This is a genomic window from Elusimicrobiales bacterium (assembly GCA_041651175.1).
GTDB lineage: Bacteria > Elusimicrobiota > Elusimicrobia > Elusimicrobiales > Elusimicrobiaceae > JAQTYB01.
This window is the reverse complement of the sequence record JBAZJT010000005.1, coordinates 1-57,098: the sequence shown is the minus strand read 5'-3', so window position 1 is coordinate 57,098 and position 57,098 is coordinate 1. Positions and strand designations below refer to the sequence as shown.

General features: G+C 58.1%; 53 protein-coding genes and 1 tRNA gene (1 of these 54 running past the window's edge). 16 read left to right on the top strand and 38 right to left on the bottom strand.

Annotation, left to right across the window (positions count from 1 at the left end):
* Positions 1-1,474, top strand: partial view of a DNA mismatch repair endonuclease MutL gene (gene mutL, locus WC421_04285; protein MFA5161445.1) — the 3' portion only. It extends 311 nt beyond the left edge of the window; 1,474 of the gene's 1,785 nt are visible here — the last part of the coding sequence; its start codon lies beyond the left edge, outside the window; the stop codon is at positions 1,472-1,474.
* A gap of 37 nt (positions 1,475-1,511) precedes the next feature.
* On the opposite strand, the gene WC421_04280 is transcribed toward mutL, so the two are convergent.
* From WC421_04280 to WC421_04250, 7 genes are all read right to left on the bottom strand, one after another.
* The gene (locus WC421_04280; protein ID MFA5161444.1) at positions 1,512-2,300 is read right to left on the bottom strand and encodes an SDR family oxidoreductase; all 789 of its coding nucleotides are present in this window, start codon (positions 2,298-2,300) and stop codon (positions 1,512-1,514) included.
* Positions 2,297-3,121 (bottom strand): 23S rRNA (adenine(2503)-C(2))-methyltransferase RlmN, encoded by an 825-nt coding sequence (rlmN, locus tag WC421_04275; protein MFA5161443.1) that lies wholly within the window; start codon positions 3,119-3,121, stop codon positions 2,297-2,299. Before rlmN ends, WC421_04280 begins: the two co-directional genes overlap by 4 nt.
* A complete protein-coding gene (locus tag WC421_04270) occupies positions 3,112-4,209 on the bottom strand; it encodes a glycosyltransferase (GenBank protein MFA5161442.1) in 1,098 nt (365 codons plus the stop codon). Before WC421_04270 ends, rlmN begins: the two co-directional genes overlap by 10 nt.
* A 19-nt stretch (positions 4,210-4,228) precedes the next feature.
* Positions 4,229-4,300 (bottom strand) — tRNA-Pro (locus WC421_04265).
* A gap of 23 nt (positions 4,301-4,323) precedes the next feature.
* Complete coding sequence (locus WC421_04260) at positions 4,324-5,166, bottom strand: ROK family protein (GenBank protein MFA5161441.1); 843 nt, start codon at positions 5,164-5,166, stop codon at positions 4,324-4,326.
* A gap of 2 nt (positions 5,167-5,168) precedes the next feature.
* On the bottom strand, positions 5,169-6,425 hold the full coding sequence (locus tag WC421_04255; protein MFA5161440.1) for an MFS transporter: 1,257 nt from the start codon (positions 6,423-6,425) through the stop codon (positions 5,169-5,171).
* Positions 6,422-6,748, bottom strand: a complete 327-nt coding sequence (locus WC421_04250; protein ID MFA5161439.1) for a MerR family transcriptional regulator — start codon at positions 6,746-6,748, stop codon at positions 6,422-6,424. Before WC421_04250 ends, WC421_04255 begins: the two co-directional genes overlap by 4 nt.
* A gap of 426 nt (positions 6,749-7,174) precedes the next feature.
* Here WC421_04250 and WC421_04245 point away from each other — a divergent pair, with 426 nt between their 5' ends.
* Entirely contained in the window at positions 7,175-8,425 is a 1,251-nt protein-coding gene (locus tag WC421_04245) for a hypothetical protein (GenBank protein ID MFA5161438.1), read from the top strand.
* Between the two features lie 220 nt (positions 8,426-8,645).
* Here WC421_04245 and WC421_04240 read toward each other — a convergent pair whose 3' ends face one another.
* Genes WC421_04240 through WC421_04155 form a run of 18 tightly spaced genes read right to left on the bottom strand, consistent with a single transcriptional unit; the run spans position 8,646 to position 26,097 of the window.
* On the bottom strand, positions 8,646-8,906 hold the full coding sequence (locus tag WC421_04240; protein MFA5161437.1) for an HU family DNA-binding protein: 261 nt from the start codon (positions 8,904-8,906) through the stop codon (positions 8,646-8,648).
* A 15-nt stretch (positions 8,907-8,921) separates the two neighbouring features.
* On the bottom strand, positions 8,922-9,473 hold the full coding sequence (locus WC421_04235) for a bifunctional nuclease family protein (GenBank protein MFA5161436.1): 552 nt from the start codon (positions 9,471-9,473) through the stop codon (positions 8,922-8,924).
* 3 nt (positions 9,474-9,476) lie between these two features.
* Positions 9,477-10,463, bottom strand: a complete 987-nt coding sequence (locus tag WC421_04230) for an NAD(P)H-dependent glycerol-3-phosphate dehydrogenase (GenBank protein ID MFA5161435.1) — start codon at positions 10,461-10,463, stop codon at positions 9,477-9,479.
* A complete protein-coding gene (plsY, locus tag WC421_04225) occupies positions 10,447-11,082 on the bottom strand; it encodes a glycerol-3-phosphate 1-O-acyltransferase PlsY (GenBank protein MFA5161434.1) in 636 nt (211 codons plus the stop codon). Before plsY ends, WC421_04230 begins: the two co-directional genes overlap by 17 nt.
* A gap of 21 nt (positions 11,083-11,103) precedes the next feature.
* A complete protein-coding gene (locus WC421_04220) occupies positions 11,104-12,060 on the bottom strand; it encodes a restriction endonuclease (protein MFA5161433.1) in 957 nt (318 codons plus the stop codon).
* A gap of 9 nt (positions 12,061-12,069) precedes the next feature.
* A complete protein-coding gene (locus WC421_04215) occupies positions 12,070-12,636 on the bottom strand; it encodes an SIS domain-containing protein (GenBank protein MFA5161432.1) in 567 nt (188 codons plus the stop codon).
* Between the two features lie 7 nt (positions 12,637-12,643).
* Complete coding sequence (locus WC421_04210) at positions 12,644-13,423, bottom strand: PTS sugar transporter subunit IIA (GenBank protein MFA5161431.1); 780 nt, start codon at positions 13,421-13,423, stop codon at positions 12,644-12,646.
* Complete coding sequence (gene mgtA, locus WC421_04205) at positions 13,423-16,056, bottom strand: magnesium-translocating P-type ATPase (protein ID MFA5161430.1); 2,634 nt, start codon at positions 16,054-16,056, stop codon at positions 13,423-13,425. Before mgtA ends, WC421_04210 begins: the two co-directional genes overlap by 1 nt.
* Positions 16,057-16,071: 15 nt before the next feature.
* A complete protein-coding gene (locus WC421_04200; GenBank protein MFA5161429.1) occupies positions 16,072-17,229 on the bottom strand; it encodes a hypothetical protein in 1,158 nt (385 codons plus the stop codon).
* Complete coding sequence (locus tag WC421_04195) at positions 17,226-17,960, bottom strand: tetratricopeptide repeat protein (protein MFA5161428.1); 735 nt, start codon at positions 17,958-17,960, stop codon at positions 17,226-17,228. The genes WC421_04200 and WC421_04195 overlap by 4 nt, the downstream gene beginning before the upstream one ends.
* Entirely contained in the window at positions 17,957-19,837 is a 1,881-nt protein-coding gene (locus WC421_04190; GenBank protein ID MFA5161427.1) for a BatD family protein, read from the bottom strand. The genes WC421_04195 and WC421_04190 overlap by 4 nt, the downstream gene beginning before the upstream one ends.
* Positions 19,837-20,514 carry a tetratricopeptide repeat protein gene (locus WC421_04185; GenBank protein MFA5161426.1) on the bottom strand — a complete coding sequence of 226 codons (678 nt, stop codon included), beginning with the start codon at positions 20,512-20,514 and terminating at the stop codon, positions 19,837-19,839. The genes WC421_04190 and WC421_04185 overlap by 1 nt, the downstream gene beginning before the upstream one ends.
* Complete coding sequence (locus tag WC421_04180) at positions 20,511-21,536, bottom strand: VWA domain-containing protein (GenBank protein ID MFA5161425.1); 1,026 nt, start codon at positions 21,534-21,536, stop codon at positions 20,511-20,513. The genes WC421_04185 and WC421_04180 overlap by 4 nt, the downstream gene beginning before the upstream one ends.
* Entirely contained in the window at positions 21,533-22,525 is a 993-nt protein-coding gene (locus WC421_04175; protein MFA5161424.1) for a VWA domain-containing protein, read from the bottom strand. The genes WC421_04180 and WC421_04175 overlap by 4 nt, the downstream gene beginning before the upstream one ends.
* The gene (locus WC421_04170) at positions 22,522-23,454 is read right to left on the bottom strand and encodes a hypothetical protein (GenBank protein MFA5161423.1); all 933 of its coding nucleotides are present in this window, start codon (positions 23,452-23,454) and stop codon (positions 22,522-22,524) included. Before WC421_04170 ends, WC421_04175 begins: the two co-directional genes overlap by 4 nt.
* A gap of 39 nt (positions 23,455-23,493) precedes the next feature.
* Positions 23,494-24,396 (bottom strand): DUF58 domain-containing protein, encoded by a 903-nt coding sequence (locus WC421_04165; GenBank protein MFA5161422.1) that lies wholly within the window; start codon positions 24,394-24,396, stop codon positions 23,494-23,496.
* Complete coding sequence (locus tag WC421_04160) at positions 24,393-25,379, bottom strand: MoxR family ATPase (GenBank protein ID MFA5161421.1); 987 nt, start codon at positions 25,377-25,379, stop codon at positions 24,393-24,395. The genes WC421_04165 and WC421_04160 overlap by 4 nt, the downstream gene beginning before the upstream one ends.
* Before the next feature lie 40 nt (positions 25,380-25,419).
* Entirely contained in the window at positions 25,420-26,097 is a 678-nt protein-coding gene (locus tag WC421_04155; protein ID MFA5161420.1) for a HEAT repeat domain-containing protein, read from the bottom strand.
* Between the two features lie 188 nt (positions 26,098-26,285).
* Between WC421_04155 and WC421_04150 the strand changes: the two genes are divergently transcribed.
* Positions 26,286-27,215, top strand: a complete 930-nt coding sequence (locus WC421_04150; protein ID MFA5161419.1) for an RDD family protein — start codon at positions 26,286-26,288, stop codon at positions 27,213-27,215.
* 6 nt (positions 27,216-27,221) lie between these two features.
* Here the strand turns inward: WC421_04150 and WC421_04145 are convergent, their stop codons facing one another.
* The 7 genes from WC421_04145 to WC421_04115 form a co-directional block, all read right to left on the bottom strand.
* On the bottom strand, positions 27,222-27,509 hold the full coding sequence (locus WC421_04145; GenBank protein ID MFA5161418.1) for a YciI family protein: 288 nt from the start codon (positions 27,507-27,509) through the stop codon (positions 27,222-27,224).
* The gene (locus WC421_04140; protein MFA5161417.1) at positions 27,506-28,069 is read right to left on the bottom strand and encodes a flavodoxin family protein; all 564 of its coding nucleotides are present in this window, start codon (positions 28,067-28,069) and stop codon (positions 27,506-27,508) included. Before WC421_04140 ends, WC421_04145 begins: the two co-directional genes overlap by 4 nt.
* Positions 28,066-28,551, bottom strand: coding sequence for a TraR/DksA family transcriptional regulator (locus WC421_04135; protein MFA5161416.1), 486 nt, complete (start codon positions 28,549-28,551; stop codon positions 28,066-28,068). The genes WC421_04140 and WC421_04135 overlap by 4 nt, the downstream gene beginning before the upstream one ends.
* A 353-nt stretch (positions 28,552-28,904) precedes the next feature.
* On the bottom strand, positions 28,905-31,382 hold the full coding sequence (locus WC421_04130) for a tail fiber domain-containing protein (protein ID MFA5161415.1): 2,478 nt from the start codon (positions 31,380-31,382) through the stop codon (positions 28,905-28,907).
* A gap of 10 nt (positions 31,383-31,392) precedes the next feature.
* Positions 31,393-35,751, bottom strand: a complete 4,359-nt coding sequence (locus WC421_04125) for a hypothetical protein (protein MFA5161414.1) — start codon at positions 35,749-35,751, stop codon at positions 31,393-31,395.
* A 434-nt stretch (positions 35,752-36,185) separates the two neighbouring features.
* Positions 36,186-37,340, bottom strand: coding sequence for a hypothetical protein (locus WC421_04120; protein ID MFA5161413.1), 1,155 nt, complete (start codon positions 37,338-37,340; stop codon positions 36,186-36,188).
* Positions 37,341-37,436: 96 nt separating this feature from the next.
* Positions 37,437-38,495, bottom strand: a complete 1,059-nt coding sequence (locus WC421_04115; protein MFA5161412.1) for a hypothetical protein — start codon at positions 38,493-38,495, stop codon at positions 37,437-37,439.
* 348 nt (positions 38,496-38,843) lie between these two features.
* Here WC421_04115 and WC421_04110 point away from each other — a divergent pair, with 348 nt between their 5' ends.
* The gene (locus tag WC421_04110) at positions 38,844-39,119 is read left to right on the top strand and encodes a hypothetical protein (GenBank protein MFA5161411.1); all 276 of its coding nucleotides are present in this window, start codon (positions 38,844-38,846) and stop codon (positions 39,117-39,119) included.
* Here the strand turns inward: WC421_04110 and WC421_04105 are convergent.
* The 3 genes from WC421_04105 to WC421_04095 form a co-directional block, all read right to left on the bottom strand.
* A complete protein-coding gene (locus WC421_04105) occupies positions 39,086-40,279 on the bottom strand; it encodes a HEAT repeat domain-containing protein (protein ID MFA5161410.1) in 1,194 nt (397 codons plus the stop codon). The genes WC421_04110 and WC421_04105 overlap by 34 nt on opposite strands.
* Before the next feature lie 98 nt (positions 40,280-40,377).
* Entirely contained in the window at positions 40,378-41,034 is a 657-nt protein-coding gene (locus WC421_04100) for a hypothetical protein (GenBank protein ID MFA5161409.1), read from the bottom strand.
* A 33-nt stretch (positions 41,035-41,067) separates the two neighbouring features.
* Entirely contained in the window at positions 41,068-42,276 is a 1,209-nt protein-coding gene (locus WC421_04095) for an OprD family outer membrane porin (GenBank protein MFA5161408.1), read from the bottom strand.
* A 64-nt stretch (positions 42,277-42,340) separates the two neighbouring features.
* Between WC421_04095 and WC421_04090 the strand changes: the two genes are divergently transcribed.
* Positions 42,341-43,756, top strand: a complete 1,416-nt coding sequence (locus WC421_04090) for a cellulase family glycosylhydrolase (GenBank protein MFA5161407.1) — start codon at positions 42,341-42,343, stop codon at positions 43,754-43,756.
* Here the strand turns inward: WC421_04090 and WC421_04085 are convergent.
* Positions 43,753-44,556 (bottom strand): hypothetical protein, encoded by an 804-nt coding sequence (locus tag WC421_04085; GenBank protein MFA5161406.1) that lies wholly within the window; start codon positions 44,554-44,556, stop codon positions 43,753-43,755. The genes WC421_04090 and WC421_04085 overlap by 4 nt on opposite strands.
* 157 nt (positions 44,557-44,713) lie before the next feature.
* Positions 44,714-45,946: a M20 family metallo-hydrolase gene (locus WC421_04080; GenBank protein ID MFA5161405.1), complete on the bottom strand. Its 1,233-nt coding sequence runs from the start codon at positions 45,944-45,946 to the stop codon at positions 44,714-44,716.
* A 39-nt stretch (positions 45,947-45,985) separates the two neighbouring features.
* Here WC421_04080 and WC421_04075 point away from each other — a divergent pair, with 39 nt between their 5' ends.
* Positions 45,986-46,435, top strand: coding sequence for a hypothetical protein (locus WC421_04075; GenBank protein MFA5161404.1), 450 nt, complete (start codon positions 45,986-45,988; stop codon positions 46,433-46,435).
* Here WC421_04075 and WC421_04070 read toward each other — a convergent pair.
* On the bottom strand, positions 46,419-46,802 hold the full coding sequence (locus WC421_04070; protein ID MFA5161403.1) for an OsmC family protein: 384 nt from the start codon (positions 46,800-46,802) through the stop codon (positions 46,419-46,421). The genes WC421_04075 and WC421_04070 overlap by 17 nt on opposite strands.
* Positions 46,803-46,884: 82 nt before the next feature.
* On the opposite strand from WC421_04070, the gene WC421_04065 reads away from it, so the two are divergent.
* From WC421_04065 to WC421_04020, 10 genes are all read left to right on the top strand, one after another.
* Positions 46,885-47,478, top strand: coding sequence for a TetR/AcrR family transcriptional regulator (locus WC421_04065; GenBank protein ID MFA5161402.1), 594 nt, complete (start codon positions 46,885-46,887; stop codon positions 47,476-47,478).
* Positions 47,475-48,722 carry a TolC family protein gene (locus tag WC421_04060; GenBank protein ID MFA5161401.1) on the top strand — a complete coding sequence of 416 codons (1,248 nt, stop codon included), beginning with the start codon at positions 47,475-47,477 and terminating at the stop codon, positions 48,720-48,722. The genes WC421_04065 and WC421_04060 overlap by 4 nt, the downstream gene beginning before the upstream one ends.
* A complete protein-coding gene (locus WC421_04055) occupies positions 48,719-51,865 on the top strand; it encodes an efflux RND transporter permease subunit (protein MFA5161400.1) in 3,147 nt (1,048 codons plus the stop codon). The genes WC421_04060 and WC421_04055 overlap by 4 nt, the downstream gene beginning before the upstream one ends.
* On the top strand, positions 51,862-52,422 hold the full coding sequence (locus WC421_04050; protein ID MFA5161399.1) for a nitroreductase family protein: 561 nt from the start codon (positions 51,862-51,864) through the stop codon (positions 52,420-52,422). Before WC421_04055 ends, WC421_04050 begins: the two co-directional genes overlap by 4 nt.
* Positions 52,423-52,529: 107 nt before the next feature.
* Positions 52,530-52,907: a response regulator gene (locus WC421_04045; protein ID MFA5161398.1), complete on the top strand. Its 378-nt coding sequence runs from the start codon at positions 52,530-52,532 to the stop codon at positions 52,905-52,907.
* A 28-nt stretch (positions 52,908-52,935) separates the two neighbouring features.
* Positions 52,936-54,255, top strand: a complete 1,320-nt coding sequence (locus WC421_04040) for a GspE/PulE family protein (GenBank protein MFA5161397.1) — start codon at positions 52,936-52,938, stop codon at positions 54,253-54,255.
* An 11-nt stretch (positions 54,256-54,266) separates the two neighbouring features.
* A complete protein-coding gene (gene lepB, locus WC421_04035; GenBank protein ID MFA5161396.1) occupies positions 54,267-54,782 on the top strand; it encodes a signal peptidase I in 516 nt (171 codons plus the stop codon).
* Between the two features lie 400 nt (positions 54,783-55,182).
* Entirely contained in the window at positions 55,183-55,485 is a 303-nt protein-coding gene (locus tag WC421_04030) for a nucleotidyltransferase family protein (protein ID MFA5161395.1), read from the top strand.
* Complete coding sequence (locus WC421_04025; protein MFA5161394.1) at positions 55,482-55,604, top strand: hypothetical protein; 123 nt, start codon at positions 55,482-55,484, stop codon at positions 55,602-55,604. The genes WC421_04030 and WC421_04025 overlap by 4 nt, the downstream gene beginning before the upstream one ends.
* Positions 55,598-56,770: a hypothetical protein gene (locus tag WC421_04020; protein MFA5161393.1), complete on the top strand. Its 1,173-nt coding sequence runs from the start codon at positions 55,598-55,600 to the stop codon at positions 56,768-56,770. Before WC421_04025 ends, WC421_04020 begins: the two co-directional genes overlap by 7 nt.
* Positions 56,771-57,098 lie beyond the last annotated feature (328 nt).

Here is a 57,098-nt window from a genome sequence, read left to right as displayed (position 1 = left end):
CGCGGTTTCGCGCCTGGCCGTTTCAACCTGCGCGCGCGGGGAAAACATGCGCGGCGCCCGGATAACCGTGGAGGGCGGCAAACTGCTCTCCCGGACCGAGGCCCCGCCGGTTCCGGGGACCACTGTTGAGGTGCGGGATTTGTTTTTCAACGTCCCCGCCCGGCTGAAATTTCTCAAAAGCGCCGGGACCGAGCGTTCCCACCTGCTGCGCGCGGCGGAGGAATGCATACTGGCCAACGCGGGCATTGCCTTCAATGTCCGCGCCGACGGCAGCGACATTTACTGCGTCCCCGCCGGCGCCGCGCTGGCCGAGCGCGCCGCCATAGTGCTTGGCGAGGCTGTTTCCTCCGGCATGATTTGCGCCGATGACGGGGCCGCCGGGATTGCGGCGCTTGTAAGCGCGCCGGATAAAATGCCCGCCACGCGCGCGCTGCAATATTTTTTCGTCAACAGAAGGCCGGTGAACTGCAAAACGCTTTCCCAGGCGCTTTACAGGGCTTACGAGGGCTACAGGCCCAAAACCCAGCATCCGGCCTGCGTGCTGTTCATTGAATTGCCGCCGTCCGAGTTTGACGTCAATATCCATCCACAGAAGCGGGATGTCCGCTTCAAAAACGAGAGCCGCATTTTCAAGTCCGTGGCCAACGCGGTTTCCGGCGCGGTGATAGGCGGGGCTGCCCCGCCGCCGGCTTTGCCTCCGGAGGCCGCCGGGCGCGCGGCCCCCCCTCGGCTTGAGGAGGAAACGCCCCCTTCCCGTGTTTCGCTTGAGGAAATATCCATGCTCATGGGCGGCGCTGCGCGGGAAGCCGCGCCTTCCGTACGCGAGACGGAGCATGGCGTTGTCATAGAGGGGTTTTCGCAATCGGAGCAGGACCCGGACTGGTGGAAGCCGCCGTACCGCCATCTGGGCCAGATACACGGCAGCTATCTGGTTTACGAGTGCGCGGACGGCATGATAGTAGTGGACCAGCATGCCGCGCAGGAGCGCGTTTTTTACGAGGAGTATCTGCGCCAGCTTTCGGCCAGAATGCCGGTGGTGCAGCGGCTTATGCTGCCGGTGATAGTGGACGTGTCCGCCAGCGTGGCGGAGGCCGTCATGTCCTGGCAGCAGTATCTTTGCGAGGCGGGTTTTGAAATAGAGCAGTCCGGCCCGGCGGAGCTTATGGTGCGCTCGGTCCCGTCGGTGTTTCATTTTTCCGACGCGGATATCGGGGATTTTATAACCCGTTTCGCCCAGACCGCGCCGGAGCCGCAGCCGCAGGAGCAGGCCCGCCGCGAGGCCGTGGCCATGGCGGCCTGCAAACGCGCCGTCAAGGCCGGCGACAGGCTGTCTCCGCCGGAGGCAATGCGCCTGATTTACGATTTGAAATCCTGCCGCGAGGGCCTCATCTGCCCGCATGGCCGCCCCACCATGATAACCCTGGAAAGCGGCGAGCTTGCCCGCCGCTTCAAACGCCCCAAATCGCCTTATTGACTCAACTGCGTAAGATGTGTTGAGAGTTGCCGGCGGGCTATTTTCCCGGCAGCGGCAGCGCGCGGTCAACGACGCGCAGCATGACGCTTTCCGGCAGAACCCTGGCCGCCAGGCGGAGCAGGAAGGTCGTGAAATCGCTGGTGATGATAAAATTGCCCCCCCTGCATTTTGCAAGAATTCTGTCCGCCGTTTTGTCTGCCGGCAGGGGGCGGCGTTTGCCGGGGAATTTTCCCATCCATGCCGGCAGGTCCCTGAGTTCGCCGTAATACATGGGCGTGGCTATGTCGGCGGGGCAGGCCACATGCACGGCTATGCCTTTGCACAGCAGCTCCCGCCGCAGCGACTGGGCGAAATTTATCATCCCCGCCTTGGCGGCGCAGTAAGTGGAATATCCCGCCCCGCCGACAAGCCCGAAAGCCGAGGCGACAAAAAGTATCCTGGAATTGGGCCGCATAAGCGGCAGGAATATCCGCGCGGAGAGGATCGTTCCCCACAAATCGGTTTCAATGTCCTCTTTCATCTTTGAAAAATCGTCATAATCGGCAAGCAGGCTTATGTGTGCTACCCCGGCGTTGAGTATCAGAAAATCAATGCCGCCGAACCGCTCTTTTACGGCGGCGGCGGAGCGGCTTAAATCCTCCGGCGAGGTTATGTTTCCGGGGCAGGCCAGCGCCGCGCCTCCGGTGGACGCGATTTCATTTGCCGCCGCTTCAAGCGCGTCTTTGCGCCTGCCGCCAAGCGCGACGGCAAACCCGTCCCGCGACAGCCTGCGTGCGAACTCCAGCCCCAGCCCGGACGAGGCGCCGGTTATGAGCGCGGTTTTCATGCTGCCCCCGCAAGCTGGCCGCAGGCGGCTTTGATGTCCGAGCCTTTTTCCCGGCGCAGATAGGCCCTTATTCCGGCGGCCATTATTGTTTTTTGGAATTCCATTGCCTTTTCCGCGGACGGCGGGGCGAAATCCCCCCCTCCGGCGGCATTATACGGGATGAGGTTGATTTTGCAGTCAACGCCGTCAATCAGGGACAGCAGTTTCCGCGCGTCCTCCGGCGAATCGTTTAATCCGCCTAAGAGAATGTATTCAAAAAACACCTGCCTTTTCCTTTCCTCGCAGTAATGGCGCGCGGCGGCGATTATTTCTCCCAGCGGATAGCGCGCGCTTACAGGCACAAGTTTCGCCCTTTCATTTTCGTCCGCCGTAACAAGCGACACCGCCAGCCGCACCTTAAGCTCCGAATGCGCCAGTTCGCGCATGACGGGCGTTATCCCGACGGTTGAGACCGTAATTCTGCTTTGCGGGAAATTGACGCCCCGCTGGTCGCAAAGCGCGAGTATGGCCTGTTTGAGGTTTTCCCAGTTCAGCAGCGGCTCGCCCATCCCCATAAAGACAATGCTCTCCGGCGGGGCGACGAGGCGGCATTGCTCGTATTGGGTTATTATCTCTTCCGCCGTGAGGTTGCGCGCAAATCCCAGCCGCCCGGTGGCGCAGAAGGCGCAGCCGCATGCGCAGCCGGACTGGGACGACAGGCAGGCCGACACCCTGTTTTTGTTGAATAAAACCACGGCCTCGGACAATGCGCCGTCGGCGCAGCGGAGCAGCAGTTTTGTTGTGCCGTCCAGCGCGGAAACCTGCCTGGCTGCTACGCGCATAGCGAGGAAAGCACAGTCTCGGCAATCTCGTCCGCGGCGCGGGGGCGCGCCAGCGCGGACATCGCAGGCAGAATGCCGCCTCGGTATGCGGCGTCCCGCGTCAGTTTTTCCGCCACATCGCGCAATTGCGCGGCGTTTGCGGCATGGAAGGCCGCGCCGCGCGAAATAAGGAACCGGGCGTTGCGCGCCTCCTGCCCGGGCAGCGGCGCAAATATCAGCAGCGGCTTGCCCATGGCCAGCGCCTCTGAGCAGGTGATTCCCCCGGTCTTTCCGGCGATAAAATCCGCCGCGCCCATGGCGGCGTCAAGAGTGTCGGTCTCGCCCAGCACGCGGATATGCCGCGCGCCGCGCGCCGCGTCTGATAGTTTTTTGCGCAGCGGCTCGTTGGCGCCGCAGGAGGCTATTATCTGAAGCCCGGGGACCCTGCCCAGCGCGGCAAGCCCTTCCTCCATATGCCCCAGCCCCTTGCTGCCGCCGCATAAAAGCGCGCAGGGAAGGGACGGGTCTAAATCCAGCTGGTGCAGCGCATGCTGGCGCGGCGGGGCGTTCAGATACGCTCCGCGCACGGGAATGCCGGTGGCCGCCACCCGCTCCGGCGCGATGCCGCGGGAGATAAGGTCCCGCCGCGCGCTTTCCTCGTGCACGAAATATCCCGCCACGCCTTTTTCCGGCCAGAAATGATGCGCGCTGAAATCTGTCAGCACGGCAAACACCGGAATGTCCATTCTCGCGCGCGAGAGCACAAAGCACGGCAGCGAATGCGTGCATACCGCCGCGTCAAAGCCGTGCTCCGCCAGCAGGGCGCTGAGCTTGCGCGCGCTTTTGTGAAAAAACAGTTTTTTTACCGGAATGGCGAACGCGCGCACCAGCGCGTCGTCGTAGAGCAGTTCCCAGACAAAGGGGGTGTAGCGCAGCATTTCCACATACAGCGCGCCGGTGAGCCGGCCCGGCAGCCGGTATAAATCGTGCGACAGGTTCACCCGCACGGCCTGCGCGCCGCGCGCGGCCAGGCTTTCCTGCACGGCGCGGGCCGCGCTTACATGGCCGGAGGGTTCCCTGGCGTAGAGTATGGCTATTTTCTTTTGCATGAAAAGCCGCGCCGCGATATCGGGGAGCCGGGAATTGAACCCGGAATCTCTCGCACCCCAAGCGAGCGCTCTACCATTGAGCCACTCCCCGGTATCGCGGCGCGAAATACTATTTTAGCATTCTTTGGCGTTAAAAATCAGCGCGGCGGCGCCCAGTATCGCCATATCCGCGGTTTCCGAGACGGCGATTTTGAGATTTTCGGCGGAGCGTTTGTACGAAAACGATTGCAGCGATTTCCGCAGCGCCGGCTCAAAAAACCCGAACGCCGCGCTCACCGAGCCGCCGAAAACGATTATCTCCGGGTCCACCGCCAGCATGACGGTCTTTACCGCCTCGCCCACATGCGAGCCGAACTCTTCAAACAGTTCCAGCGCGGCCTTGTCGCCGCAGGCGGCTTTTGCGAACGCCTCTTTGCCGGTTGTGCCTTTGGCTTTGAAGAATTTGCCGCTGCAATAATGCTCGTAATTTTTGTCCAGATAGGCGATTTCGCCGAACTCGCCCGCGCCGCAGTTGCGCCCGTTGTAGAGCCGCCCGTCTATAATCAGCCCCGCGCCCAGGCCGGTTCCCATGACCATGCCGACCGCAGACTTGAACTCCCGCGCCTTGCCGAAATACTTTTCGCCCGCCGCGAAGCAGTTGGCGTCGTTATTTATGCGGGCGGGGATTTTGTATCTTTCTTCCAGCAGCTTTTTCAGCGGCACGTCTTTCCAGGCGGGGATATTGACGGTCTCGTATATAATCCCGCGCTCCGTGTCCACTATGGTGGGGACGCCTACGCCTATGCCCCTGGCCTGCGGGGTGATGACCGAATCTGTCAGCGCGAAAAAATCCGACAGCAGTTCGTCCTGCCCCGCCGCCGCGTTGATGGCCTTGACGGCGGTTTTGATTGTTTTGCCATCGCGCACCAGCCCGGCCCTGAAATTGGTTCCGCCCAAATCCGCGCCCACTATGTCCATAATCAGGCTCCCTGTTCCTTCTGTCTGCGCCGCGCGAAAGTTTCGTTGAGTATGATGGGTTTCGCCCATATCCCTATGCTGAAAATGTAAGCCAGCGTCAGGTACAGCAGCGACATCCCGGCCCGCAGCCCGAAGCGGTCCCCCGCCCAGCCGATTAGCAGCGGATAAAACGCGCCGCCCATGATTGCCGTGCAGAGTATCCCGGAAAACGCGCCGTGATGTTTTGAAACCGAGTTAAGCGCCAGCGAAAATATAATAGACCACATCACCGACAGCGCAAACCCCAGCGCAGGGAAGGCCAGTTTTGAAACCTCCGCCGGCCCCCACAAAGCCGCCGTAAGGCAGCAGAACGCCGCCGCGGCAAAAGCGACAAGGATGCGGCGGCTGTCAAAAAACTTCAGCAGCAGCATTCCCAGCAGGCAGCCAAGCGTCATCAGCCCCCAGAACCAGGAGACGCCGCTTGCCCCGGCGGTCTGCGGGTCGCAGTTGTGATAGACTTTCAGGAATTGGGAAATCCAGTTGGCAATCCCCTGCTCGGTGGCGACATAGCAGAATATACCGGCGAAAAACAGCAGGACGGTCTTGTCGCGCAGCAGTTCCGCGTGGACGGCCCATGTGCCGGTCTTTTCGTCCTCTTTGCGCTCCACCTCCGGGAATTTGGACAGCGCGATTATAACCACCATCGCCGCCGCCGCTGCGGCAAACACCCAGTAAAGCGATGCCCATGCCAGCCCCCGCGGCGTTACAGCCGATAGCGCGCGCACTATGATTCCCCCCTCCCCCGTCCCGACATGGGCGGTAAGGTATGAATACACGTGCGGGCTCATGAAAGACGCCGCGCCGAATATAAGCTGCGCCAGCACGGAGTTGAATGCGAAATGTTCCTCTCCTCCGGCGACGCGCAGCAGCGGGTTGATAGCCACCTGAAGCGCGGCCATCCCCGCGCCTATCAGGAAAAGCGACACTATCGCCACCCCGTAGCGCGGCAGCAGCGCAAACAGCAGCGCGCCCGCAAACGCCAGCGCGAAAGAGGCCAGCATGACGGATTTTTCCTTGTATTTCTCCACCAGCATCCCCGCCGGCACCGACATCACCCCGTAGGCGATAAAAAACGAGAACGGCAGCACGGCGGCCAGCGTCAGGTTCAGCCCAAACCCGCTTATGATTTCCGGTATTACCGGGCCGAGTATGTTGGTCAGAAAAGAAATGACAAAAAACACCAGCATCACCAGCCCGGCTATGAAATAGTTGCGTTTCATGAATTTGCGATATCCTCAAGCTCTTTGCGGATTTCCGTCAGCAGCCGCAGGGTTTCCCGGCCTGCGGCGGCGTCGCGCGGCTCCTGCCCCCCTGCGCGGGAGAGCGCTTTTTTAGCCCCGGCCAGCGTCATTTTCCGGCGGTAGACCATGTCTTTTATTTCGGAGAGCAGTTCCAGGTCGCGCGCGGTGTAGCGGCGGTGTCCGCTTTCCTTGCGCACTGGGCGCAGCAACTGGAACCGCCGTTCCCAGTACCGTATGGAATGCTCCGGCACCCCGGCTGCGCGGCTTATTTCGCTTATGGTGTAATATTTCTTCTCTTCCATCGGGGAAGCCCTGCAATCAGGGTAACAAAAACCCCCTCCCCCCCACAAGCCGGTATGGCTGTCATATTTTGTAGAATTTTCTTGCAGGAAAGGAGGCATCACATAGCGGATAGATTCTAAGCACAACACAATTTGAGAAGTTTAGGCTTCACCGGGACCATGCGTAAGAGCATGGTGCGCTCACTTCCGAAAAGAAGGGGCACACGATCAACTGGATTGAGGCCGTCTGATAGCTTGGCTTTCGGGCCAAGTGATGGCGGCTTATCATTCTCGGTTATGATCGTGGCTGGGAATTGATAGCCGCCAGTTTTTTGCCAAAACTCCAAACGCAAAACCATACTGCATTACTGGCTTGCCGTCTTCCTTCCCGGAATTGTATTGCGCGTTACACGGGAGGGGACAGTGGCGGGAACGTGTAGTATTTGTGTGGCGGTAATTGCGCTCGCTGCATTTGCGCGGGGTGCGCTTGCCGGCGTACTGCCGGAGGGCGGGCCGTTCATCTACGCGACATTTTTCAGCGAGGATGAAAGCCTGCGCATATACCAAAGCTCTGACGGCATTTCGTGGTCCGCCATGAAAAACGGTCCGGTGTTTTCTCCGCAAAGCGGGTTGAGAGACCCGTCCATATTCAGAGACCGCGACGGCAGGTTTTTGCTGGCATATACTCCTGCCAGGGGCTGCGCTTCAGCGCCCGTAACGGCGGGGCTTGCCATGTCGCGCGATATGGAGAACTGGAACGCCCTGCCGGATATTCCCATGCCGGAAAATACTGTGAAAGCCGTCGCGCCGGAATGGTTTTCGGATGTTGACGGCAGCGTTCACCTGTTTGTGTCCGTGTCAACCGATGCAGCGCAGAAATCGTACGGGATTTGGGAAACCCATCCGCTGTCCGGCGATTTCTCGGCATGGTCGGAACCGGCGAATGTTCTGCCGCCGGATGGCGGGATATATATAGACCCGTTTGTCGTGTTCAGGCCGCCGTATTATTATTTGTGGTATCGCCGGATGGCTTCCGGCGGAATCGCCGACGGAATAGGCTATTCCACCTCAACCAGCCTGACCGGAAATTACCAGTCCGTCAAAACAGAGGACTGGGCCGGTTTTGGCGCGGATAAGGAAGGTGAAACCCTTATCCCGTGCAATGCGGGTGTCTGGCGCATTTATTACGACAATCCGATTGCCTGCCGCGATACAAACGGCATTTCATACAGCGACTCGTCCGATGGTTTTCAAACATGGTCTCTGCCGGAACATATCCGGTCCGGCAGGAAACTGCGGCATGGCACGGTGATGGCGTTGAAAGGCTGGCGTGGGCGGGACTTAATGGAAACTGTCATTTCGCGCTCCGGTTTGGGCTTGAATTATTTACGTTTTGCGGAAGAACATTTCAAAGCCGGAATCGGCCTTTCGCATGCGGACACCTTATATGGGGCGAGAGTTTTGCTGCGGGCGGTATTGTTGCCTCATGGTTCGCTTACGCCGGAACTGACGGTTGGCGCGGGCGTTTATTCAGAGAGCGGCGGCAGCGGGGCCGAAGTGTGCGCGGCTTTGGCGGTGAGATGGCATGTAACGCGGCGGTTCAGCGTTGCCGCCGGAATCGGAGACATGCGCGGCAATGCCTCCCGAACGTATAACAGACGCTTTGGTTTGGAAATATCCGCAGGAATATCGTTTTAACACCTGTGTTAACCCGGAAATCGCAGTTGGTAGCGAGAACCGAGGCGGCGGATGGCGGAGACAATCCGGCGCAGAATTTGACGAGCATGTCCGCCAGGTATGTAAGGAAAATTCTGCACAGGAGTGTCCCGCCAGCCGCCGCCGAATTCCGCTATCCAACTGCGATTTCCGGGTTAATCTGCAAACGCCGTTAAATTGAAAAAGTTGCGGCAATCCTGGTTCAGGAAAGCAGCGCTCCCGACGGTTTGAAGCGGATGGATTTTCTTGGGCCTACGGTTACTGTTTCGCCCGTTTTAGGATTGCGGCCGGTCCGGGCGGAGCGCAGCTTCACCGAAAAAGCGCCGAAGCCCGTGATGACCACCTTCTCGCCGCCGTTGAGCGCGGCGGTCATGGCGTCAAAAGCCTTTCTCACGGCGCGCTCGGCGTCCGACTTGTCGGCCATGATAGTTGCCACTTCTTTCACCAGTTGGCTGCGGTTCATGGGGTTTGCTCCGGGTTACGGCTTGCCCGGCTCGCCGGGTTTTTCGGGCGGGGGAGGCGGCTCCCCGCCGGATTTAAGAGTGCCGAAGATGTCCTTGGGCTTTATGTCTTTAAGCTGGTCCTTGAACTGCTTTACTTCGTCCTCGGAAATGGGTTTGTTGAGCACCTGCGACTGGGCGAAGACTTCCTCGGCCACGAATATCGGCGCGCCGGCGCGCACGGCCAGCGCTATGGCGTCGGAGGGGCGGGAATCTATATCTTTGGCGTCGCCGTCTTTTTTTATGTGTATGGTGGCGTAGAAGGTGCTTTCGCGCAGGCTGTCTATGGTGATTTTTTCCACCGTATAGCCGGTCTGCTTGATTATAGACAGCAGCAAATCGTGCGTGAACGGGCGCGGCAGCGGTATGCCGGAGAATTTAATCGCTATGGCCTGGCCTTCTATCGGGCCTATCCAGATGGGCAGCAGCCGTATTCCCCCCACTTCCTCCAGAAACACTATCGCGTCCGAGGCGGTGGTGGCCAGGGAGTATATGCGCACTTCTTTCTGCGGTTTTGCGTGTTCTTCCATAGATTAGAACCCCAGCGCCTTTAGCAGGGTTTCGGGCGGGGCGGCCTCCCTGAGTATTTTCCGCATTGCGGCGGCAAGCGGAGCGTCCAGCCGTTTGGCTTGTGCCAGACGGAACACGGCTTCGGCGGCGTCGGCGCCTTCGGTTACGGTGTCTATCTCGCCGCGGGCCTGCGCCAGCGCCTTGCCCTGCGCCAGCTTGACGCCAAGCTTGTGGTTGCGCGAAATCTCGTTAGTGCCGGTTAGCATCAGGTCGCCCAGGCTGGCAAGGCTCTGCGCCGTTTCCGCCCTGCCGCCGGCGGCGGTTATTATAAGCGACATCTCTTTTACCGCCTGCGTCAGCAGCGCGGCGCGGGTGTTTGCGCCCAGCCGGGGGTTGCCGTCCGCCATGCCGCAGGCGATGGCGAAAACGTTTTTTGCCGCGCCGGCCCATTCAACGCCGCGCCTGTCGGGAGAGGTTTCCACGCGCAGCGGAAAGCCGTCCAGCACGGAACAGGCCTGCTCCAGCAGCGAATTATCGGGACCCGCCAGCAAAAGTTTGGTTGGCACGCCGCGCGCCACCTCCAGCGCGAAACTGGGGCCGGACAGCGCCATCGTCATCCCGCGCAGTTTCGGGGCGGCGTCCTCTATGATTTCGCAGACGGTGAAGCCGGTTTCCTCCTCCAGTCCTTTGGAGGCGCTGGCCAGGGGGATAGCTGTTTTCAGATGCCGCTCCAGCGATTGCGCGAAATGCCGCGCGGCTTTGGAGGATATTGCCAGCACGAAAAACTCGGCGGAGGCGGCCTCTTCCAGCGAACTGGTCAGCGTTATTTCCGGCTCAAATTTGAAATGCGGGATGTGCGGGTGCTGGCGTCCGTGCTTTTCTATCTCGTGCAGCAGATGCGGGAAATGCTCCCAGAGCGTTACGGGGCAGCCTTTTTTCGCCAGATGCTGGGCCAGCACGCTGCCCCATACTCCCGCGCCGAACACGGTAACTTTAGGGTTTTTTGTCATCGGCCTTGGAACCGTCGGAGAATGCCAGCTCTTTTTTCGCCAGCAGCCGCTTCATGTTGGGCAGATGCTTGTATATTATAAGCAGCGACACCAGCGATACCAGCACCGAAAACGAGATGTCGTAATTGCGGTCTTTTATAATGAAGCTGGCCGCCGGCAGCACCGCCGCCGCCGCGATGGAGCCGACAGAGATATGCCCGCTTAAGGCGACGGCCAGCGCGAAAACGCAGAACGCAATCATGGTCGGAAACGGCAGCATCGCGCTGAACACGCCCAGCGAGGTGGCCACGCCCTTGCCGCCCTTGAATTTCAGGAAAACCGTCCACATATGCCCGAATATCGCCAGCGAGCCGCAGACAACCGCCAGCTTGTAGCTGCTCTGGTGCGGATACAGGTAGAACACCAGCTGCACGGGGATAAAGCCTTTGGCCGCGTCGGCCAGCAGGGTGGCCCAGCCGGCCCATTTGCCCACGACGCGGTACACATTCGCCGCGCCCGGATTGCCGGAGCCGTGCTGCCGTATGTCTATTCCCTTTGCCGCGCGCGCGATAAGATACCCGGAGGGTATTCCCCCCAGAACGTAGCTGAAAACCATCAGGCCGATTTTGTATGTGTCCATTTCCCCAAGATTATATGAAATTTACTCCGGCGCGGTTTCGCCGAAATAGCCGGCGTCTATTTTGGAAATTTTGTACTCCGTGTCGGCTGCCGCGCCCACGTCCAGCTCTATGGCCAGGCTGGAAAGCGAACTGCCGTCTATAAGCACCATATGCGGCTCCGCGGATTCCGCAAAACTTTTGGCCCCGTCCGAGAAAACCGAGGTGGTTATCAGAACGCCCTTTTTGGCGCGCTGGGCCAGGAGGGATTGGGCAAAAGCGCGGGCGGCCTCTTCCGGCACGGGGGTGTTCCAGCGGCGGGCCTGCACGTATATCTTGTCCAGTCCGAGGCGGTCCTCGTTTATTATGCCGTCTATCTCGCCCTGAGGCTGCCCGGGTTCGCCGGTTTTGGAAATTTTCATCCACAGCGCGCGGTGCGCCCGCGCGGACGAGGCCGCCGCCTCGTGCTGCGCGCCGCCGTAGCCCATCTTCACCAGAAGGTCCACTATCAGCTTTTCAAAGAGCTCCGCCGGGCAGGCTTTGATTTTTTCCAGCAGCTCCGCCGCCAGCGCGCGCTGGATTTCGGCGTAGGCATGCTCCAGCCTTTCGTCCGGGGTGGCGGCGATGCCGGCTTCAATGTCGGCGGCGGGGGTGGCGTTGAGCTTTATGAAATCCGCAAATTCGGGAAATTTAGCCAGATACTGGCGGTTGATTGCCGCGGGCTTTTTTTCAAGCTCGGAGCGGCCCCGTGCGGAAAGTCTGTGCCTCCCGCGCGGGCCGGCTTCCAGCAGCTTCGCGTTTTTGAGATATGTTTTGGCCCACATCACCCTGCTGTAAAAAACGGTTTGCAGCCCGGTGGGCAGCATTACCATCCGTTCCTCGCGCGAGAGGCCAAAGCGCTGCGCCAGCTTCTCCGCCATGTCGCGGTCCGAGAGGCAATCGCTTTCCGCCGCCGCTTCCAGGAGCGGGAGCATCAGTTCTTCGTAATCCGGTATCGCCATAACGCCTCGCTATTGCCGCGCAAGCCGCATTTCCGCGATTTCGCAGATTATGTGGCCGATGAGTATATGGCACTCCTGTATGCGCGGAGTGTTTTTGCTGGGGGCCAGTATCGCGGCGTCGGCATGGGCTTTGGCAAGGCCGCCGTCGCCGCCGCTTAAAAGCGCCACGAAGCAGCCCTTCTGACGGGCGGCCTTCATGGCCTTGATGATGTTGCCGCTGTTGCCGGAAGTGGTGATGGCGACAACGATGTCGCCCTCGCAGGCCAGCGCCTCTATCTGCCGGGCGAAGACGTCCTCAAAGCTGAAATCGTTGCCCACGGCGGTGAGAGTGCAGCAGTTGTCGCACAGGGAGTATGCAGGCAGGCCGCCGCGCCGCGTCTTGTAGCGGCCCACGAATTCCGCCGCTATATGCTGCGCGTCGGAGGCGCTGCCGCCGTTGCCCATAAGCAGGATTTTTTTGCCGTTTTCAAGCGCGTCCGCCGTTTTTGCGGCCAGCGCCTCTATATCGCCGGCTATGCCGGTTTTAAGCAGGGCCAGCGCGGCGGCAAGCTCGTCTATGCAGGTGTTGGCGTTCATGGTTTCCTCAGGATTTCAGCGCGAGGCAGTCGTACATCGCGCGGTCCGGCTGGTACTGGGTTTTGGCGCGGATTACCACGCGGTAGCCGCCGGCCTCAAACTCGGTTTTGCCGTTATCGCCCATAAGGCCGGCGAGGTCGGCTGATTCCAGCAGCGCGGTAAGCTCGCGCTGCTGGGAGAGAATGATGTTTTTGCCCCCCGCGACCCTGACTATATAAAGCGGTATTATCTGCCGCAGAAGCTGCGGCGCGGAGGCTGTTTCTGCGGCGGCCTGCCTGGCCTCCAGCTTGATTATGCGCGCTTTGGCGTCTGGCGCGGCGCCTTCCAGCGCGGCGGAGACCCAGTTGAGCAGTTCGTTTCTTACATCGTTTATGCCGGCGGCGGCGAGAATTTTGCCTATGCCGTTTTCCTTCTGTATCGCCCTGGCCAGCGCGGAAATTTCCTTGAGATAGCCGTTTTTGTGGTTGTCGGGGATATAAAACATCACCAGCAGATGCACTGGCTTGCCGTCGGGCGCGCCATAGTTTATGCCCCTGGGGCTCCAGCCTATGGCGCAAAACAGCTCTCCCTCGCCGGCGGCGCGGACATGCGGGCAGGCCCAGCCCATGCCCAGCGCGGTGTTGGCGGTCTGTTCGCGCTTTAGGACGGCCTCGTATATGTCAAATCCGGGGGTTATTTCAGGTATGGCTTCCAGCAGGCTGGCAAGGTATTGCAGCGATTTCTGCTTGTCGCCTTCCGGCAGCTCTATAAGCCGTCCGTCATGAAGCGCGTTAAGTATGCTTTTCATCAGTCGTCTCCGAACCGTTTATAGAACCAGGTTTTCACATTATGCGTTAAAACGGAGTAGGTTAGCAAAAATCCCGCTATCCACAGCCAGTACGAAAACGGCAGGCGCGTCAGCCCCAGCCCCTCCGCGAAAGGCGAATACGGCAGCAGCCCGCCCGCCAGCATCACGGCGATGGTGGTAATAATCAGCGCGGGGCTGGCCGCGCTCTGGAAAAACGGCACCCGCTTTGTGCGGATGATATGCACGATAAGCGTCTGCGTCAGCAGCGATTCCACAAACCAGCCGGTGTGGAACAGCCGCTCGTTTTCCGCGCCGCCGGCGGCGCAGCCGAAGAAAAACAGCATCAGCCCGAATGTGGCGTAGTCAAACAGCGAGCTGATGGGGCCTATGACCATCATAAACCTTTTGATGCTGTCTATGTTCCACTTGCGCGGGGCGGAGATGTATTCGTCGTCCACGCGGTCGGCGGGGATGCTGGCCTGGGAAATGTCGTAGAGCAGGTTGTTGGCCAGAATCTGAACGGGCGTCATCGGCAGGAAGGGCAGGAAATAGCTGGCCCCCACCACGCTGAACATGTTGCCGAAATTGGAGCTGGCCCCCATCTTGATATATTTGACTATGTTGCCGAACACCCGCCGCCCCTCGGCTATGCCGTCTTCCAGCACGGTGAGGCTTTTTTCCAGCAGGACGATGTCGGCTGATTCCTTGGCTACGTCCACGGCGCTGTCAACGGAAATGCCAACGTCGGAGGCTTTCAGCGCGGGGGCGTCGTTGATGCCGTCGCCCATAAAGCCCACGACATGCCCGTTTTTCTGGAGAACCGTTATTATCCTCTCTTTCTGCGCGGGGGAGAGCCGGGCAAACACCGTGGCGGTCTCCGCGGCGGAGGAGAGCTGCGCCTCGTCCATGGCCGCTATCTGCTCGCCGGTGAATACGCTGTGGACGTCAAGCCCCACGTCGCGGCATATTTTCTGGGTGACAAGCTCGTTGTCGCCGGTGAGGATTTTGACTTTAACCCCCATCCGCGCCAGCGCCTGCAGCGCCTGCGGCGCCGACTCCTTGGGCGGGTCGAAAAACGCTATGTATCCGAGCAGCGCCAGCCCGCTTTCATCCTGCACCGAAAAAGAGGTTTTGTCCTTCGGGAATTCGCGGTAGGCTATGGCCAGCACGCGGTAGCCGTCGCGGCTTAAGGCGTCGTAATCCTCCATCAGGTCGTTTTTTATCATGTCTATCAGCGGGTTGATTTCGTCGTCCACCTGATAGTGGGTGCATGCGCCGTAGACCGCGTCCACCGCGCCCTTGCAGATGAGCACGTTGGCGCCCTCGTACTCTATCACCACGGACATGCGTTTGCGGTTGAAATCAAAGGGAATCTCGTCCACCTTGGGGCAGGTTTTCTCCACCTGCAGGTCGCTGTGCGCCAGTATGGCGCGGTCCATGAGGTTGCGCAGTCCGGTCTGGTAATAGCTGTTCATGTAGCTGTAGCGCAGCACGTCATCGCTGGAGCGGTTGGCGACGTCCACATATTTTTCAAGGACGATTTTGTCCTGGGTGATGGTGCCGGTCTTGTCGGCGCAGAGAATGTCTATGGCGCCGAAATTCTGAATGGAGGCCAGCTTTTTGACGATGACCTTGCGCTTTGACATCGCCATGGCGCCCTTGGCGAGGTTGACGGTTACTATCATCGGCAGCATTTCCGGCGTAAGCCCCACGGCCACCGCCAGCGCAAACAGCAGCGCCTCCGTCCAGTTGTGCTTGGTGATGCCCACCAGCACGAAAACTATGCCCACCATCACCACCATGAAACGTATCATCAGCCAGGTAAAGCCGGAAATGCCCTTGTCAAAGCTGGTCTGCGGCGCCTGCTGCGCCAGCCGGCTGGAGATGGAGCCGAGATAGGTTTTTTCCCCGGTGTTTACCACAAGGCCCAGCGCCGCGCCGCTTACGGCATGGCTTCCCTGGAAACAGGCGTTGGAGAATTCCAGGGGAGGTTTTCCTTCGCAGGCGCAGGGCTCGGCGTTTTTTTCCACCGGCATGGATTCTCCGGTGAGGGCGGACTGGCTGACGAAAAAGTCCTTTGACGATATAAGCCGCAAATCGGCGGGGATGACGGAGCCGGCGTGCAGCACCACGATGTCGCCCGGCACTATTTCAGCGGCGGGAATGTCGGTTTCCCTGCCGCCGCGCAGCACGGTGGATTCGGTTTGCACCATGGCGCGCAGCTTTTCCACCGCGTTGCCGGAGCGCGTCTCCTGTATATAGGAAAGCGCGACGCTTAAGACCACCATGCCGCTTACTATGGAGCCGGCGCGCGCGTCGCCCGTGGCAAAGGATATGACCGCGATGACAAGCAACTGCACCACCAGCGGGTTGCGCAGCCGCTGGGCGATATCGGCTATAAATCCTTTTTTTTCTTTTTTGGCCAGCTCGTTGAAACCGTATTTCCCGCGCTGTGCGGCGGCTTCCTCGGCGGAAAGCCCCTCCCGGCGCGAAGACAGCAGCGTCAGGGCCTCCTCCGGCTTTGCCGAACATGCGGCGGACAGCAGCCTGTTTGTTTCCGCCGGAGGCGGAGCGGATTTAATCCTCTGCCGTATCAGCGAAGGCGCGATTTTAGCGAGGGCGGGCGATGGCATGGTTTCTCCGCTGCGTCAGAATTTGGCTTTCAGTTCCAGCGAAAACGTGTTCTCGCCGTAACCCCACTGCGTCTCGTTGGAGGTTTTTTCCGTATGGGCGAATTCCGCCGTCAGGGCCGCCGGGCCTATTCCCCGCTGCGCCGAAACCGCGAGCCTGGCTATCTGGTCGCTGCGCCTGGCGGCGGTGGAGGGGGTGGGCTCGGGATACTTTATATCGTCAAACGAGAACGAGGCGGAATACGACATCGGCGCGCTGTCCGCGCGCAGCGAGGCGGCTGCGCGGGTGGTGGTGAAATAGCGGCTGTCAAAATAAAGCGATTCGGTGTTAAAGCGCGATGCCGATATTTCAACCAGCGACGCGCCGTCCGGCGCCCACTGCGCGGAGGCGTCGGCTATAAAGGTTCTGGGGGAATTGTCCGCCCCGTTGAGCGGAGTCGGGTAGTCGCGCGCCTGCTCCCCGGCATGGATTCTGCCCGATAATTCGCCGAGTTTGCCCTCAACCCCCAGCGTGAAATTGTTCCAGCTGCCGTTGTTGGTGAAGCCGCCGCCGTAGGGATTGGGGGAGTCGTATTTCAGCTCGGAATGCCGCCACGCGCCCAGCACGGAGTATCCCGCGAACTCCATGCCCAGCGCGCCGCCCAGTCCGGTTTCGGTGCGGGTGTAGGAATCGTAGGCCACCTCAAAATAGCGGTGCGACGCCGCATTCCCCCCCGCCCGCGCAAAGAACGCGCCGCAAACCGGGAATTCAATTCCGGCGGAGAATTTGTTCTCGTCGCGCTTGGCGGTGTAATAGGTCATTTCCGGGTTTTCCGCATCGTTGGAGGCGCGGTAGCTGTCCAGCGCGGTAAGCCGTATGTTTTTGGGAAGCGAGGCGTCCAGCCCCAGGTTCGCGGTGTGGTACACGGCGTTCTGGATATACTGGTCCCTCGAGAAAACCAACTGCTCTATGGAATATCCCGCGTCCAGCCGCAGGTTTTCGGGGCGCAGCGCCGCGTCAAAGCCGGCTTTGAGCCGGTTGCTCCAGGCGGAAACTTCATTGTCCGGAGTGAAATTAAGGTTGCTTGTGTATACCGCTTTTTCCGCGCCGTAGGGCGTGAAAGTGAAAATATTCCGCTCCGCGCCGGCGGGTCCCGCCGCGGCGCAGAGCGCGGCAATCAGCAGCATGTTTTTCATAGTGGCTCCACCGACGGTTTTCTGACCCAGCCTTTTATGTTTTCGGCGCGGACGCTGATTTCCCGCCAGTCGCCGCCGGTCTGGATAATATCCACCATCCGGCCTTCCGGCACTGTGGCCGAGGCGTTGAAATTGTCCCCGGGCCCGCCGCGCAGTTCGGCGGTGCCGTCAACCACGACGCCGGGGCTGGAATAACCGGACGCGGCCCTCGCCAGCGCCCAGCCGCCGAACAGCGCCGCCAGCATGGCGGACACGGCAAGAGTTTTCCTGGCGGCGGGGCGCGGCTCCTTTGCAAACGCCGCCGCCAGCCCCGCAGCCGACAGCAGCCATACAAACAGCCAGAACAATCCCGCCAGTTCCGCGGAGGAAAGGGAATAATACGCCCGGTACAGCGCGTCCGGCACGCCGGCGGGGGTCAGCGTCTGCCCGGAGAGCTTAAGGGCCAGCGCAAGGTTGTATCTTATGTCCGCGTCGCGCGGAAGCAGGCGGTAGGCGCGTTGGTAGGAGGCGATGGCCCGGCCCAGCCGGCTGGCCTTGAAATATGTGTTGCCCAGATTGTAATGCGCGTACGGGTTGCCCGGCTGCGCCGCGGCAACGGCGTAATAAACCTGCCCCGCCTCTTCGAATTTGCCTTCGCGGTAGAGGACGGCGGCCTTGGCGGTATCCGGCGGCGCCGCAGCGGCGCAGAGCGGTATTGCGGCAAAAAACGCGGCTAATGCGAGACGAGTCATTTGCTCATATCCTTTTCCAGCATTTCCACAAGCTCCAGGGTTTTCACCGATACCGGCTTGTCGCCGTTATGCGAGGAATGCGCCGTCGGCGCAAAGCGCAGCATGTCCAGCTCCTGCCAGACCTCGGACAGCGCGGAGACGGTCTCGTTTCTTATTCCGGGATAGGCGTAGCGGGAAAGCTCGGTTATTTTCCTGAGCGTCAGCCCGCCGGTGGGGGTGGCGAGCTTGTCGCTCAGATAATCCGCCAGGGCGCCGGAGAGCATGGTCATCGCCTGCTCCATCCGGTTCTGGGCGAAGAGCTTTTCGGCTTCCTTTATGCGCGTTCTGGCTGCGGAATAGGCCTTGCGTTTGCGGGAAAGGGCGGTGTCGCTGTTGGCGGCGGCGCGCCATTTGGCGAAGGCAAAGCCAAACAGCATCAGGACCGGCCCGGCAAGATTCCACAGCCCGGCGCCAGCCAGCGCGCAAAGCGCGCGGGACGGCGCGCTCAAATCCCCGGCCTGGCTGATATAGTGTATGTCCTCGCTGATGGCGGTTACTTCCCCCCCCGGCTGGCTGCCCGTGAAGGACACCTGCTGCGCGGACTGGTTGTCCGCCGCCAGCACGTTAAGCGGGATGGGAAGCGACGAAACTGTGGCATACCCTCCGGAAGCCGGGTTGAAATAGGAAAAATGTATGGCCGGTACCGCGGCCTTGCCGGAGACGCGGGGTATGACCACCGCCTTGAATGTCTTGGAGCCGTGCACAACGTCTCCGTCCTTTTTAATGTTCAGCGAGGACACCATGTCGTAAACCTTCATGGAGGGCATGTCCGGCAACGCGGGCGCGGTAATCGCCTTCAGGTTGCCTGTGCCTTCTATCGTGACGGAGAGGTTTGCCGCCTCACCGGCCTTAAGCTCCCGGCGGTCTATGGAGGAGGTTATTTTGAAATTGCCGACCGCGCCGCCGAAGTTGGCGGGACGGCCCGCCTGCGGCAGCGGTTTGAGATTTATGTGAATCGGCGCGGTCCTGGCCTCCTGCTGCGGGCCGCCGCCCGTCGCGCCGGAGAAGAAATTCTGGAAGAAATTGGGGTCAAAGGGGTCCATATCCATGTTCTGGCGGACCTGGTAGCGCACCGCGGCGGGCGCGATTTCGGTCTGGCCGGCGGTTGCGCCGAACAGCGCGGTTTTAACCTCGGTGAACATGTATTCCCGCCCGTTGAGATTCTCGTTGCCGTTGCGCATGGGCGGCATGTCCTCGGTGAGAAAGCCCTTGGCGGGCGGGGCCGTGTAGTCCGGGTTGCCCATAAGCGGCACCGCGGTGTAGAAGCGCACGGTAAGCGTTACCTGCTCGTTGACATAGGCGGACGTCTTGTCCGCATTGGCGACCACGAAAACATCCCTTTCATCCGCCGCGCGGCGGCGCTGCTGTTGCTGCGGACGGGCCGGGGCGGGCCGGGCGTATTGCCTCGGCGCGGATTGCGGCGCGCTCTGCCGCGCCGCGCCCGGAGGCAGCACGCGCACCTGGATTTCCCTGGTGGCATAGTCCGCGCCGTTGTAATGCAGCGACACGGGGCCGATTACCGCCGCGCCCACAAACCTGGGCGCGAGGCTGAACTGGTATTTTACCGAGGTGGAGATATGGCCGTTGATTATCATTATGTTCTGGCTCTGGCCGGAGGAGAACACGTTGAAATTCGGCAGCGAGGGAAGCTGCGGCTCCCCTACATCCGAGCTTGCGCCGCTTATGGTTACTGTGAGAATGAGCGCTTCGTCCAGCGGCACCTCGTCCTTGTCAACCGAGGCGTTGATTGTAAGCTGCGCGCAGCAGGGCGCGGCGGCCATTAAAAACAGGGCCGCGCACAGGAAATTGCGTTTTGCCGCCGCGCGCAACAGGGCCATCACCAGTCCTCGTTTGAGCCGTAGCTCCGCCCGTTTTTCTGCACCGGGGCCATGCGCTGGTTCTGCATGGCGGCGTCTTCCTTGTCCTTTGCCATCTGCATGATGCGGGAGGCGTCCTCTTTGGCCATCTGGGGTTTCGGCTGCTGGTTCTGCGGGCCGTTTTTGCCGTCGCTGCCGCCGCCTCCTCCGCCGTTGCTGTTGTCTTTGTTCTGCTGCTGCTGATTCTGCTGTTGCTGCTTGTTCTGCTGTTTGTCCTGCTGCTTTTTTTTGGAATTAAGCGCAAGCTCCAGATTATGCCTTATATCCTCGTCCGGCGGGCCGGCCAGCAGGGCGGCGGAGTAGCTCTTTACCGCCCCGTCGTAATCGTTTTCCCTGTAGAAGGCGTTGCCGGCGTTGTAGAGGGCGCTCTGCCGCGTGGATTTGTCCTGCGCGGCCTCCTCGTAGAACCGGCGGGATTTTTCAAAGCTGCCCATTCTGTAGAGCGCGTCGCCCGCGTTGAGGGAGGCTTTGCCGTTTTTGCCGTCCCTGCCGGCGGCCTGCGCGTAGGCTTCAAACGCCTTGTCGTAATTTTCGCGCCGGTAGGCCCTGTTGCCTTTGCGTATCAGCGAGTTTGCCGATTCCGCCAGCGCGGCCTGCGCGCATGACAGCGCGATAAAAACGAGCAGAAGCCTTTTCATTGGCCTTTCCTGAAAGCGAGAATGCGCCGCAGGGACAATGTCCCCTCCGGCACAACAGATTCTATCAAAAGCAGCAGCAAAGCCAAAGCCAGCGGCCATTGGTAGCGGTTCTTGTAGCGGGTCGCGTCTTTGCCCTGCCAGCGCGATTTTTCCAGCTTTCTGAGCTGCGAGGCTATGGCGTTCGCCGCGGTTTCCGGGCTGGTGTAGCGGATATAAGCCCCGCCGGTGGCGGCGGCCATGTCTATAAGGGCTTTCTCTCCCAGCTTGCTGACCACGGTGCGCCCGGAACGGTCCTTCATGAAATCCTGCCCCTGGGCGGGGATTATGTCCCCCTCCGGGCTGCCTATGCCCACCGCCAGTATTGTAACGCCGCTGTCGGCAGCGCGCTTGACGGCGGCGTTCAGGCTGCCGGCATGGTCCTCCCCGTCGGTAAGCAGGACAAGCGCCTTGCGGCCCGGGTATCTGGCCAGCATATAGGTCCCCATATCCACCGCGCCGGCCAGGGTGGTACCCGGTTCCGGCAGCATGCCGGGATGCACCGAGGCCAGGAAATACTTCAGCGCGTCCGCGTCCGTGGTGAGCGGGCATTGCACGTATGCCTGCCCGCTGAAGGCCACCAGCCCCATCCGGTAGCCGGAAAACTGCTCTATGAACAGTTTCAGCATCAGCTTGGCGTTTTCCATGCGGCTGGGCTTTATGTCCCGGGCCAGCATGGAAAGCGACGTGTCAACCGCTATGACGACCTGTCCGGCCCCGCCCGTGTCGGACTGGGCGGTTTCGGTTCCCCACTGCGGCCCGGCCAGCGCCAGGAAAATCAGCGCCGCCGCCGCTATGAAAAGCCAGCTTTTAAGCGCGCGCCGCGCCGCCGCGCTTTCCGGGAACAGCCGGGCCAGCGCCGCCGGCTCGCCCAGGGCGGACATCAGGCCGCGCCGCCGCGCCTCGCACAGATAATACGCGGCAATCAGCGCGCCGGCGCAGATTGCGCCCCACAGCAGCATCAGCGGACGGGCGAATAATGTCACGGTATCCTCACGAAAGCAAGCTTGGACAGCAGGAACTCGGTTATCAGCAGCAGCAGCGCGGGCAGCAGGAAAACCTCGCACTTGTCCTGATAGCTGAGGGACACTATATTGCTGAATTTCACCTTTTCCAGCTTGTCTATGCGCGAATAAATGCCTTTAAGTTCGTTGTAATTGGTGGCGCGGTAGAATTCGCCGCCGGTGGCCTGGGCAATGGCCATAAGAGTGCCCTCGTCCAGGTCGTCGCTGATGACGGCATACTGTATTCCCATCGGCCCCTGCACCGGCACGCGGGACTGGCCCTTGGCCGCGGTGCCGATGGTGTATATCTTTATGCCGTAGCTGGCGGCGGCCTTGGCGGCAAGCGTCGGGTCCTGGATTATGCCGCTGTTGGAGCGGCCGTCGGTCAGCAGCGCTATCACCTTGCTTTTGGCCGCGCTGTCCTTGAGATGGTTGGAGGCGGTGGCTATGGCGTCGCCGATGGCGGTGGCGTCGGTGTGGGTGATGCCTATGTCCACGTTGTTCAGGTATTCAAACAGCGCGTCGTGGTCCAGCGTAAGCGGGCATTGCAAAAGCGCGTTGGTGGCAAACACCACGATGCCTATCCGGTCGCCGGGGCGTTTTTCTATGAAATCCTTTGCGCTGCGCTTGGCGGCCTCCATGCGGTTGTACGGGTCGAAATCCAGCGCGGCCATGCTGGCGGAGGTGTCTATCAGCAGCATTATGTCAACGCCCTGAGCGGGTGGGATGATGCCGCGCTGCACGCGTTGCGGGCGGGCCAGCGCCAGCGCCAGCAGCACCAGCGCGGCGGCGCGCAGCGCGCGCGGCGCAAAACGCGCCATGACGGAAAACCAGGTCGCCTCCGGCTTGAATCCCTTTTCCATCGGAAGCGACACGGCGGCTCCGCCGTCCTCTGAAACCCGGCGCGACAGGAACATCGCCGCCAGCGCCGGAATCAGCCACAGCAGCATCCAGGGGCTTGAGAAAATCATCGCGCGGCCTCCTTTTCCATGGTTTGAACCGGAGGCGGCGGCGTGGTCTGCTGTATTATGGCGCGTATAAGCTCCACGTCGCCGTTTTTCTCGTGCGCCTGCGGCTTGTACTTGGCGAATTTGACAAAATCGCAGTCAATGAAAAATTTCCGTATCGCCGGCGCGGCGGGCCTGGCGGCGTCTATTTTGCTGAGGCGGCGGTACAAATCCGCGGTGTTGTAATTGCGCGCGGCGACGCCGGTCCTGCGCTCCAGGTAGTCGCGCAGGATATTGGCCAGCGTTTCGTAGAACTGCTTGTGCCTGCCCTCCTCCCACAGCGAATCCATAAGCAGCCGGTCCAGCTCCTCGTAAGCTATTACTTCGGGAGGGCGGTTATCCGGCGGCGGGCCGGCCTTGCTTTCCGCCTGCGCGCGGCGCCTCAAACGCCGCCACAGGTAATACCCCGCGGGAAGCAGCAGAAGCAGCAGCCACAGCCAGTTGAACGGTTTCCAGGGCGGGCGAATGTCGCGCAGCTTGTCGGGGTCTTTTACGTTATTGGCGTAGGAAAGCACTTCCACCGGCAGCTCCGGGCTGCGCTGGGACGACAATTGCCCGTTTCCCGAAAGCGACCAGGACACCGCCGGGAAAGTGGCTATGCCCAGGTCAAAGGGTATGACGTCAAAGGTGAATTTCTGATAGACAGCGCCGCCGCGCTTTTCGGCCTTGCCGGGTTTGATTGCGGTTGTCTTGAGGGTTTGGGAGTTCGCGGTGGACGGGTCGGGATGCAGCGTGAAGTTTTCCGGGTACGAGGTTTCCACCTCAATACGGAATGCGGAGCCCAGCCGCACCGCCTCCGCCGGCTTGGCGATTTGGAAGGAAACGGCATCCTCCGCAAATGCGCGCGCCGCGCACAACGTTGCGAACGCGAATAAAAGCCGGCAAAGCTTCATAGCAACATTATATAAACGAGCAATCCGGCGGCGCAATTGTCAGCGCCTTAATTTCTTCTCGCGGTTGCGGAAGAACTGCACCACCGGCTCGGTGGCGGATTGTCCGGCGGTTATCGGTATATAGTCCAGCCCGTTGACGGCGAAGAGCCTCTTGCACGCGGCCACATGCTCGCGCCGCGCGTCGCGGTAGGAGGTTATAAGCTCCTCCGACGACAAATCCAGCGAGCGCCGCTCCCCCGTCTCGGGGTCGGCGACATCCAGTATCACCGGCAGCCTGGGCATGCGGTATTCAAGCGGGTCCTCTATGACAACCGGTATCAGGTCGTGCCGGCGGGCGGCTATGGAGAAAGGCTTTTCGTAGCCGGAGTCCATAAAATCGGAAATCAGTATGAGAATCCCTCTCCTCTTGAAAACCCGGTTGAGCGAGTTCAGCGCGGCGGCCAGGTCGGTGCCTTTGTCGCGCGGCTGATGGGCCAGCAGTTCGCGTATCAGCCGCAGCACATGCCGCCTGCCCTTGCGCGGCGGGATGTAAAGCTCGGTCTGGCGGGTGAAAAGCATCAGCCCGATTTTGTCGCTGTTCTGCAGCGCGGAAAAAGCGAATAGCGCCGACAGCTCCGCCGCGATTTCGCTTTTGAACTTGTCTTTTGTGCCGAAATGCTGGGAACCTGATATGTCGCAGGCCAGCATGAGCGTCAGCTCGCGCTCCTCCACGAAACGTTTCACGAAGGGTTTGCCCAGCCGGGCGGTGACGTTCCAGTCTATGGAGCGCACATCGTCGCCGTGGGCGTATTCGCGCACCTCGGCGAACTCTATGCCGTGGCCCTTGAACACGCTCTGGTATTCTCCGGCGAAAGTCTCGCTCACAAGCCTGCCGGTGCGTATCTCTATCCGGCGGACCTGCCTGAGTATCTCCGATGTAAGCAACTGGCCCGTCTGGCTCACGGGACTTCCACCGTCTCAAAAATCATGCCGATGATTTTCTCGCTGGTGACGTTTTCCGCCTCGGCCTCGTAGGTGAGCAGCACGCGGTGGCGCAGCACGTCGAAGCCTATGGCTTTCACATCCTCCGGCGAGACAAAACCCCTGCCGTTAAGAAAAGCGTACGCCTTCGCCGCCTGGGCCAGGTAAATGGTGGCGCGCGGGCTGGCGCCGTAGGAAATCCAGCCGGAAAGCTGGTTCAGCCTGTAATCCTGCGGCTTGCGCGTGGCGAAAATCAGGTCTATGATATAGCCCTTGATTTTGTCGTCTATGTAAACCGAATCCGCCGTTTCCCGAGCGGCCAGCACCATTTCCATGGGAATTTTGGAGGCGACTGCCGGTTTTATCTGCGCGGCCATGCGTTCCAGTATCTCGCGTTCCTCGTTTTTTTCGGGGTAGCTGACCAGCAGCTTGAGCATGAAGCGGTCCACCTGCGCCTCGGGCAGCGGGTAGGTCCCTTCCTGCTCTATCGGGTTCTGCGTGGCCAGCACCATGAAAAGCTGCGGCAGCGGATAGGTCCGCTCGCCGATTGTAACCTGGCGCTCCTGCATGGCTTCCAGCAGCGCGCTTTGCACTTTTGCGGGCGCGCGGTTGATTTCATCGGCCAGCACGAGGTTGGAAAACACCGGCCCCTTTTTGGGGATGAATGTTCCGTCCTTGGGGTTGAATATGAGCGTGCCCGTTATGTCCGCGGGCAGCAGGTCGGGCGTGAACTGTATGCGCTGGAACGCGGAGGACACCGCTTCCGCCAGTGTTTTAACGGCAAGCGTTTTGGCAAGGCCGGGCACACCTTCTATAAGTATGTGCCCGTCCGCCAGCAGGGCGACGAGCATTTTGTCCACCAGCTCCTCCTGCCCGACGATGACGCGGCCTATTTCGCGCCGCAGGTCGGAGAGGAAAAGGCTTTCCTGCTGGACTTTTTTGTTGAGCGAGCGGATATCCTGCATGGCATTTCTCCTTGACGCAATCTTTGCGGGCCGGTAAATCCTACGGCGCCGGGGGCCGCGTGGCGGCGGCGGCTTTAGATGCGGCGGCAGCGGCCGCTTTTGCGGCCATTTCCTCTTCCAGCGCGCGTTTGTGCTGCTCCAGCCGGGCGTTGATGTCTCTTATGGCCTCTATAGCGCGCAGTTTGACGTCGTTATTGGTGTCGCCTATCGCTTTTTCAAGAGCCGGCACTACCTCCATGCAGTTGTAACTGGCCAGAGAGTTGACGGCCTCCAGGCGGACATCGTCCTCGTAATCACTGAGCGCCACAGCCAGCAGCCTCATGTTTTCCCTGTCCTTGTTGGTGGCCAGCATCGCCACTATGTTGCGCTTTACCCATACTTCCGTTTCTTTTGAGAGGCGGTGCTTGACGACGGGCTCTATATTTGTGTCGCCTATGCGGTACAGCAGTTCCACCGAACTCCAGCGGACTTTGTCGCTCGGGTCGTCCACAAGACGGTAGAGCCGCTGGCGCGCCTCGGCGCTGACGGTGAGGTTGGTGGCCCGGTTGGGGTCTCGCTCCGGCAGGACTTCCTGCTTGATGGCGTCGGTGGCTGCGGTGGCGGTGTCTATGACGCTGGCTACGGCCGGCGGCAGCGATTTCTTGGACACCAGACGGTGCTTGACTGCCAGAAAAAGCGAGCCGGCGATAAAAACGACGGTCAGAATAAGCCACTTCATATGCTGTCTCCCATATGCGAGATTTCAACGGCAGGCCGCGCTCCGTGGCGGCGGGAAACGTTCCGAACGCGCCGGAAAACACAAACTCTCCGCCGGAGAGCAGGACAGCGGCGCGGACATTCTGCCATGAACAAAAACTAGCATTTTTCCGCCGCGTGTTCAACGAAAGTTTGCTATAATTTAAAGCGATGGAAGACAATACCAGCCAGCAGGATATTGTCCGTCAGGAAGACAATATCCCCCGTATGTCGGCGCCGGAACAGCCAAAAACGCAATCCCTGCGGTATGCCGCGTTTTCGGAAAGATTTCTGGCTTATGCCATAGACGCCGTGCCGTTTCTGTTTTTCACTTACGGCACGGTTTTCATGATGGGCAGAAACGGCATGCTTTTCTCGCCGCTATGGGTGGCGTCTGTGTGCAAATGCGGATGGGTATCGCAAATGACGCCCTTTGCATTGACAGAGCTGATTTGCAAACTCGTATGGATGGTGGTGTATGTTGCATATGTAACCGTTCTTTCCGCCGGCGGACGGGCCACCCTGGGCAAGCTGATACTGGGCATCCGCGTGCGCGCGGCGGACGGGGTTTCCCCGTTGCCGCTGTGGCGGTCTTTTGTCAGGACCATCGGATATTTCGCCAGCAACGCGGTGCTTTTCCTGGGCTATCTGTCCATATTCGTCTCGCCGGAAAAGAAGGCGCTGCATGATTGCCTGGCCGCAAGCCGCGTCGTCCGCGTCCGCGAAAAAACTGAATTTGCGAACGGTTTCATATTTTCCGCGGCATGGGGTGTGTTCGGGCTGCTGGCGGCGTCTTTTCTGTACGGCTCTTTCCTCAAGCCCACTCCTGATGATATAAGGCGCGTCAACGCGGCCCGGCGGGAGCTTGGCACTCTGGCCTATCTGGAGGAGGTGCACCGGCACCGGTACGGGCAATACACAGACGACATGTCTCGTATCGCAGCGCTTAGCGGCAATACGCAGACTTTCCAGCAAAGGCTGCTGGATGTTTTCCTCTCGGACCAGGGGGATTTTGTGGTGGCCATCCGTCCCGACGGGTACCGTTTCAGCGTAAAAGCCAAGGACAGAAGAAAAACCCGCCTGGTGCGCGAAGGCCCCTGACGGTTGTCAGCGCTCTGCGGGCGCTACCAGCAACTCCCACTCCAGAAGTTCATATCTGTAGAATCCGCCGGATATAACCGGGTCGTTTTTGCAGAAGGAAACCGCCGCAGCGAAGCTGTCCGCCCTGAAAATCAGCATCCCGCCGGGAATGCCGGCAAAACCGCCCCCGTAAAGCTCCGCTTGCGCCGCGAATTTCCTGATGTGTTCCATATGCGCGGACAGGGTTTTGGCGTCAACCTTGTGCCCGCCGGTTTTCCTGTCTATGCGCACAAAATACCTGTCTCCGGCTTTCATTGTTTGTCGTCTCCGAGGGCGGCTATATTCCCGGCCAGATGCCGTATATTTTCCAGCGCGGAAACATCTTTTGCCACGTTTCCTTTGTCCGTGGCCGTGCCTACAGGCCAGTAGCGCGAGCCGGGGACAATCATTTCGTTGACCAGGAAAAAGTCAATCAGGGAGTTCAGCGCGGTCAAATGTCCGGCTTCGCCCGCCACGACGACAGCCCCGCCGACTTTGTTTTTCAGGAGATGCCCGTTGTTTATCGCCAGGTATGCAAGCCGCTGCAAAAAAGCCGTCATTCTTGACGACGGCATCCCGGCATACACCGGGCTGCCCAGAATCAGAGTGTCTGCGGCGAGGATTTTGCGGAGTAGTGCGTTGAAGTCGTCTTTTACGATGCAGGCGGATTTGCCCCTGCACCTGTCGCATGCCCGGCAATGCCCGATATCCAGACGCGCCAGTGAAACGGTTTCCGTGCGCGCGCCGCGCGCGGAAAGCTCTTTGCCCATGACCGCAAGCAGAACGGCGGTATTTCCCGCCGTTCTGTGCGAGCCGTTGACAAGGACGGCTTTCATTCCGGCGTCGGCATGCCTATTGAGGAGGACTCGTTTGAACTCTGGCAGTGTATGCAGTAACGCGCGAAAGGCAGCGCCTTGAGACGTTTCCGCGGGATGATGCAGCGGCAGCTTTCGCACATGCCGTAGACGTTTTTCTCTATGCGGCGCAGGGCGCTTTCTATCTGTTCCAGCGTGAGCTGGTCCTTGTCTGTCACCTCGAAGAGGACTTCCTTGTCAAGGCTTTGAGATGCCTGGTCTATCGGGTCGCCCACTTCTGCTTCCGGCATGTCCAGGCTTTTCTTTTCCTGCAGGCGGCGCAGCACTTCGTCGCGCGTGGTCTGGAGATAGGCTTTTATGGCCTTTACCTCCTGCGCGGACAGGCGCGCGTCGTCCTCGCGCGGTTTTACGGCGGAAACCGTCCGGCTTTCCGGTCTCGCGATGCGGGCGGCCGGCTTTTCCGGCTGTCTGGCTTTGGTCTTTCTTACGGGTTTGCTTGACATAAGTACCCCTTTCTCCGCCGGTTGCGTCCAGCGGCACATTTGGTAAAAATACAAAAAAAAAAAATCAATTTCAACAGTTTTCCGTCACGACCTGGCCCATTTTTTCATAGGCGCTCCACAAACCTCTGTTGTATTGCGGGCAAGACACTCAAACACAAGGCCGATTCTCCCGCAGGCCGGTAATACGGGAACGGCGGCCACGTTGAGTCACTCAAAGCATCGCGCAAGTGGAGCGGCGCACGGCGGTGCATAAGCCCGCGTGCCGTGGAATGCGTGAAGCGCTGCGCGGAGGATTTGCTGGCGATGTTTGATTGTCCGAAAGAGTTCAACAGGCCAATTTTTCGAAAAAAATATCACTTTTTTTCCAGCATCTGGACACGCTTTTCAAGCGCGTCATACTTCGCTTTCAAATCCTGGAACGCCTTGGCCCAAAGCGCGTTCATGGCATTGGGGTCCACTCCCACAATCGGCTTGCCGTCGTAATCTGTTCCGGCGGAGGATACCGCTTCGGGGTAAACCGCCTTCACCTCCTCGGCGAAAAACCCGGCATGGATATTGGTGTCCGGTTCAAAGCCCTTCGGCGTTTTCTCGTCCGGCGGCGGAGGCGGCGCTTTCCAGCGGTATGTTTTCGGCGCCAGCCCGTTTATGACCGCCCAGATATCGCCGTAGATTTCGCCTTCCTTGACTTTCATTTTCTCGGATGAAGTTATGCATGAAAAAATCCCGCTGGCATCCGTCTGGATTCCAAGAGAACAACTGGGCAGTTTAGGCAAGGCAAACGCCCCTGTGCTATAAAACTTTGCCACATCCTTGGTATCCGCTGAGGTGGTGGCGCTGGACGAAATATGCAAAATCCCTCCCCAGTCGCCGCCGTTTCTGGAATTCCAAATGTGCCAGGTGCTGGTGTCGCCCATTTGGAAACTCAAGCCTTTTGCCGTGTCCGTGGCGACCCATGAGCCGCCGTAATAATTATTCTCAAAGTGCACCCAATTTTGCCCCTTCCCGTACATAAGCAGTTGAAGGCTTTTCTTGTCATTTTCGGATTGGCTGGCGATGGTTACAGTGCCGTTTACGGTTGTTGAGGATATCGCGGAAAATGTGGCCGTTGCGGCAATTATGCCGTAGTTGGTGGCAATATTCCCGTTATACACATAGAGTTTCTGCGAGGGGTTGATTGTTCCTATGCCCACATTGCCCAGCGTGTGGCCGCTGTAATCTCCGTCAATTCTCATATACCCCGTATTGTTGATTGTGAATATAACCGCATTTCTGGCGTTATCGCCCCTTGACGATCCTCCGAGGAATACGCCGCCGCCATGATTGTCTGCCGGTGAACCGGCGGTTAAGTTGAGATTCCCGCTATCTCCGTATTTTGTGCCTATGGTTTGCGTCAGGGAGTCAAACGCAAACCCGGCCCAGTATGAGCCTGAGAATTTCCAGGTTTCAAGCTGAAATGACGGGTTTGCCGTGCCAATACCGACATTGCCATTGTCTCGGACGATGAATAAAGAAGAGTTCGTCTTTTTCACATTCAGCAGACTGTTTGAGCCATTCGAGTGCGGGAAATCAATTAAAAGACCGGCGTCAATACTTCCTCCCCCATCCCCAGTGCCATAGGGTTGAATCAAAAGCATCGGGGTATTGCGGTTGGTATTCCCGCCCACAAGCAGGCTATAGTTGCTGTTCAGTGTGGTCGTGGCTATGCTGACATTGCCCTGCATGTCAGCAGAAGTGGAAAACGTCTGCGTCGCGCTCCATGTGTGCGCCCCGCCTTGCGTGGCGGACAGCGCGGGGTTCGGATACGTCCCGGTTAAATCCCCCCCTGCGGACGCGCCGGACAGCATTACGCCGGTCAGGGACGAGCCGGAACCGGAAAACGAAGCCGCTGTAACAACGCCGGTGGAAACCACATCTCCGTCAAAATACCCGGCGCGGTTTGATGTGCCGCCGGAAGCCGAGCCATACACGCCCGTAACGACACCAGATCCGCTTGCATATCCCACCACTCCTGTCGCATCAGTTGAGGAGGCTTTTCCGTAAACTCCGACAGCCGATATCCCCGTATCCGCATCCGCCCATCCTACCACGCCGTAGCCGGGTATCGGGTGCGGGTATGAATAATAGCCATGTCCAACTCCAAAAATCTGGTAATTTAATCCCCTACCCATTCCGCCCGGAAAACCTCCGGCGTAATCGGGATCTATGGAAGTAATTCCTCCTCTAAACTCGGCAGTGCTGGCGGAAATACCGTAAGTTACAGACAGCCCCGGCCCTGCAAAAGTTTGCTGCCCGCTCCACGTATGCGCGCCGGTCTGCGTCGCCGCCAACGCCGGATTAGGATACGTCCCGGACAAATCCCCTCCCGCCGTTGTTGTTGTGTAGATTCCATTCGTTACCGTCTCCGCGTTGCCGGTTACATTTCCGGCTATCGGGTTTATAAAAGTCTGCGCCGCGCCCCAGGTGTGGGCGCTGGAATAAACCGCCGGAGCGACAGCCGGATTGGGGTATGTGCCGGCAAGGTCGCCGCCCGCCTCCCCGCCTGCCGCGTTGATGGAGCCGACACTAACCGCTCCGCTGAAAACCGCTGTAGACGCTATAACGCCATAAGCCGCCTTGATATTGCCGGAAACCTCCAACCGCTCCGACGGCGAGGAGATGCCTATGCCTATTTTGGCGCTGCTGAAATACATATTGGACGCGGTTACTGTCGTTGCGCTGATATAATACGGTATGGCATAGGTTGCCGAATCCGTTGTGTAAAGAACGGAATCGGCAAAAGCCGCCGTTCCCGAAAAAAGTAGCGCGCAGGCAAATGTCATCGTCTTTTTCATAAATATCTCCTCATTGCGTTACCGTGAAAGTCCAGCGCATTTTGCCCCAGTTCCAGTTATACACATTGTCGGACACATCCACTTCCACGACATGCGTTCCCGCCGGCAGTGTGAATCCCCCGCCGTACCACGGGTTGCCGCATGTCCCCGCCGGGGCGGAGGGGTTCTGATACAGCGTGCCGTTGCCATAGCAGCCGCTTGCCGTATCGTCCACGAGATACAACGTCGCCCTCACGCCCGATGCGCCGCCGTGCGACTGCGGGTCCTGCGCCGAAATCGTTATGACCGTTCCCGTAGTTACCGCAACCGGCGCAGCCGAGGATACCGTTACCCCGCCCGCCAGAACGGCCGCCGCGGGGGATGTGGCATCCGCAAATACCGGTGTGGATTGCAGAATTTCATAATCCCCGTAATACCCCGCGCTGCCGTAGGCCACCGTATGCTGCCCTTCCGTAAGGCCTGCCGCGATAGCGGCGCTGTCAAAAGCGACAAACTGGGCCGTAGTGTCCGCCGTCAGCCCTGCGGCAATCAGCGCTGTTGACGGGTCCACCGCGTAATAGGATTTTGACGCATTCTCGGCATACAGATACGCATACAGCGGCTGGCCGTAGACATTACTTCCGCTGTCGTAAAGCCCGCAGAACAGCGTTTTCTTTATGTCTATGTGCAGTGTATTGACCGCTTCCGTATTGCCCACATTGTCAATGGCCGCGTAATAAACCGTATGCGTTCCGGCGGACAGCGCGAATTCGCCCGGATATATCGGGTTCGCGCAGCTCCCCGCCGGCGCGGCGGTTGACACCGCGCCGTCAAGCCACCCGGGGCAGGCGGAGGTGGCAACATCCACCAGATACGCCGTCCGCTTTATCCCCGAAAAAAACCCGCCCGACGGCGAGTCCGCCGGCCATAAAGTTATCCGCACTCCGCGCTCAAAGGTATGAATCCCCGGTCCCGGCTCTATCGCGGTGTCGCTGGCGCTGGCGACGGTGTACGGCGCCAGCGTGTCCGCATACGCCATCAGCGTTTTCAGCGGCTCATACTGCTGATAAGTGTTGACGCTGCCATACGATATCGTGTGATACCCTTCCTCCAAATCCGCCGCGGACACCGCGCCCATGCTGAAAAACAGCGTAGTCTCCGGTGTAAGGCCCTGCGTCAACACCTTGCTGTTTGTGGAATCCAGCACCACATAACCGGTTCCCGAACTATCGGGGTATACCACTACCGACACCGCATTGTTTATATAAACCGTGGAATCCGCCGCCACATAGTAAGTGGAGCCAAACTCCAGCGAGCTTGATGCCACCGGCAGCGCCACCGCCGCAGTTGAGCCAAGCAAAGCATACACCCCGCCGATGTCCGGCAGCACACCCTGCACCGCGCTGGGCAACACCTGGCTGTCCAGCCGGGTTTGCGGCAGCCCCTGCGCGTCCAGTTGCCATATTGCCAGCGTATTCGCCTGAACGCCCGCCGCGGCAAGCTGCTCTGCGGTGTAATAAATCTTCAGCGTTCCGCCCTCCTCGGCATGGTCCTGGACGAAGACATACACGTCCTGCCCGGTCGGAGCAATCAGTCCCTGTCCGCGCAAAAACACCTCCTGGATTTCCCATACCGAATACGGTCTTACTATCACCATCCCCGCCGCGCCGCTTTGCAGCGTCGCCGCGCCCGGCGGGCTGGATTCATCCGTCCGCGCCGTGCTGCCCTGCTGCCTTGCGATGATAAAGGTCTCATTGCCTCCGGGCGTGAACAAGGCCGTGTTTATATTGCCGTAACCGTCCGGGGTTCCGGTAATGTCAACCAGTCCGCCCCCGGTCTGCCGGAAAACATGTATGGATGATACCGGGTCCCCGCCCGTGTTAAGAAACGCCAGCCGCACCCCGCTTGGCTGCCCCTCCCCGAAATCAAACGAGCAGCCGTACCCCGCGCTGTAGGCATAATTAAATTCCGCAGGTTCCCCGCCGGGGCTTGACTGCCGGCAACTCACCGCCGGCTGTGTTGACGCGCTGAAATCCGCCACATACACCCCCGCCCCAACGGAGCGCGACGGCAAATCGCCAGCCCCTTCTTTCACCTCAAGGCCCAGGAGGCGCGAATAATAGAAGCCGGACATGTTCACATGCACCTCATATGCCGCATTACAATCCGACGCGGGTCTATCCGGAAATCCAACACACTGATAGCCAAGCAGCAAATTGCCGGTAACTGTTACAGGAATGGCGCCGGTAGACTCTGTTATCTCAAGATATTGCCTGGCGGGCGCAATTGGATTTGTGGGTGTAGATTCGGCCGGGGTTTGACATAATTCCGCTCCATAGGGAATAATTTCTGTTCCATTTCCGCACTGGCAACCATACCCATCGCAAATCAGGTCGGTGTTTGCAGTGCTGTCCAAAGAAATGCTGCAAAATGTGTGAGGACCTCTTATATACACATTCGCGGGGTAAAAACAGGGCGTGGGGTCCCATGTCAGAAAAATCCTTCCATCTACTATCTCGTAACTGATGCTGCCGACATTTGTTCCGTTCACAGTTGTAATGCTGGAACCCAATGACGCCGAAATGACAGGAGCCGGCCCGCCGGGTATCCAGTCAAGAATTTTTGTAGAACTGGTTATCGCGCCAGCGGCTACTCGCGTGCCCTTTGATATAAACGCCACCCAATTCCCGTGGTAATCCAAATAGGCGGAAGGAAGGTCAATCTCTCCGCTTGCAATGCTGCCTGCTTGAGTGAGATATGTCCAATGGGTATGGTCAGACGCGGTAAATGCATATCGCATTTGCCGCGACGCGCCGTGAACATCAACCGCTTCAACAATATATTTGTGCGTGTTGTATCCGCCCGCGGCCACTGTTGAATAGCTCAATCCTCCGACATCCCACGGAACCGTGGCGGACAGAACGCCATACAACTCCTGTGTATCCAGCGTGTTTCCCGCGTCGTCGCGCAATACCGCGCGGTTAAGCGGCAGCGCGGAGTTTATCTGCGTCTCAAAATGCACCGATGCCGTCGGGTTCAGCGCGGGGAGATCCTCTTGCGGGTCATACCAGTCGGTGAACTTGACGATATCGCCCGGCCCCAAATTTATTTGCGACGACAATGTGGCAGTGTCCAGCGATATGGTCATGCTGTCCAGCGCGAACGACATGCTCACTGTTTCCGTGTCGCTGCTGACCGCGGAAATGCCGTATTCCCCCGGCTTCATGTTGTACATCCTCACCTCGTACGAGACCGGCAAATTGCTGTAAAGCTCGTAATGCGTCCCAGCCGGCACGGTTACCGAGGGTTCCAAAAGCTCCGCCGTTGAAGTGGCGTCCGAGGCCAGCGTTATGATAATCGTCATGCTGCTGACACCGGTGGGATCGACGGCCCCCGCTACAACGGTTGCGCTGGCGATGCTCATCGGCGCGTGCCAGCATAGCGAGCTGCCGTCCAGCATATACACGCTGTCCGCTATAGCCGGACGCACCGCGAATTTAACCGGTTCGCTGAACATGGTCTGTCCCGGTTCCGCCCCGGTGGATATGACCAACGCATAAGACGGCTTCGGCCCCGGCGCGGCGGCCAGCGTCCCGGCGGGTATTGTCCCGCGCCATGTTTTCGGGCTGTCGGACGGCGGCGGCCCGACTTTACTGACGGCAAAAGCCGTTGTCGCCCCGTCCATCAAAGCGGCGGTGAATGTATACGTTGACACCGGCTTGCTGAAGTCCAGCCGGAAATCAATATCGGCCCTTGCGTTGAACTTGCCGTCAACATCGGTAACATATGCGGCTGCGGCGGTGTCCCAATGAACGGAATAAACGGTGTTCCCGGATTGGGAAGCCGTCATTGTGCTTATATACAGCGGTATCGCGACGCTGAATGTCGTAGTTGAATAATTCGCCGCCTGGTCTATTGCGCGGATTGCGTATTGCCCATCCGCCATATCGCCGAACACGCGAAGCCCGTTATCTACGTTGGTGAAGGTCCTGTCTGTGCCTTCGTAGTAATCCCCCTTGTCAAAGCCGTTATTTGAAGCAACAAGTTGGCCGGTATTCACCCCGTCCCGCCAAAGCTCAAGCCGACCGGGACCAGAAGTGTCGTCCTCCACATTCACGCTTATGCCTTGCGTGGTGACGGTGTCGCCGTCAAGAATAATGCGCCCGTCGGAATCCTTAACCGTTATAACGGGATAATCCTCCAGTGCGGGAATGAGTCTGGCCTGCTGATGGCTGGGAAGCAGATAAGACGGGATGCGACTAGCATAATCAATAAATAATTCTGGATTCGTAATGATGGTATTATCATCAAAGTGCACTATAGGTAAATTGTTGGCAGTATAAGCATACTCTACCATTGCATCACAACGCATTCCCCTTATCTGGTCCATTTGAAGGGTGCCCGTTCCATTACGAATCAAATACACGTAGGCGGCATCATAAAATTTGCCGACGTAATGCACCTTATGTTCTCGTAACTCTTTAATGGTTTGGATGACATATCCCCTTTCCCGTCTAGTCAAAGAACTGCTTGGATGTTTATATGCGCCATGGAAAGTTGTTTTATCTATGAAAGTTTGCAACGCGTTCGGGACAATACCATCTTCCGGATTGCCAAGCATTTCCAGCACAAGGCTTTGGGTTTTGGCATCGGGATTTCCCGCTGTGTATTCCCAGAAAGCTCCGGCATGAACGTTAGGTAATTTCCATGGTAAGTTCCGGTATACAACATCCGCTTTCTCCTGGTGATATAAATTGCCATCGCCTGCCCCCGCAATTCCCAATGCAGAAAGGAATGTCAAGACAAAAAAGGAAACTATTCGGTTCATCTCGTGTCCGTGGTTTTTAGCAACTTCCTTTTTGCTTCTTCAAGACGTTGCACGTGCTTCTTCCAACGTTCCTCTTGCCGGTTAATTAACGTAATGGTTTCCCGGATTTCGGCTTTAACTGCCGGATTTGTCTCCTTATTCTGCGCAGATTTTAGAATCTCTAGTATGTGGTCCACGCCTTTTTCATGTTCTGCCGTCATTTTCAATGCTTTCACAGCGGATATTCTGGTTTCCAGATTGCCGTCGGCAAGCTTACGCTGGAAAATAGCAACAGGTCTTTCAAGCGCAGGAACCCTGGGTAATCCGGTTCGTGCTATCAAATCCAATGCGGCCTGTGCATCCTTTCCGTTGACGGAATCTATGTAATCGCAAAGCATGTTCGCGTCTATCCAGAATAGCTTGTTCAATCCAATTTCTCTGATGCGAGGTATAATGCGCTTGAAATCTTGTGGATCATGGAGTTCAGAAGCAGCATGCATAAACAATGTTCGGTCGTTAGTGGTATCCACAACCTCTCTTATCATCGGCAAGGCTCTTGCCTTGTTTATTCTTGCTAAAAGGGAATACTTCAGGCATTCCTCAATTATTCCCCTCTTTGCCAGACTTTCTATTTCATCATAGGCATCATCGCCGGATAACGCGCAACCAACAAAGGGCAAAATGCTATCTTGCTCGTCTTTGCCCCCTTTCTCAAGAACATTTATGAGGAAAGGCTTGGCATATCCGCTATCGCCGTATCTGCTAATCAAAATGAGAAGGTTCGCTTTTATGCCTTTTGCAATATCGCCCGTCCCGCTTATTTCGTTATACTGAGTTATCAAATCCCGGGAAAGCATCTTTTTCGTTTTCTCCAGCGGAAGTTTTCCCCTCCTGCCTTCAACCAATTGCAAGGCTATATGGAATCTACCCAGCAATTCTATTTTATCCGAGCCTCTGGCTCTCTTTATTTTCGGGAGCTGCCCACTGATAATCGCTTCAATTTCCGGGTCCTCCGGCGCATCAACCGCCGCCACGGCGGGTTTTGCCATTGCTGTCTTTCCCGCCGGGTTCGCCGCCCGTTTATCCGCCGCGCATACGAACGGCGGAAACGCTGCCGCCAACGCAAAAAACGTCCCAAACGCCGCCGCCAAAACCTGTCCGTTGGTTTTCATAAAATCCCCTCTGCGCCTCGACTGCAAATACCTTATCTTTTTAGGGTACTCCTTGTCAATATCACAAATTCCCCTACATAGCGCAACGCCGGTTAATTACGCAAACATGGACACCGTTTCCGTGTCGCTGCTGACCGCGGAAATGCCGTATTCCCCCGGCTTCATATTGTACATCCTCACTTCGTATGAGACCGGCAGATTGCTGTAAAGCTCGTAATGCGTCCCCGCCGGCACGGTTACAGAGGGTTCCAAAAGCTCCGCCGTTGAAGTGGCGTCCGAGGCCAGCGTTATGATAATCGTCATGCTGCTGACAACGTTGGGATCCAGGGCCCCTGCTACAACGGTTGCGCTTGCGATGCTCATCGGCGCGTGCCAGCATAGCGAGCTGCCATCCAGCATATACACGCTGTCCGCTATAGCCGGGCGCACCGCGAATTTAACCGGTTCGCTGAACATGGTCTGTCCCGGTTCCGCCCCGGTGGATATGACCAACGCATACGACGGCTTCGGCCCCGGCGCGGCGGATAATGCCCCCGCCTTAATCACCCCGCGCCATGTTTTCGGACTGTCGGAAGGCGGCGGCCCGACTTTGCTGACGGAAAAAGCTGTTGTCGCCCCGTCCATAAGCGCGGCGGTGAATGTATAAGTTGACACCGGCTTGCTGAAATCCAGCCGGATATCAATATCGGCCCTTGCATTAAATTTATTGTCAATGTCGGCGATATATGCGGCTGCGGCGGTGTCCCAATGGACGGAATAAACGGTGTTCCCGGATTGGGTGCCGACGATAGTCTTTAACCTGAATGGAACAGAGACATAGAAAGCTTTTGTGAAAGAGTTCCCCGATTGGTCCACGCCCCGGATTGTGTATTGTCCATCGGGCAAATTATTGAACGCAAAAAGACCGGCGTCGCCGTTGGTGAATGTCCGGTCCGTGCCAATATAATAATCCGCACCGTCAAAGCCGGTGTTTGAGGCTATAAGCTGGCCAGTATCCACTTCGCCCCGCCAGAGCTCAATCCGCCCGGGGCCGGAATCAATATCGGCGACATTCACGCTGATGCTTGGCGTATTGGAAACGCCACCATCGGGAATAATCTGCCCGTCGGAATTGAAAATCGTGATGACAGGAACCGCCACCATGGACGGGTCCATGGCGGCCCTTTGGGTGGAGGGGTATATATCCCTTGCGGCAGCCGCGGCAATAAATGCATCCGGATCGGAAATTATTGTCCCGCTGCTTGGCCCAAGCCGTAAAATCGGGAAACCATTTGCGGCATATGCGTATTCCACGACGGCTTCACAGCGCATTCTCCTTATTTGTTCAAGCTGAAGCGAACCCGTACCATCACGCTCTAAGTATTTCGTAATGGCATCATACCAGCTTCCAACGTATTTAACGCCAGCTCTCCGCAAGTCATTCATAGTTTCAGCAATATCCCTTCGTTTATAATAATCTGGTTTTGTTGGATGTGTTGTCCACGCGCCCCGATATGACGCGGCATGTTTGAAATTCTGAACCGTGTTTGCAAATATGCCGTTCTGTGGATTGCCCAGCATTTCAAGAATAAGATGATTATTTTCATCATCGGGATTCCCCGCCGCATATTCCCAAAGCATTGCCGCATGCTCGTCATAAAATCCGGCATATTGCAAATCACGATAAATGGCATCGGCTTTTTCCTGGGCATGGGCTATCCCGGATATGCACGACGCAGACAAAACAGCACCAAGAAATATTATTCTCATTTTGTGTTTTCGGGCAGTGGCCGCCGTTGATATTCTTTTGGAAAATACCTTTCCATCCGCTCAATAGCGGCTAATGATGTTTGGGCTTGCATTCTGATACCAGCGTCCGGATCATTTTTTTGCAGGTCTTTTAGCACATCCTTGATATCCGCCACGTTCACTGTTCCGGAAGCTCCAGTGGCCATTCCTTTCAGAATTTTCACTATCAGAATCCTGATTCTGGGGTCTTTGTTTTTGAGCTTGCGAACCAGCATGGGCACCGCTTCCGGCGATGTGTTTGTCCAATCCTTTGCAAGAAACTCAAGAGCCAAAAAAAGCTCCTCCCCTTGACTGGAATCAATATAGGCGGCAAGAAGGTCTTTATTAACCCAAGATAGTCTTGGCACGCTCATTCCAAGTTCCTTTACACGGTGAATAAAACGTTTGAAATCCTGCGGATTGCGACAGGTATCTTGAAGTCTCCAAGCAGCATAGTAAAACAGATTTTTATCCTTTGTGGTATCCACAACCTCATTTATCATCGGCAAGGCTCTTGCTTTGTCTATATCCATCAAGAGAAAGTAATGCCACCCATTATCAATCATTCCGCGTTTAGCAAGACTTTCAACTTCGTCGTAGACATCCTTCCCGGACAAGGCCCGTCCTGCGGCAGATCTTAGAATCATTGCGCGTTGTTGATATGTTGTTTGTTCCAACATACCCATAAGAAATGGTTTTGCATATTCGGTGTCGCCATATTTGCTGATTAAGTCGAGTATATCTTCTTTTATGCCCGTTGAAATATCGTCTGCCCCGGTTATTCCTTCATACATAGCTATCAATTCTCTGGAAAGTGTTTTCTTCGTTTTTTGTAACGGAAGTTTTCCTCTCCTGCCATCAACCAACTGTAAATTTATCTGGAGCTTCGCCAATTCCTGTATCTTGTCCGAGCCTCTGGCTTTTTTAATTTTCGGGAGCTGCTCACTGATAATCGCTTCAATTTCCGGGTCCTCCGGCTTATCAGCCTCCGCCACGGCGGATTTTGCCGTTGCCGCATTCCCCGCCGGTTTCGCCGATTTCGCCGCCATTTTGCCCGCCGTTTGCTGCTGCTTCCGCGCATTCCCCGCCGCGCATACGAATGGCGGAAACGCTGCCGCCAACGCAAAAAACGTCCCAAACGCCGCCGCCAAAACCTGTCCGTTTGTTTTCATAAAAATCCCCTCCGCGCCCCGACTGCAAATACCTTATCTTTTTAGGGTACTACCTGTCAACTATTGCAAATCCACCTATGTAGCGAAATTCCGGTTAATTATGCAAACATGCTCACTGTTTCCGTGTCGCTGCTCACCGCCGAAATGCCGTATTCCCCCGGCTTCATGTTGTACATCCTCACCTCGTATGAGACCGGCAAATTGCTGTAAAGCTCGTAATGCGTCCCAGCCGGCACGGTTACCGAGGGTTCCAAAAGCTCCGCCGTTGAAGTGGCGTCCGAGGCCAGCGTTATGATAATCGTCATGCTGCTGACAACGTTGGGATCCAGGGCCCCTGCTATCACGGTATGGCTTGCGATGCTCATCGGCGCGTGCCAGCATAGCGAGCTGCCGTCCAGCATATACACGCTGTCCGCTATAGCCGGGCGCACCGCGAATTTAACCGGTTCGCTGAACATGGTCTGTCCCGGTTCCGCGCCGCTGGAAATCGCCAGCGCATAAGACGGCTTCGGCCCCGGCGCGGCGGCCAGCGTCCCGGCGGGTATTGTCCCGCGCCATGTTTTCGGGCTGTCGGACGGCGGCGGGCCGTCCCGGCCTATGGAAAATGCCGTTGTCGCCCCGTCCATAAGCGCGGCGGCAACCGTATAAGTTGACACCGGCTTGCTGAAGTCCAGCCGGAAATCAATATCGGCCCTCGCATTGAACTTGCCGTCAACATCGGTAACATATGCGGCTGCGGCGGTGTCCCAATGCATAAGCTGCGTAGACCAGCATTGCGCCAGCAGAATTCAGAAGTTGTAGGCGGCTATGAAGCGGAACTCGTCATATTGTATCCCGCCCATGCTGTGCGAATGAGTAACCGCCGCCGCCTTGGCGGTGAAGGACAGTCCCTCCCATTTCCCGCCGCAATTGTATTTCAGCACCAGATTGCCCTCCCGCTGCTGCGGGCTTGTTATATCGCCGCTATGTATATAGGCGCGGGTCATGTCTATATAAGAATAAAATCCGTTCAGCCCGATCCCGGTGAAGTCGTATCCCAGGTGCAGAAGCCAGGACCGCTCCCCGGACATATCGCAGTCTTCCTCCATGATGGAGGTGTATCCGGGATAGCCGCCCCAGGGGTTTACGATATCGTGGCTGCGCGCGGCCTGGGTGTAGCCGGCGGCCCAGTCAAAGCCGCCGCGGGACATGCCGAATCGGATGCCCGTCTCCGCCGCGCGTATGCGCCCGCCGATTGCGCCGCCCGTGTCCACCTGCGCCAGCGCCTGCGCGGACAGCGTCGTTTTCCAGCCGCCGGCGGAACCGCCGATATCGCCCTGGAAATAGGTGGTGTTCATGAAATCCCATGCCTGGTAGTTCCAGAACTGGAATTTATATCCGGGTGCGGGCGTAAAAACCGCTCCGGCCATGGTTACCTGATAATCCGTGTTGTCAAACCCCGCCGCCTGCGACATGCTTACGAAATTGGTCGCCGTCCATGTCTTGATGCCGGTTATCTGCGACAGCGTAACCTTCAGCCCCGGCGCGAAGCTTTTGTTTGCCGTATACGCCTCGTAGGTGACGGGGACCATTTTGGCGTCATGCGCGTTTATGAACGGCGTGTCTATCATCTGGCGGAACAGCACAATGTCCGCGCCGCCGCCGGAGTATTCCAGATAGCTCTGTCCCAGCACGGAAAACCCTTTCTGGCCCGGGGCCAGCAGGCTGGCGCCGTCCCATTCCTCCGGGGAGAGGAAAAATTTCTGGGATGTGTATCCCCCCAGCCCAAGCCGGATTCCCCTCCACGCGGGGGAGCGGTAGCCCGCATATCCGCCTATTGCGTTGGACTGGTTTATCACCGCCGGGTTGGAATAGTAGTTCCGGTCCATGAAATAATCCCTGAACTGGCCTTCCGCCGTGCCGCCGAAAATGGCGGATACCCAGGCGTGCGCCGGCGCGCAGGCCGCAAAAACGCAAAACACTGCCGCTGCAATCCGCACTGCGTGTTTTTTGTACATGCGCGGATAGTAGCAAACATTGCCAAAACAAATAAAGCTGCGCGGCTTATGCTAAAATACGGCAATGAGAACGGCGGCCCTGATTGCGCTTGCGCTGATATTTCAACAACCGGCTGTTGCGGAAAATTCCTGTTCGCTTCCCGTTCCAACCGCGCGGCATCTGCCGCGCTGGCGTGGGTTCAATCTCACCGACAAACTCCATATCCTGATGTGGCGCGGGCCTTATTCGGAAGAGGATTTCCGCCTTATATCAAAGCTCGGTTTCAATTTTGTGCGCCTGCCGATAGATTACCGCGTGTTTCTGAAAGACGGCGACCCGGAAAAGTTCGACGAGGCGCAGCTTAAAGAAATAGACCAGGCGATTGAATGGGGCCGGAAGTATTGCATACATGTGTGCCTCAACCTTCATCGCGCGCCCGGCTATACCGTGGCGGAGCCGCCGGAGCCCGCCAGCCTGTGGACCGATACTCAGGCGCAGCGGCTTTGCGCGCTGCAGTGGGTGATGTTCGCAAAACGCTATAAGGGCATTCCCTCAAACAGGCTGTCTTTCAATCTCCTTAACGAGCCTGCTGGCGTGAAGCCGGGCCCGTATATAAAAGTGGCGTCCCTGCTGGAGGCGGCCATACATAAGGAAGATCCGGACCGCCTGATAATCTCCGACGGACTTCAATACGGCACCATCCCTGTGCCGGAACTGGCCTCTCTGCCCAACGTGGCGCAGTCGACGCGCGGCTATTATCCTCATAACCTGACGCAGTATACCACGAAGTGGAAGCATATTTTTACGCCTTCGTGGCCACTGTGCGATAAGCCGTCCGGACGCCTGGCGCCGGCGCGTCCCGGCATAGTGAACGGTCCTTTTGAAGCGGTTACTGGTTTGCGGCTGCATGTCCTCAACGGGTCGCCGGGCGCGGAACTGGAAATATCTGCGGACGGCAAAACGCTCTGGTCCGGCACATTTGCCGCTGGCAGTTTTGGACGGGACTGCCGCGCGTCAATCCCAGCCGGAGCCGGGCATGTGCGGCTGCGCGCGGTTTCCGGCTGGCTGGAGATAAGCGAGATGGGTTTTTCCCGCGCAGGCGCGGCAGAGGATGTCATTGAAATGGATCTTAATCCAGCGCGTAAACCCCGGCCTTTCGGTTACAAGCCAGGCCGCCACCCGCCGTTTACCGGGCTTAAAAACGACGGGCGCAACCGGCTTTGGGTGAAATGCGTAGCGCCCTGGGTGGAGGCGCAGCGGCAGGGGGTGGGCGTGATGGTGGGCGAATGGGGAGTCATCAGCAAAACCCCTCATGATGTCGTTTTGCGCTGGGCGGAAGATTCCCTTGCCAACTGGCAGGATGCAGGCTGGGGCTGGGCACTGTGGCAGTTCCGCGGCGATTTTGGAATACTGGACAGCAACCGTTCCGATGTGCATTACGAGGATTTTGAAGGCCACAAGCTGGACCGGCAGTTCCTGAACCTGCTTCAGAAATATTAGTTGCGCTCTTCAATCATGGCCGCCCATCCGCCGGCGCGGGGACATCTGATATTCTCTTTTTCCAATACCTGCAATATCTGTTTGCGCCTGCCCGCCGGCACCACGATTATTAGAAGCTTTTCAAGCGGCACGGGATTTGTGAAAACAATCTCATTCTCGTCTTTTTGCAGCAGGTAATGCTGTATATAATAGGCTGTTCTGCCGGGGCTGGCCGCCGGGCTTGCCGACAGCGGAGTGTATGTCCCGTAATCCCAGAAAGGGTTTATAAGATAATCTCCGCGGTCAAGGAGCGAGAAATCAAAGCGCAGCTCCACGTCGCCCCAGGCGAAAGGTTTCGGGGCGTCATGCCGGTGCAGTTCAAGATATACCCCCGGCAGGGAGTCGCCCTCGCTGTTGTTCCAGTAGCTTCCCGATCTTGGCAGCAATCGGCCCTCGCGCAGCACGGCGGCAAGCCATTTTGCTTGCATCTGATGCTGCAGCGACGAGTATTTCCGCGCATCAATCAGTTCCGAGATTTTTCCGGCGGGTTTTGCGCCGTCGGATTGCAAAATGCCGCGATACTCTTCCGCGGGAAGCTCCGGCCCGGCGAAAACTGCCTCCTCATTTCTTCGCTTTTCCAGAAAATCAGGCAGTTTGCTGTCATACCAGCGTCTGTTCAGTTCATCCCGCAGCGATTTCGCGCTGTCCGGGACGGTTGTGGAAGGGGCCTTGCAGCGGAATTTGTCGCTGGGAAATGCCTCCGGCAGAAAAAAAACGGAGACCATGAACAGCGCTATTGTTTTTTTTATGAGGACAGCCATCAACCCTTCTCCGTAGAACGCATTTCGCAAGGGAAGCGTGGCGGGCGCAAGCCTGTTTAATATTTTATGCGCAAAGCGGCTTTCCCCGCATGGGCCGGAAGGCCCATGCCAGTGCAGGAAAGCGCAGTGATTTCGCGCGCGGAACGCGGACGGCGTGTTACGGCTGAATGTGCAGCGCCGCATGGGCGAAAACCTTCGCGTCGCCCAGCAGGTTGGAGAGAAGGCTGTACTCGTCCGGCATGTGCGCGTTCTCCACCAGCCTTGAGTAAACCACCACATGAAATCCCAGCCGGCGCAGCGGCGCGGCTACCGTGCCGCCGCCTATGCCGGTGGGCCTGGGCTTTGCGCCGTGGACTTTTTTGACGCCTTCCACCACAAGCTTGGCTATTTCGCAGTCCGGCGGCGTGGCGGGCGCGGCCTGCGAGCGCTGCACCGTTTCCATCGAGATGGCGACTCCGCGCCGCTTTTCCACGGAGTCGGCTATGCGGCGGATTTCGGCCAGCACCTTGTCCAGATCGTATTCCGGCAGGACGCGGCAGTCCAGATAGAAGACGTCGTCGCCGGGGATGGTGTTTACGTTGGGGACGTTGGCTTCTTTTTTGGTCGGCTCGAAAGTGCTACATTTGGGGGCGAACAGCTTGTCCTTGCCATTGAATTTGCGGTAGAGCGAGCTTAGCCTGAACGCCATTTCGCTGCCCGCTGCGAAGGCGTTTATGCCCGCGTCCGGGGTGGAGGCGTGGCATTGCTTTCCCGTGGTTTTTATCTTGAGCCAGAGTATGGATTTTTCGGCCACTTCCACCAGGCTGCTGTCCGGCGCGCCGGCGTCGGGAACTATGAAAACGTCGTTTTTGCCGAAAAGCTCCGGCCTTGTTTTGAGGACGTATTCCACGCCGTATTTGCTGCTGGTTTCCTCGTCGGCGTTAAACAGCAGCGCCAGGTCGCAGGCGGGGCGGAGGCCAAGCTCCATCATCGCGCGCGCCAGCACCACGGCGGAGACTATCGCCTGCTGGTTGTCCTCCACGCCGCGTCCGGTTATTTTGTCGCCTTCGCGGCGCATGGTGTAGGGGTCGCCGCTCCACAGCGACAGCTCGCCCGGAGGCACTATGTCGGTATGCGCCATTATCCAGATGGTTCTGGCGGAGCTTTGGCCCCTGTAGCGGGCTATGAGATTGGGGCGCACGCCGCCTTTGGCGCGCGGGTCCGGCGCGTCCACGCGCAGGAACTCGTCAAATTTAAGTTTTCTGATTTCCCTCTCAAGGTATTCGGTCTTGGCGAGTTCCCCCTCCCCGCCGGAATCCGGCGAGACCGCGGGGATGGCGGTAAGCCCGGACTGAAGCTCCGCCGCGTACTCGGTGAAGGAATCTATTTTCGCGAAAAGCTGTTTTTCCATAAATGCACCTCTGGCAAAAATTGTATATTAAATCCCGGCATGAAAACATCTTATCACGCGGCAGCGTCCGCAGCCGCCGCCGGCGGGATTTACATGTGGACCAAATCCGCGCCGCTGGCCGTCTCCTGCCTTGCAAGCGGCATATTCTGGGATGTGGACCACATAGCCGACTTCCTGGCGTTTTCCGGCGAGAAAATAAGCCTCTCCGGCTTTTTTTCCTGGTGCGACGACGCGCGCTGGAAACGGGTTACCCTGCTGCTGCATTCCTATGAGTTGTACATCGCGGGGGCGGCGCTGGCGCTGCTGCGCCTGCCGGCGGAGCCGGTGTCGCACGGAATCCTTATAGGGGCCGGACTGCACCTGGCGATGGACCAGATGGGCAACCGCCGCCAGCCGGACGGCAAGCTGCTGCACCCCTGTTTTTATTTCCTGACTTTCCGGCTGCTGTCCGGTTTCTCGCGCGACAAGATGGTTACTTCACCTCAATAACCGGCGGCTTCTCGAAATGTTTTGCCACGAGGCAGCCCTGGGCGGCCCGCACCATCTGGGCCTTAAGCTCCTCCGAAAATCCGGGGGGCAGCGAGAACTCCAGTGTGAATTTGGTTATAAGATGGGTCTGTTCGTCGCGGACCGCCGTGGCCCGCGCCGATACTCCGGTTGTGTCTATGCCCTTTCTCTGCAAAAAGGCCACGGCATACAGCGAAGAGCAGCTGGCCAGCGAGGCGGCAAACAGCTCCAGCGGAGTGGGGGCCGCGTCCTGCCCGCCATTGTCCTGCGGCTGGTCGGAAAGTATGCTATGCCCTCTCACTCGGGCGGACACCTGTTTTCCTCCGGGAAAGCTCAGTTCCAGTTCCATGACAGCACCTCCAGCGGTTTGCCGGAAACAGGGCCATGATACCATTTTCCGCAACGGCGCAAAGCCGTGGTATAATGAAATTATGACTAACCGGTCAGTCATCAAGACCGCAAAGCGCGGGGCCATACTGGCCGCGGCGCGGCGGCTTATGGTAAGGCGCGGCTTTGGCGACGTGCAGCTTGACGAGGTCGCCCGCGGGGCCAAAATAGCCAAAGGCACGCTGTTTCTTTATTTCGAGAACAAGGACGAGCTTGTGCTTGCCGTGTTTGAAAGCCTTTACGAGGAGCTGGGCGGCAGGCTGGGCGAGTTGTGCGCCGCCGGGCTTCCTCCGGAGGAGCTGCTGCGCTGCACGGTGGAAACCGTCGTCGGGCATTTTGACAGCAACCGGGATTTCACCGCCGCGCTGGCCAGCGGCAAGCTGACGAATTTCAAGTGTTACGGGCGTTTCGCGGGCAGGATTTCGGCCAATCTGGACAGGATGACGCGCATCATCAAATTATGCGCCGCGGGCGGGCTTGTAAAATCCCGCGACGCGCGCTACGAGGCCTCGCTTCTGTTCGGCCTGTGTCGCAGCGGGACAATGCACCGCATCATCACAGGCAGGCGGCTTTCGCTGAAATACCGCGTGGACAGGATAATAGCGCTTTTTCTGGACGGCATGAGGAATAAAAGATGAGGGTCTTTTTCGCGTCGGTTTTTATATGCCTCTCCGGCGCGGCTTTCGCCGCGGACGGGGAGGCGCTGTCGCTGGAGCAGGCATTTTCAATGTCGCTGGCAAGAAGCGAAACGCTGGCGCAGCAGGGCGAGACCGCCGCCGGGCTGGAAGCGAAAATAGCCGAGATGGAGGCCAATCTGCGCCCCCGTGTCTCGCTGTTCGGCACGCAGATATGGCAGGACACTCCGGGCGCGGCGGATGTGAGCGGCCCCATGGCTTCCACCAAGCCGCAGTACGGATTCAACCTGCATCATGCGCTTTATTCGGGGATGCGCGACATGCTGTCCGTCAAGTCCGCCAAAACGCAGGCAGGCGCGGCCAGGCAGGCATACGAGCGGGCCAGGCAGCTTCTTTATCAGGACACGGCCCAGGCGTACATGAATTTGCTGTTTTCCGCGCAGGAACTGGAGATACGGCGCGCGCAGATTGAGTTAACCCGTTCCCGGATAACGGAGCTTTCCGCGCGGGAAAAGATAGGCCGTTCCCGCGCCAGCGAGGTCATGGCGGCGCGGTCCCAGCTTGCGCTAAACGAGGCGCAGCTGGCCCAGGCGCTTGGCAGCGCGCGCGTTTACCAGTGGACGTTCCGCTTCCTGACCGGGCTGGAGTCGGACGCGAAAGTCCAGTCCATGCCCCAGCCGGAGCATGCGGACATAAAACCCTATCTGGCGGCCTGCGTCCTGCGCCCGGACGCGGAGCAGCAGCGCAGGAACATAGAGGCGGCGGATATTTTTGCCGACAGCCAGTCCCGCCAGAAGCTGCCGTCCGCCGCTGTGGACGCCAACTATTATCTGGAGCGGCCCTCCGGCTCCGCCGAGCATGTGTACTGGGACGCGGCTTTTTCGTTTTCCCTGCCTTTGTATCTGGCCGGTTCCGTTGACGCGCAGGTTAAAGCGGCGCAGTCCGCGGCGCGTTCTGCGCGGCTGGGGCTTACGCTGGCCATGCGGCAGGCGTATACCGACGTGCAGTCCGCCTATGACGGGCTGGCGTCCGCGCTGCATCAGGCGCGCGCGCTGGAGGCCGCATTCTCCGCAGCCAGGGCCAACAGCAAGGCGCAGGAGGACGATTACCGGCTGGGCCTGGTTACAAATCTGGATGTCCTGAGCGCCCAGTCTTCGGCGGAGGATACGCGGCTGCAGCTTGAAGCCGCCAAGGCCGCCGCCGTGCTTGCCAAAATCCGGCTTGAAGTGGCCGCAGGAATGAAATGACGCTGTCCGACGTCTCCATAAAAAACCACGTGTTCGCGTGGATGCTGATGATAGGGCTGATCGCCTTCGGCGCAATCGGTTTTGGCCGCATGGGCATAAGCCAGCTGCCGGATGTGGATTTCCCCGTCATAAACGTCTCGCTCACTCTGGAAGGCGCCGCGCCCGAGGTGATGGAAACCCAGGTGGTGGACATCGTTGAAGACGCGGTGATGGGTATACAGGGAATAAAGGAAGTTTCATCGGTTTCGCGGCAGGGGCAGGCGTCGGTTACCATAGAGTTCAACCTGGATCGCGATATAGACGTGGCCATGCAGGAGGTGCAGTCCAAGCTTTCGCAGGCGCAGAAAAATCTCCCGCACGAGATGGACCCCCCCGTCGTAACCAAAACCAACCCGGAGGACCAGCCGATACTCTGGGTGGCCCTTACCGGCAACAGGCCGCTTAAAGACCTGATGGCCTATACCAGCGATTATCTCAAGGACCAGATAACCACCGTGGCCGGCGTGGGCGACGTGAACATGGGCGGTTACATTGACCCCAACCTGCGCATCTGGGCCGACGCCGACAAGATGGACCAGCGCCAGCTTACCGTCAGCGACATAATAGCCGCCGTCTCGCTTGAGCATCAGGAAACCCCCGCCGGCTACATAGACACCCCCGACAAGCGCGAGGTGAACGTGCGCGTCATGGGCGAGGCCGCCACGCCGCAGGAGTTTGCCGATATAGTCATCCCCTCGCGCAGCGGCGCGCCGATCTGGAAGACTTTCCGCATAAAGGACGTTGCGCAGGTGGAGGACGGCCTCAACGATATACGGCGCGTCGCGCGCTCCTGGGGCGACACGCCGGCGGTGGGAATGGGAATACTCAAGCAGCGCGGCTCCAATGCGGTGGCCGTGGCGCGCGCGGTGAAGGCCAGACTGGCCGAGGTGCAGAAAACCCTCCCCGCCGGAATGAAAATACAGGTGCTAAACGACTCCACCCGTTTTATAGAGGATTCAACGCATGAGCTTACATTCACCCTCATACTCTCGGCGATACTGACATCTCTTGTGTGCTGGCTGTTTCTGGGCTCCTGGACCTCCACCCTGAACGTGCTTCTTGCCATACCCACCTCCATAGTGGGCGCGTTCATAGTGCTGTATTTCATGGGGTTCACCATCAACACCTTCACGATGCTGGGCCTGTCGCTTGCCATAGGCATTGTGGTGGACGACGCCATCATGGTGCTGGAAAATATAGTCCGCCACAACGAGATGGGACAGGGAAGGGTGCGCTCGGCCATACTGGGATCGCGGGAAATCACCTCGGCGGCGGTGGCCGCGTCCATAGCCATTCTGGCGATATTCGTGCCGGTTATATTCATGCAGGGGATAATAGGCAAATTTTTCTACCAGTTCGGGGTTACGATGACGGCGGCCGTGATGCTTTCCCTGCTGGAGGCGCTGACGCTGACGCCTATGCGCTGCTCGCAGTTTCTGGAGACGGAGCGCTCCTCCTGGCTGGCCAGGCGGACGGACGGGCTCCTTTCCCTGCTGCGCGGCGGCTACCGCGCGGTTCTGACGGCGGCGCTTAATCACCGCTGGAAGGTGGTCCTGACAACCACGCTGATATTCGCCGGTTCGCTTACCGCGCTGTCCAAAATCAAAAAGGAATTTGTGCCGCCGCAGGACCAGAGCCGGTTCATGGTCAGGATACAGACGCCGATAGGCTCCTCGCTGGATTACACCGCCGGCGTTTTGCAGCGCGTGCAGCAATGGGTTATGAAGCGGCAGTTTGCGGACAGCTATCTGGCCACTGCCGGCGGCGGGCCCGGCGGCAGCCAGGTCAACACCGGCGCGCTTATGCTTAACGTCAAACCCTATGACCGGCGCGAGCCGCTTTCGCCCGGCGGCAAAAGGCCCACACAGCAGGATTTGATGCGCCTTGCGCGCAAGGATATCTCAAAAATCCCCGGAATGCAGCGCGCAGTGATACAGGACCCCTCGCTTGCGGGTTTCACGGCGCAGCGCGGTTTTCCGGTGGAGTTCACCATACGCGGCCCCGACTGGAACAGGCTGGCCGGTTTCAGCCGGCAGTTCATGGACCGGATGACCGCCTCCGGCAAAATGCTGGATGTGGATACGGATTATCTGGAAGGAATGCCGGAGGCCCGCGTCATCCCCGACCGCGAGAAGGCGGCGGCGCGCGGCGTAAGCATCGCCTCCATAGCGGATTCGGTCAATGCCATGGTGGGCGGCGTGCGGGTGGGCAAGTTCACCAAAAACGGCAAGCGCTACGACATACGGCTGCGCGTCATGGACAAGAACCGCGAAAACGCCCAGGATATAAAGAAAATCTGGGTGCGCAACAATCACGGAGAGGTCATACGGCTTTCCGACGTCGTTCACATAGAAACAAAGCCCTCGCTCCAGTCCATATCACGCAGGAACAGGGAGCGCGCGATTTCAATTTACGCCAATCCCGCGCCCGGGTCTTCGCAGGCGGAGGCGCTGTCCGAAGTTGAAAAAATAGCCGGACAGATTTTGCCGGACGGCTACCGCGCCGTGATGTCCGGCAGCTCGGCCACTTTCAGGGAATCGTTTGACAGCCTGGCTGTCGCGCTGGCTTTGGGGATTTTCGTGGCGTATATGGTGCTGGCGTCGCAGTTCAACAGCTTTCTCCATCCGGTAACGGTGCTGATGGCGCTGCCTTTCAGCGTTACGGGCGCGTTTCTGGCGCTGGCGATATCCGGGCGGACGCTTAACATATACAGCATGATAGGCATAATACTGCTCATGGGCATAGTCAAGAAAAACTCCATACTGCTTGTGGATTTCACAAACCTGAAAAGGCGGGAGGGCATGGATGTGCGCGCCGCGCTGCTGGAGGCCTGCCCCATCCGGCTGCGGCCCATACTTATGACATCGGTCGCCACCGTAACCGCCGCCCTCCCCCCCGCGCTGGGGCTTGGCGCCGGGGCGGAAACGCGCATCCCGATGGCCATTGTAGTCATCGGCGGCGTGATACTTTCAACGCTGCTTACCCTGCTTGTGGTGCCCTGCGTTTACAGCCTGCTTTCCGGGCTTGAGGGCCATAAGCATGATGCCGCGCTTAAAGAGGCGCTGGCGGAGCTTGGCGAACTTCCCGCCGGAGGACAAAAATGAACCCGGTCATTGAGAACATCAAAAACCGCCGCAGCGTCAGGAAATACAAGACGGAGCCGCTCATAAAAGAGCATCTTGACGCCATACTGGAGGCCGCGGCCTATGCCCCCAGCGGGCATAACGACCAGCCCTGGCATTTCACCGTCATCCGCAACAGGGCGCTTATAGACCTCCTCAGCTCCAGGACAAAGGAATGGATGGCGAAGCAGCCGCAGGACTGGATGTCCGCCATGGGCAAAAACCCGGAGTTCCATGTGTTTTACAATGCCCCGGCGGTGATAGCGGTTTCATACAGAAAAGACGCGGTAAGCCCGCAGGCCGACGTGTGCGCGGCCATACAGAACATGCTGCTCGCCGCAGAGAGTCTGGACATAGGCTCCTGCTGGATAGGCCTGGCGCGGTATGTGCTGAAAACCCCGGAAGGCGCGGACCTGGCGGCAAGGCTGCAACTGCCCGCGGGCTATGAGCCGGATTATTTCGTAACGCTGGGCTACAAAGCCGCGGCGCATCCCAAACCGCTGCCGAGAAGGGAGGGAGTCGTGAGCTACATAGACTGACCGGCAAACGTTGAAACCATGTGGAAATCCGCCGACATATTTCCTAATATAGTACAGGCGGGCGGGCGTGCCTGGCGTTATGGCAATTTTCCGCCGCGGGACGGTTTATGCAGACCAAAAAGAAAATACTGATGATAGACGACGAGGAAACGCTCTGCCGGCTGGTCAAGCTCAATCTGGAAAGCACCGGCATCTACGAAGTTGATTTCGCCACCGATCCCCGGGACGGCATCGTGCGCGCTCACTCGTACAAGCCCGATTTGATACTTCTGGATTTGATGATGCCCCACATGGAGGGTTCCGATGTGGCCGAAAAGCTGCTGGAAACCCCGGACACGGACCGCATTCCGGTCATATTCCTTACCGCGCTGGCCGACAAGGGGCAGGTCAGCGCTGCCGGCGGCACCATAGCGGGGCGCAGTTTCATAGCCAAACCGGTAACCACCAGCGAGCTTATCCGCCGCATAGAACAGGCTCTGAGATAGCATTTCGCGGCGGTGGCGGAGGATGCTTATGTCATTCGGAAGCAGGGCGGTTGAACAGCAGGGTGTCAGAATTTCCGGCGATCCGTCGCTGGTGAAGCTGTTCTCCTCCGTGGTGCAGCAGCGTGGCAGCATAGACGTCAACGAGCTTGCCGCAAGGCTGGCAGCCCTGATTCTGGGCTATGCCGTCAAGGAAGGCGTAAGCGACGTGCATTTTGACCCTTCCGACACGGTGGTAAACCTCCGTTTCCGGCTGGACGGCCAGCTAAAGGACATGCTGGTCTACCCCAAGCGCGAGTTTCCCATAACCGCGCGCATCCGCGTGATGGCGGATTTCTCCCCCCAGGCCACCACCACATATACGCCGGAAGACGGCAGATTCCAGGTCAACGTGGACGGGCATCTGGTGCAGTTCCGGCTTTCCTCTTTTCCGACCATATTCGGCGAAAAGCTCGTGCTGCGCGTGCTGGACATGGGCCAGAACACGCTCAATCTCAACGCGCTGGGTTTTATGCCGGACATGCTCACCAGGGTGCGCGCGCTTACCTACGCGCCCAGCGGCATGTTCATAGTCGGCGGGCTTACCGGCTGCGGAAAAACCACCTCGCTTTGCTCCATTCTCAATGCCCGCCGCAACGAGGAAATCAACATAATGACGCTGGAAGACCCGGTGGAATACGTTCTTCCGCGCGTGTGCCATTCGCAGATAAACGTCAAAACCGGATTTACTTTCGCCGAGGGGCTGCGCACCATACTGCGCCAGGACCCCAACGTGGTCATGCTGGGCGAAATCCGCGACAACGAGACGGCGGAAATCGCCTTCCGCGCGGCGATGACCGGGCATCTGATATTTTCCACGGTGCATGCCTCCTCTACCACGGGGGTAATCCACCGGCTGCTGGGCATGGGGATAGAATCGTATATCATCGCCAGTTCGCTTATCGGCGTGCTGTCGCAGCGGCTGGTGCGCAAGGTCTGCCCGGACTGCGCCCAGCCCGTGCCGCCGGACATCAATCTGATACACACACTGCTAAAGCGCAACGACCCGGTCTATACCAAAGCCGTGATGGAGATAATAAACCGTCCCGGCGGGCGCTTCGTGAAGGGGCGCGGCTGCCCCGCCTGCCATAACAGCGGCTACAGAAGCCGCACTGGGCTTTTTGAACTGCTTATCCCCAACGACCTTATGCGCAACTTCATAGTCGCCAAAGGCAGCGTGGACGTGGCCGAAATGCGCAAATGCGCGCTTTCCACCGGCATGAAAACGCTGCTTTTGGACGGGCTGGAAAAATGCCATGACGGTATGACCACTGTGGAAGAAATCGCCAAGGTTGTAGACGAGACTTTCTGATTTTCCCCCCCATGAAAAGGCTTGCCGCGATAGCCGCCTGCGCCGCGCTTGCGGCGCTGGCCGCGCGGTTGTTTGTTTTTGAGACCATCTATATCGCCAGCGGCTCCATGGAGCCCACCCTGCACACCGGCGCCGATTTCTTCCTGGACAAGGTAACCCTGCGGCTGCGCCCGCCCCGCCGGGGCGAGATAGTGTCGTTTTACCTGCCGGAAGTGGCCGGGCATGAATCCGTCAAGCGGGTGATAGCCGTGGGCGGGGACACGGTGGAGATAAAAGCGAAAAAAGTTTTCCTCAACGGGAAGGAGCTATACGAGCCGTATGCCCAGCACATCCGCCTGAACGAGCGTCTTGCCGGCGACGACATGCCCGCAGTTGCCGTGCCGCCGGACAGCGTATTCGTGCTGGGCGACAACAGGGACGCCTCCCTTGACGGCGCGACCTGGAAAAACGACCGCGGCGAGCGGATAATATTTCTCCCCTTGGGCCGCATAACCGGCAAACTGCGCGGCCCCTACCGGGAGTATTAACCTGCAGTTGGACAGCAGAAATCCCCTCCCTCAATGGTTGCTGTTCTATCAGGGAAATTCCGATTTATCTGCGGAAATATGCGTAATCTGCTGGTTATCTGCGTTTAACCGCAGCCGCGTCAACGTTGAATGAGCAAACGGGCGCAGCTTGCGCGGCGGAAAAAGCAAAACCGGCGTTGCCGCGTGTGGCCCATGCTTTCAGTTCCCCCGCCCGCAGAAACCATCAAGCGGGTTCTCTGACGAAACAGCATTTCACCGCAGATAACCCGCAGATTACGCAGATTGACGCAGATTAACAACTCCGCCCCGTTACAATCCGCGTGGCAATTCGCGGATTTATCCGCGAAGCGGCAATACGGCGTTGGGATAATCCGCTGCAAAATGCTATAAAGAATTTGTCATGGCAAGCCGAAATTATGCGGATGTGGAAACCGCGCTTCGCGCGCGGATGGACATTTTGCGCGCCAGGTATCATGTTAAACGAATAGGCGTTTTCGGCTCATTCGCGCGCGGCAGCCAGACGGCGAAAAGCGATATTGACATACTGGTGTCTTTTTCCGTTCCGGTGGGGCTGTTCCATTTCGCGCGCACGAATAGCTATATAAAATCCGTTCTGAAACGCAGGGTGGACCTGTCCACCTCCGCCGCGCTTAAACCGGCAGCGCGACGCTCCGTCCTTGGTGAGGTCAGATACATAGCATGACGCGGGACACAAAGCTTTATTTAGACGACATCCGCGCGGCAATAGCCAAAATCCGCCGCTATACCCGCAAAATGAACGGCTCCGAATTCAGCAGGGATGATAAAACCGTATTGTGGTAGAAGTCATGCCTAGCGCAAATTATCAACTTCTCAAAAGTAATCCTAGACAGCCTGCAATTGATTATTATTTTGCCGGAGTCCGTTTTTTAAACCAGATACTTTACGATGAACGAGAAAACGGTGTTCGTGTCGCATCGTGGGCGCGTAAATTTGTTTCATTGGTCGACCATTCCTATACTACGTTTGACCCAGTAATAATTGGAAAAAATTTGAAAAAAGCTTGGGGTTATTTAGATAAAGGCGGCTTAAAACAGCAGCCATCTTTTTTGGCTGATTGGAGCCAATTAACAACAAGTTGGCACAATTCTGCGACATCTCCCATATATCTTCCATTTGGACATTGTCTTAAGACACTCTCAGAGCATTGGGATATGGGTATATGGCTGACGCAGCATAAGCTTATACTCGGCATGGTTATCGGAGATATTGGGGCCGCCATCTTCAAGGCCAAACGTGCGAATATCGAAAAGAATTTTCGTAACGAGTTGGATGCAGTGTTTATACAAAATCCTTCCGTGAAAACGATATTAGATTTGCATCATATGTTTGGTGTCTCCAGCCAACTGCTTTTAGCCGGGTATACCCCAAAGCTTCTTGGGTCTGCTGCTGGACAAGCAAAAGCTCCAGATATAGAATTCGATGCCGGGGGTGGTAATAAATACTATATTGAAGCGACAAGGAAGGAACCCCTTGCCATAAAGTCAGAGCGGGACTTGGTAGTAGATGCTATAAAAGAAAAAGTAAAAAAGGTTGCCCCAGCGGCATCACCTAGCTATGACCCGTGCATCATTTCTGTTGATATGACTAGTACCAATTTTTCTATTGGTGAAACATCGCTGGATAGAGCAAATATTGTGCCTAGTTTGCATGGCCTTATTTATTTGGGGTATAAGGATGCGCAGTTCAATTCGCAATTACAACCTTACAATGATGCATTGTCCGCTGCTTCGTTGCTTACAGCATATTATCGGCGTAATGGGTATGGCATAGGTGGGGTATTGGTGTCTCGCGGGCAAATGTTAAAAATCGATTCTGAAGGGATAGCACAGGCTGAAGGTTCTTTTTGTGTGTTGCATAGAGATTTCGAAACAAAAATTCCAAAGGCTATTTCCAGATCGATTTATATTATTGATTCTTCATGCATTCCATCAGGTTTTATTCCGTAAATCTGTTTTTTCCCATCTCATGATATCATAGACCACACACACCGATGTTAAGTCCATCTCATAGGCAACTTCCTTCGGGGCTTTGCCCTGCTTAAGCTGTTTTAGGATTTCCTTGTCACACGGATGCATTTACGCGGATTTCCGCAGATAAAAAAATTCCCTTGTTACGAGTTCACTTGTCCGGCGGCGGATTCGGGGGAATCGCCTCCTGACTTCGCCAACGGGACACCCAGTGGTTATTGACGGATAATGTTGTAAAGCTGCTGTTGTTCCGCGTCCATTCTCAATAACTGCTTCTTTCTTTCTCCGTGTTCCGGCGCATACTCCA

Bases quoted from the DNA above. Each gene is read 5' to 3' on its own strand.
- WC421_04280 (MFA5161444.1), bottom strand. From the start codon at position 2,300: ATGAAAACCGCGCTCATAACCGGCGCCTCGTCCGGGCTGGGGCTGGAG.
- rlmN (MFA5161443.1), bottom strand. From the start codon at position 3,121: ATGCGCGTAGCAGCCAGGCAGGTTTCCGCGCTGGACGGCACAACAAAA.
- WC421_04270 (MFA5161442.1), bottom strand. From the start codon at position 4,209: ATGCAAAAGAAAATAGCCATACTCTACGCCAGGGAACCCTCCGGCCAT.
- WC421_04260 (MFA5161441.1), bottom strand. From the start codon at position 5,166: ATGGACATAGTGGGCGCGGATTTGGGCGGAACCAATTTCAGGGCCGGG.
- WC421_04255 (MFA5161440.1), bottom strand. From the start codon at position 6,425: ATGAAACGCAACTATTTCATAGCCGGGCTGGTGATGCTGGTGTTTTTT.
- WC421_04250 (MFA5161439.1), bottom strand. From the start codon at position 6,748: ATGGAAGAGAAGAAATATTACACCATAAGCGAAATAAGCCGCGCAGCC.
- WC421_04240 (MFA5161437.1), bottom strand. From the start codon at position 8,906: ATGAACCGCAGCCAACTGGTGAAAGAAGTGGCAACTATCATGGCCGAC.
- WC421_04235 (MFA5161436.1), bottom strand. From the start codon at position 9,473: ATGGAAGAACACGCAAAACCGCAGAAAGAAGTGCGCATATACTCCCTG.
- WC421_04230 (MFA5161435.1), bottom strand. From the start codon at position 10,463: ATGACAAAAAACCCTAAAGTTACCGTGTTCGGCGCGGGAGTATGGGGC.
- plsY (MFA5161434.1), bottom strand. From the start codon at position 11,082: ATGGACACATACAAAATCGGCCTGATGGTTTTCAGCTACGTTCTGGGG.
- WC421_04220 (MFA5161433.1), bottom strand. From the start codon at position 12,060: ATGGCGATACCGGATTACGAAGAACTGATGCTCCCGCTCCTGGAAGCG.
- WC421_04215 (MFA5161432.1), bottom strand. From the start codon at position 12,636: ATGAACGCCAACACCTGCATAGACGAGCTTGCCGCCGCGCTGGCCCTG.
- WC421_04210 (MFA5161431.1), bottom strand. From the start codon at position 13,423: ATGAAAAGCATACTTAACGCGCTTCATGACGGACGGCTTATAGAGCTG.
- mgtA (MFA5161430.1), bottom strand. From the start codon at position 16,056: ATGCCATCGCCCGCCCTCGCTAAAATCGCGCCTTCGCTGATACGGCAG.
- WC421_04200 (MFA5161429.1), bottom strand. From the start codon at position 17,229: ATGAAAAACATGCTGCTGATTGCCGCGCTCTGCGCCGCGGCGGGACCC.
- WC421_04195 (MFA5161428.1), bottom strand. From the start codon at position 17,960: ATGACTCGTCTCGCATTAGCCGCGTTTTTTGCCGCAATACCGCTCTGC.
- WC421_04190 (MFA5161427.1), bottom strand. From the start codon at position 19,837: ATGGCCCTGTTGCGCGCGGCGGCAAAACGCAATTTCCTGTGCGCGGCC.
- WC421_04185 (MFA5161426.1), bottom strand. From the start codon at position 20,514: ATGAAAAGGCTTCTGCTCGTTTTTATCGCGCTGTCATGCGCGCAGGCC.
- WC421_04175 (MFA5161424.1), bottom strand. From the start codon at position 22,525: ATGATTTTCTCAAGCCCCTGGATGCTGCTGTGGCTGATTCCGGCGCTG.
- WC421_04170 (MFA5161423.1), bottom strand. From the start codon at position 23,454: ATGAAGCTTTGCCGGCTTTTATTCGCGTTCGCAACGTTGTGCGCGGCG.
- WC421_04160 (MFA5161421.1), bottom strand. From the start codon at position 25,379: ATGCAGGATATCCGCTCGCTCAACAAAAAAGTCCAGCAGGAAAGCCTT.
- WC421_04155 (MFA5161420.1), bottom strand. From the start codon at position 26,097: ATGAAGTGGCTTATTCTGACCGTCGTTTTTATCGCCGGCTCGCTTTTT.
- WC421_04150 (MFA5161419.1), top strand. From the start codon at position 26,286: ATGGAAGACAATACCAGCCAGCAGGATATTGTCCGTCAGGAAGACAAT.
- WC421_04145 (MFA5161418.1), bottom strand. From the start codon at position 27,509: ATGAAAGCCGGAGACAGGTATTTTGTGCGCATAGACAGGAAAACCGGC.
- WC421_04140 (MFA5161417.1), bottom strand. From the start codon at position 28,069: ATGAAAGCCGTCCTTGTCAACGGCTCGCACAGAACGGCGGGAAATACC.
- WC421_04135 (MFA5161416.1), bottom strand. From the start codon at position 28,551: ATGTCAAGCAAACCCGTAAGAAAGACCAAAGCCAGACAGCCGGAAAAG.
- WC421_04130 (MFA5161415.1), bottom strand. From the start codon at position 31,382: ATGAAAAAGACGATGACATTTGCCTGCGCGCTACTTTTTTCGGGAACG.
- WC421_04125 (MFA5161414.1), bottom strand. From the start codon at position 35,751: ATGGACCAGATAAGGGGAATGCGTTGTGATGCAATGGTAGAGTATGCT.
- WC421_04120 (MFA5161413.1), bottom strand. From the start codon at position 37,340: ATGAAAACCAACGGACAGGTTTTGGCGGCGGCGTTTGGGACGTTTTTT.
- WC421_04115 (MFA5161412.1), bottom strand. From the start codon at position 38,495: ATGGACCCGTCCATGGTGGCGGTTCCTGTCATCACGATTTTCAATTCC.
- WC421_04110 (MFA5161411.1), top strand. From the start codon at position 38,844: ATGTTTGAAATTCTGAACCGTGTTTGCAAATATGCCGTTCTGTGGATT.
- WC421_04105 (MFA5161410.1), bottom strand. From the start codon at position 40,279: ATGAAAACAAACGGACAGGTTTTGGCGGCGGCGTTTGGGACGTTTTTT.
- WC421_04100 (MFA5161409.1), bottom strand. From the start codon at position 41,034: ATGCATTGGGACACCGCCGCAGCCGCATATGTTACCGATGTTGACGGC.
- WC421_04095 (MFA5161408.1), bottom strand. From the start codon at position 42,276: ATGTACAAAAAACACGCAGTGCGGATTGCAGCGGCAGTGTTTTGCGTT.
- WC421_04090 (MFA5161407.1), top strand. From the start codon at position 42,341: ATGAGAACGGCGGCCCTGATTGCGCTTGCGCTGATATTTCAACAACCG.
- WC421_04085 (MFA5161406.1), bottom strand. From the start codon at position 44,556: ATGGCTGTCCTCATAAAAAAAACAATAGCGCTGTTCATGGTCTCCGTT.
- WC421_04080 (MFA5161405.1), bottom strand. From the start codon at position 45,946: ATGGAAAAACAGCTTTTCGCGAAAATAGATTCCTTCACCGAGTACGCG.
- WC421_04075 (MFA5161404.1), top strand. From the start codon at position 45,986: ATGAAAACATCTTATCACGCGGCAGCGTCCGCAGCCGCCGCCGGCGGG.
- WC421_04070 (MFA5161403.1), bottom strand. From the start codon at position 46,802: ATGGAACTGGAACTGAGCTTTCCCGGAGGAAAACAGGTGTCCGCCCGA.
- WC421_04065 (MFA5161402.1), top strand. From the start codon at position 46,885: ATGACTAACCGGTCAGTCATCAAGACCGCAAAGCGCGGGGCCATACTG.
- WC421_04060 (MFA5161401.1), top strand. From the start codon at position 47,475: ATGAGGGTCTTTTTCGCGTCGGTTTTTATATGCCTCTCCGGCGCGGCT.
- WC421_04055 (MFA5161400.1), top strand. From the start codon at position 48,719: ATGACGCTGTCCGACGTCTCCATAAAAAACCACGTGTTCGCGTGGATG.
- WC421_04050 (MFA5161399.1), top strand. From the start codon at position 51,862: ATGAACCCGGTCATTGAGAACATCAAAAACCGCCGCAGCGTCAGGAAA.
- WC421_04045 (MFA5161398.1), top strand. From the start codon at position 52,530: ATGCAGACCAAAAAGAAAATACTGATGATAGACGACGAGGAAACGCTC.
- WC421_04040 (MFA5161397.1), top strand. From the start codon at position 52,936: ATGTCATTCGGAAGCAGGGCGGTTGAACAGCAGGGTGTCAGAATTTCC.
- lepB (MFA5161396.1), top strand. From the start codon at position 54,267: ATGAAAAGGCTTGCCGCGATAGCCGCCTGCGCCGCGCTTGCGGCGCTG.
- WC421_04030 (MFA5161395.1), top strand. From the start codon at position 55,183: ATGGCAAGCCGAAATTATGCGGATGTGGAAACCGCGCTTCGCGCGCGG.
- WC421_04025 (MFA5161394.1), top strand. From the start codon at position 55,482: ATGACGCGGGACACAAAGCTTTATTTAGACGACATCCGCGCGGCAATA.